Origin of the sequence: Serratia sp. BFP-2025 (assembly GCF_050880365.1) — a bacterium.
GTDB lineage: Bacteria > Pseudomonadota > Gammaproteobacteria > Enterobacterales > Enterobacteriaceae > Serratia > Serratia surfactantfaciens.
On record NZ_JBPAFV010000002.1, the window covers coordinates 517,072 to 574,742 of the forward strand.

Annotated in this window: 43 protein-coding genes and 1 riboswitch (2 of these 44 only partly in view); of the genes, 20 read left to right on the top strand and 23 right to left on the bottom strand. The window is 61.6% G+C overall.

All coding sequences use genetic code 11. The features are described 5' to 3' along the window. Positions 1–140, top strand: the final stretch of a protein-coding gene (zur, locus tag ACRAWE_RS17870; RefSeq protein WP_015379223.1) for a zinc uptake transcriptional repressor Zur. The gene continues 373 nt to the left of window position 1, outside the view; 140 of the gene's 513 nt are visible here — the last part of the coding sequence; its start codon lies off the left edge, out of view; the stop codon is at positions 138–140. 105 nt (positions 141–245) lie between these two features. Here the strand turns inward: zur and ACRAWE_RS17875 are convergent, their stop codons facing one another. From ACRAWE_RS17875 to ACRAWE_RS17890, 4 genes are all read right to left on the bottom strand, one after another. Next, positions 246–455: a CsbD family protein gene (locus tag ACRAWE_RS17875; RefSeq protein ID WP_004936743.1), complete on the bottom strand. Its 210-nt coding sequence runs from the start codon at positions 453–455 to the stop codon at positions 246–248. A gap of 314 nt (positions 456–769) precedes the next feature. Beyond that, positions 770–2,107 (bottom strand): MATE family efflux transporter DinF, encoded by a 1,338-nt coding sequence (gene dinF / locus ACRAWE_RS17880; protein WP_019453221.1) that lies wholly within the window; start codon positions 2,105–2,107, stop codon positions 770–772. A 101-nt stretch (positions 2,108–2,208) separates the two neighbouring features. Beyond that, entirely contained in the window at positions 2,209–2,817 is a 609-nt protein-coding gene (lexA, locus tag ACRAWE_RS17885; protein WP_025160136.1) for a transcriptional repressor LexA, read from the bottom strand. 102 nt (positions 2,818–2,919) lie between these two features. Next, a complete protein-coding gene (locus ACRAWE_RS17890) occupies positions 2,920–3,288 on the bottom strand; it encodes a diacylglycerol kinase (RefSeq protein ID WP_019453222.1) in 369 nt (122 codons plus the stop codon). 148 nt (positions 3,289–3,436) lie between these two features. Here ACRAWE_RS17890 and plsB point away from each other — a divergent pair, with 148 nt between their 5' ends. Continuing rightward, entirely contained in the window at positions 3,437–5,902 is a 2,466-nt protein-coding gene (gene plsB / locus ACRAWE_RS17895; RefSeq protein ID WP_025160137.1) for a glycerol-3-phosphate 1-O-acyltransferase PlsB, read from the top strand. Between the two features lie 66 nt (positions 5,903–5,968). Here the strand turns inward: plsB and ubiA are convergent, their stop codons facing one another. Next, on the bottom strand, positions 5,969–6,862 hold the full coding sequence (gene ubiA, locus ACRAWE_RS17900; RefSeq protein WP_063918668.1) for a 4-hydroxybenzoate octaprenyltransferase: 894 nt from the start codon (positions 6,860–6,862) through the stop codon (positions 5,969–5,971). Further along, on the bottom strand, positions 6,859–7,374 hold the full coding sequence (gene ubiC / locus ACRAWE_RS17905) for a chorismate lyase (RefSeq protein WP_063918667.1): 516 nt from the start codon (positions 7,372–7,374) through the stop codon (positions 6,859–6,861). The genes ubiA and ubiC overlap by 4 nt, the downstream gene beginning before the upstream one ends. 392 nt (positions 7,375–7,766) lie before the next feature. Here ubiC and ACRAWE_RS17910 point away from each other — a divergent pair, with 392 nt between their 5' ends. Genes ACRAWE_RS17910 through ACRAWE_RS17920 form a run of 3 tightly spaced genes read left to right on the top strand, consistent with a single transcriptional unit; the run spans position 7,767 to position 11,180 of the window. Beyond that, positions 7,767–9,149: an MFS transporter gene (locus ACRAWE_RS17910; RefSeq protein ID WP_432525675.1), complete on the top strand. Its 1,383-nt coding sequence runs from the start codon at positions 7,767–7,769 to the stop codon at positions 9,147–9,149. A 24-nt stretch (positions 9,150–9,173) separates the two neighbouring features. Continuing rightward, a complete protein-coding gene (locus tag ACRAWE_RS17915; protein ID WP_063918666.1) occupies positions 9,174–10,175 on the top strand; it encodes a LacI family DNA-binding transcriptional regulator in 1,002 nt (333 codons plus the stop codon). A gap of 21 nt (positions 10,176–10,196) precedes the next feature. Continuing rightward, positions 10,197–11,180, top strand: a complete 984-nt coding sequence (locus ACRAWE_RS17920) for a nucleoside hydrolase (protein ID WP_063918665.1) — start codon at positions 10,197–10,199, stop codon at positions 11,178–11,180. A 55-nt stretch (positions 11,181–11,235) separates the two neighbouring features. On the opposite strand, the gene malM is transcribed toward ACRAWE_RS17920, so the two are convergent. The 4 genes from malM to ACRAWE_RS17940 all read right to left on the bottom strand — a co-directional run bounded on the left by malM (position 11,236) and on the right by ACRAWE_RS17940 (position 15,628). Then, positions 11,236–12,135, bottom strand: a complete 900-nt coding sequence (gene malM, locus ACRAWE_RS17925; RefSeq protein WP_432525676.1) for a maltose operon protein MalM — start codon at positions 12,133–12,135, stop codon at positions 11,236–11,238. A 97-nt stretch (positions 12,136–12,232) separates the two neighbouring features. Next, complete coding sequence (locus ACRAWE_RS17930; RefSeq protein ID WP_304621493.1) at positions 12,233–13,522, bottom strand: maltoporin; 1,290 nt, start codon at positions 13,520–13,522, stop codon at positions 12,233–12,235. Between the two features lie 32 nt (positions 13,523–13,554). Further along, positions 13,555–14,664: a maltose/maltodextrin ABC transporter ATP-binding protein MalK gene (gene malK / locus ACRAWE_RS17935; RefSeq protein ID WP_063918663.1), complete on the bottom strand. Its 1,110-nt coding sequence runs from the start codon at positions 14,662–14,664 to the stop codon at positions 13,555–13,557. Next, positions 14,657–15,628, bottom strand: a complete 972-nt coding sequence (locus ACRAWE_RS17940) for an alpha-amylase family glycosyl hydrolase (protein WP_197667945.1) — start codon at positions 15,626–15,628, stop codon at positions 14,657–14,659. Before ACRAWE_RS17940 ends, malK begins: the two co-directional genes overlap by 8 nt. 359 nt (positions 15,629–15,987) lie before the next feature. Here ACRAWE_RS17940 and malE point away from each other — a divergent pair, with 359 nt between their 5' ends. The 3 genes from malE to malG are packed head-to-tail and all read left to right on the top strand — an operon-like array spanning position 15,988 to position 19,718. Next, positions 15,988–17,181, top strand: a complete 1,194-nt coding sequence (gene malE, locus ACRAWE_RS17945) for a maltose/maltodextrin ABC transporter substrate-binding protein MalE (protein ID WP_019453233.1) — start codon at positions 15,988–15,990, stop codon at positions 17,179–17,181. Between the two features lie 57 nt (positions 17,182–17,238). After that, a complete protein-coding gene (malF, locus tag ACRAWE_RS17950; RefSeq protein WP_019453234.1) occupies positions 17,239–18,816 on the top strand; it encodes a maltose ABC transporter permease MalF in 1,578 nt (525 codons plus the stop codon). An 11-nt stretch (positions 18,817–18,827) separates the two neighbouring features. Then, positions 18,828–19,718, top strand: coding sequence for a maltose ABC transporter permease MalG (malG, locus tag ACRAWE_RS17955; protein ID WP_004936696.1), 891 nt, complete (start codon positions 18,828–18,830; stop codon positions 19,716–19,718). A gap of 159 nt (positions 19,719–19,877) precedes the next feature. Here malG and psiE read toward each other — a convergent pair whose 3' ends face one another. After that, complete coding sequence (gene psiE, locus ACRAWE_RS17960) at positions 19,878–20,285, bottom strand: phosphate-starvation-inducible protein PsiE (protein WP_015379238.1); 408 nt, start codon at positions 20,283–20,285, stop codon at positions 19,878–19,880. A gap of 225 nt (positions 20,286–20,510) precedes the next feature. Here psiE and ACRAWE_RS17965 point away from each other — a divergent pair, with 225 nt between their 5' ends. Further along, the gene (locus tag ACRAWE_RS17965; RefSeq protein ID WP_432525679.1) at positions 20,511–21,947 is read left to right on the top strand and encodes a capsule assembly Wzi family protein; all 1,437 of its coding nucleotides are present in this window, start codon (positions 20,511–20,513) and stop codon (positions 21,945–21,947) included. A 61-nt stretch (positions 21,948–22,008) separates the two neighbouring features. On the opposite strand, the gene pgi is transcribed toward ACRAWE_RS17965, so the two are convergent. Beyond that, positions 22,009–23,655 (bottom strand): glucose-6-phosphate isomerase, encoded by a 1,647-nt coding sequence (gene pgi, locus ACRAWE_RS17970; protein WP_063918661.1) that lies wholly within the window; start codon positions 23,653–23,655, stop codon positions 22,009–22,011. A 229-nt stretch (positions 23,656–23,884) separates the two neighbouring features. Here pgi and ACRAWE_RS17975 point away from each other — a divergent pair, with 229 nt between their 5' ends. The 5 genes from ACRAWE_RS17975 (at position 23,885) to ACRAWE_RS17995 (ending at position 35,439) form a co-directional block, all read left to right on the top strand. Next, a complete protein-coding gene (locus ACRAWE_RS17975) occupies positions 23,885–25,693 on the top strand; it encodes a cation:proton antiporter (protein WP_432525680.1) in 1,809 nt (602 codons plus the stop codon). 52 nt (positions 25,694–25,745) lie between these two features. Further along, positions 25,746–25,940, top strand: a riboswitch (Lysine riboswitch). A 108-nt stretch (positions 25,941–26,048) separates the two neighbouring features. Continuing rightward, entirely contained in the window at positions 26,049–27,416 is a 1,368-nt protein-coding gene (gene lysC / locus ACRAWE_RS17980; RefSeq protein WP_063918659.1) for a lysine-sensitive aspartokinase 3, read from the top strand. A gap of 146 nt (positions 27,417–27,562) precedes the next feature. Beyond that, positions 27,563–28,480 carry a ketopantoate/pantoate/pantothenate transporter PanS gene (gene panS / locus ACRAWE_RS17985; protein ID WP_019453239.1) on the top strand — a complete coding sequence of 306 codons (918 nt, stop codon included), beginning with the start codon at positions 27,563–27,565 and terminating at the stop codon, positions 28,478–28,480. A 386-nt stretch (positions 28,481–28,866) separates the two neighbouring features. Further along, positions 28,867–30,546, top strand: coding sequence for a ShlB/FhaC/HecB family hemolysin secretion/activation protein (locus ACRAWE_RS17990; RefSeq protein ID WP_019453240.1), 1,680 nt, complete (start codon positions 28,867–28,869; stop codon positions 30,544–30,546). A 45-nt stretch (positions 30,547–30,591) separates the two neighbouring features. Further along, on the top strand, positions 30,592–35,439 hold the full coding sequence (locus tag ACRAWE_RS17995) for a hemagglutinin repeat-containing protein (protein ID WP_432525681.1): 4,848 nt from the start codon (positions 30,592–30,594) through the stop codon (positions 35,437–35,439). Positions 35,440–35,484: 45 nt separating this feature from the next. Here ACRAWE_RS17995 and ACRAWE_RS18000 read toward each other — a convergent pair whose 3' ends face one another. The 6 genes from ACRAWE_RS18000 to ACRAWE_RS18025 form a co-directional block, all read right to left on the bottom strand. Beyond that, a complete protein-coding gene (locus ACRAWE_RS18000) occupies positions 35,485–37,134 on the bottom strand; it encodes a Na/Pi cotransporter family protein (protein ID WP_004936675.1) in 1,650 nt (549 codons plus the stop codon). Between the two features lie 238 nt (positions 37,135–37,372). Next, positions 37,373–38,365, bottom strand: a complete 993-nt coding sequence (locus tag ACRAWE_RS18005) for an ABC transporter ATP-binding protein (RefSeq protein ID WP_033631956.1) — start codon at positions 38,363–38,365, stop codon at positions 37,373–37,375. Positions 38,366–38,369: 4 nt separating this feature from the next. Further along, positions 38,370–39,155: an ABC transporter permease gene (locus tag ACRAWE_RS18010; protein WP_015379246.1), complete on the bottom strand. Its 786-nt coding sequence runs from the start codon at positions 39,153–39,155 to the stop codon at positions 38,370–38,372. A 17-nt stretch (positions 39,156–39,172) separates the two neighbouring features. Beyond that, a complete protein-coding gene (locus tag ACRAWE_RS18015) occupies positions 39,173–40,018 on the bottom strand; it encodes an ABC transporter permease (RefSeq protein WP_015379247.1) in 846 nt (281 codons plus the stop codon). Continuing rightward, positions 40,015–40,824 carry an alkaline phosphatase family protein gene (locus tag ACRAWE_RS18020; RefSeq protein WP_063918655.1) on the bottom strand — a complete coding sequence of 270 codons (810 nt, stop codon included), beginning with the start codon at positions 40,822–40,824 and terminating at the stop codon, positions 40,015–40,017. The genes ACRAWE_RS18015 and ACRAWE_RS18020 overlap by 4 nt, the downstream gene beginning before the upstream one ends. Before the next feature lie 11 nt (positions 40,825–40,835). After that, entirely contained in the window at positions 40,836–41,897 is a 1,062-nt protein-coding gene (locus tag ACRAWE_RS18025) for an ABC transporter substrate-binding protein (protein ID WP_004936660.1), read from the bottom strand. Between the two features lie 190 nt (positions 41,898–42,087). Between ACRAWE_RS18025 and ACRAWE_RS18030 the strand changes: the two genes are divergently transcribed. After that, the gene (locus tag ACRAWE_RS18030; protein ID WP_019453247.1) at positions 42,088–42,798 is read left to right on the top strand and encodes a UTRA domain-containing protein; all 711 of its coding nucleotides are present in this window, start codon (positions 42,088–42,090) and stop codon (positions 42,796–42,798) included. A gap of 38 nt (positions 42,799–42,836) precedes the next feature. On the opposite strand, the gene metH is transcribed toward ACRAWE_RS18030, so the two are convergent. Continuing rightward, positions 42,837–46,532 carry a methionine synthase gene (metH, locus tag ACRAWE_RS18035; protein WP_154747250.1) on the bottom strand — a complete coding sequence of 1,232 codons (3,696 nt, stop codon included), beginning with the start codon at positions 46,530–46,532 and terminating at the stop codon, positions 42,837–42,839. A 196-nt stretch (positions 46,533–46,728) separates the two neighbouring features. Here metH and iclR point away from each other — a divergent pair, with 196 nt between their 5' ends. The 5 genes from iclR (at position 46,729) to ACRAWE_RS18060 (ending at position 52,294) form a co-directional block, all read left to right on the top strand. Further along, entirely contained in the window at positions 46,729–47,559 is an 831-nt protein-coding gene (gene iclR / locus ACRAWE_RS18040; protein WP_004936648.1) for a glyoxylate bypass operon transcriptional repressor IclR, read from the top strand. A gap of 252 nt (positions 47,560–47,811) precedes the next feature. Then, positions 47,812–48,351: a gluconokinase gene (gene gntK / locus ACRAWE_RS18045; protein WP_063918653.1), complete on the top strand. Its 540-nt coding sequence runs from the start codon at positions 47,812–47,814 to the stop codon at positions 48,349–48,351. Next, positions 48,348–49,685 carry a gluconate transporter gene (gene gntU, locus ACRAWE_RS18050; RefSeq protein ID WP_025160143.1) on the top strand — a complete coding sequence of 446 codons (1,338 nt, stop codon included), beginning with the start codon at positions 48,348–48,350 and terminating at the stop codon, positions 49,683–49,685. The genes gntK and gntU overlap by 4 nt, the downstream gene beginning before the upstream one ends. Positions 49,686–49,783: 98 nt before the next feature. Continuing rightward, entirely contained in the window at positions 49,784–51,598 is a 1,815-nt protein-coding gene (gene edd / locus ACRAWE_RS18055) for a phosphogluconate dehydratase (protein ID WP_432525682.1), read from the top strand. Positions 51,599–51,652: 54 nt separating this feature from the next. Continuing rightward, positions 51,653–52,294: a bifunctional 4-hydroxy-2-oxoglutarate aldolase/2-dehydro-3-deoxy-phosphogluconate aldolase gene (locus ACRAWE_RS18060; protein ID WP_063918651.1), complete on the top strand. Its 642-nt coding sequence runs from the start codon at positions 51,653–51,655 to the stop codon at positions 52,292–52,294. A 1-nt stretch (position 52,295) separates the two neighbouring features. On the opposite strand, the gene aceK is transcribed toward ACRAWE_RS18060, so the two are convergent. From aceK to metA, 4 genes are all read right to left on the bottom strand, one after another. Continuing rightward, positions 52,296–54,050, bottom strand: a complete 1,755-nt coding sequence (aceK, locus tag ACRAWE_RS18065; protein ID WP_432525683.1) for a bifunctional isocitrate dehydrogenase kinase/phosphatase — start codon at positions 54,048–54,050, stop codon at positions 52,296–52,298. Between the two features lie 69 nt (positions 54,051–54,119). Further along, positions 54,120–55,427, bottom strand: coding sequence for an isocitrate lyase (gene aceA / locus ACRAWE_RS18070; protein ID WP_432525684.1), 1,308 nt, complete (start codon positions 55,425–55,427; stop codon positions 54,120–54,122). Positions 55,428–55,468: 41 nt separating this feature from the next. Beyond that, entirely contained in the window at positions 55,469–57,067 is a 1,599-nt protein-coding gene (gene aceB / locus ACRAWE_RS18075) for a malate synthase A (RefSeq protein WP_198637151.1), read from the bottom strand. Positions 57,068–57,441: 374 nt separating this feature from the next. After that, on the bottom strand, positions 57,442–57,671 hold the 3' end of the coding sequence (metA, locus tag ACRAWE_RS18080) for a homoserine O-acetyltransferase MetA (protein ID WP_025160144.1). Its footprint extends 700 nt past the window's final position; the window shows 230 of its 930 coding nt (coding positions 701–930); the start codon falls outside the window, past its right edge — the gene reads right to left on this strand; the stop codon is at positions 57,442–57,444.

The window sequence follows — 57,671 nt, forward strand, 5'->3', positions numbered from 1 at the left end:
CGCAGGAGGCCGGATTTGCGCTGCGGCACAGCGTGGTGGAGGCGCACGGTCTGTGTGCCGGCTGCGTGGAGGTTGAGGCTTGCGACAGCAAGCATGACTGCGCCGAACACGATCACAGCATCGCCATCAAGAAGAAGTAAGCAATACGAAGTCAGGTACTTCCTTGTACCTGCGGCCGGGACGCCAGAGGATGGGGCGACGCCGGCCTGCGCTGTGCGTGCCGCCTTCAATGGCGGCCCTGCAAATTACCAGCGGTGTTTGGTGTGATCTTCCCAGGCTTTCACCTCTTTCTCGGCCGCCTCTTTTTGATAACCGTAGCGTTCCTGAATTTTACCGACCAGCTGTTCGCGTTTCCCTTCGATGACCGTCAGATCGTCATCGGTCAGCTTGCCCCATTTTTCCTTCACTTTGCCTTTAAGCTGCTTCCAGTTACCGTCGGCTTGATCTTTATTCATAGTCTCTCCGTTAACCTGTGGTGAATCAGCGATCCCTGTAACCGGCCGGGGTTAACCAGAAATATTTCTGGCTGATTACGCCCTCACCTTAAGGGTAATCACGCCCATTCATTCGCCAGCCACAAGACTAATTCTAGTCAAACAAAGAAATTAAAATAAAAAAACCAGTATAAAAAACCATTAATAAATAAAATAAAAACAAAAAACGCCAACAAACAACAAGCTAACGTGAACAGGCCCGGACCGAAAACATGTAAGTAAACATGAATGAAAGCATAAAAAAATCTAATTTATTACCCAACAAAGTTTCTGGACTAGCGTGCAGTAAACCAACTGCCACGCAGCTGGTGACGGTGCCAGATCCAGCCCAACGCCAAGCCGCGCAGCGCCAAAAACACCGCCAACGCCAGCCAGAGCCCATGGTTACCGAGCAGCGGCACGCTGAACAGCGCAATACCATATCCCGCCGCGGCCACCGCCATGCTGTTGCGCATCTCGGCGCCGCGCGTGGCGCCGATAAACATGCCGTCCAGCAAATAGCACCACACGCCGACCAGCGGCAGGATGACCTGCCAAGGTAAATAGTGGGCGGCTAACGCACGCAGCTCCGGCAAAGAGGTCAACGCCGCCACGATCTGCTGGCCGATGACGGCATAGGTCAGGCCAAAGGCCAACGCGACCAGCCCCGCCTGCCGACAGGCCGCGTGCCACACCTTGCGCAGCTGGCTGTCGTCCCGAGCGCCGTAGGCGTGGCCCGAATGGGCCTCCACCGCATAAGCGAAGCCGTCGAGCGCATAGGCGGTGAACGTCAGCAGATTCATCAATACCGCGTTGACCGCCACGACATCGCTCCCCAAGCGAGCGCCGAAGATGGTCAGCGACGCAAAACACAGTTGCAGCAACAATGAGCGCAACATGATGTCGCGGTTGAGCGCCAGCAGGCGGCGCAGATCGCCCCGCCAAGCCTCACACAGCATCGGCAAGGTGATGCCGCGCAGGCGCATCACCCGCCACGCCAGCCACAGGCCGAGCAGCAACGTGGCGTATTCGGCGATGGCGGTCGCCGCCGCCGCTCCCCGCACGTTCCAGCCCAGGCCCATCACCAGCCAGATATCCAGCACAATGTTCAGCAGGTTGCCGACGATCAGCAGGATCACCGGCGCACGCACATACTGCACGCCGAGCAACCAGCCCAGCAGCACCAGATTGGCCAGCGCCGCCGGAGCGCTCAGCCAGCGGATCTCAAGAAAACGCCGCGCCTGTTCCAGCACGTCGGCATTGCCGCCGACGATCTGCAGCGCCAGTTCGATCAGCGGGTAGCGCAGCAGGACGATCGCCACCCCGGCCAACAGCGCCAGCAGCAGCGGTTGCATAAACGCGCGCGCCAGCGCCTGGGGGTTCTGCGCCCCCAGCGCCTGTGCCGCCAGGCCGGTCGTGCTCATGCGCAGGAACAGCAGCAGCATGAACAGGAAGCTGGTCGCCACCGCACCGATCGCCACGCCCCCCAGATAAATGGGGCTGTCGAGGTGGCCGATCACCGCAGTGTCCACCAGTCCGAGCAGCGGCACGGTGATATTGGAGAAAATCATCGGCAATGCCAGGCGCCACAGGGCTTTATCGGTGTCGCTGGTGAAGGCGGAAATCAAACGCATGATGAGATGTTCCCGTAACAGTGGCGAAGGGCAAAGTCAGAAACAAAAACGCCCCAGAACAGGGGCGATTGATACAGGGAGCGGTACGGATGGCGCGGCGTTTAAATCCAGTCGCCGTTGCGGATCACGCCAACCGCCAGCCCTTCGATAGTGAAATTCTGCTGACGCAGATCGACCACGATCGGTTGGAATTCGTTGTTCTCCGGCAGCAGCTCAACCACGTTGCCGTGTTTTTTCAAGCGTTTGACCGTCACTTCGTCTTCGATGCGCGCCACCACAACCTGGCCGTTGCGCACGTCTTGCGTTTTGTGCACCGCCAGCAGATCGCCATCCAGGATGCCGATGTCGCGCATCGACATGCCGTTCACCCGCAGCAAGAAATCGGCGCTCGGTTTAAATAGGGAAGGATCCACCTGGTAGTGCCCTTCGATGTGCTGCTGCGCCAGCAGCGGCTCGCCGGCGGCGACGCGGCCGATCAGCGGCAGGCCTTCCTCTTCTTCCATCAGCAGGCGGATGCCGCGCGACGCGCCGGAGACGATTTCAATCACCCCTTTGCGCGCCAGCGCCTTCAGATGTTCTTCGGCGGCGTTAGGCGAGCGGAACCCCAGACGCATCGCGATCTCGGCACGCGTTGGCGGCATGCCCGTTTGCGAAATATGATCGCGAATCAGATCGTAGACCTCTTGCTGTCTGGTAGTTAGTGCTTTCATTCCGCCCCCTGTTTGTTTATACAGTCTTGCTGTGAGTATATACAGGTAAGCGCGGATTGGGAACCGAAGAATAAATAAAAATCAGTCAGTAGGCGCCTTTCGTCAGCCGAAATGCTGCCATAAGACCGTGCCCCAAACGAACAGCGCCAGCACGATCGCCAGCGACACCGCCGCCGATCCCATGTCCTTGGCCCGGCCGGACAGCTCGTGATGTTCGCTGCCGATGCGATCCACCACCGCCTCGATCGCGCTGTTCAGGATCTCGACGATCATCACCAGCGCGACCGATCCGATCAATAAAATGCGCGCTATCGCACCCACATCCAGCCACACAGCCAGTATGATAGCCAGCACGGTCGCCACCAGCTCCTGGCGGAACGCCGCCTCGTGTTGCCAGGCGGCGGAAAGCCCTTTATAGGAATAGCCGGCGGCCTTGATGATGCGGGTCAATCCGGTTGCTTGGTTTGCCATGTTTTCGTGCCTTTCTCAGAGGTCGGTCATAATAAAAAGAGTCTAGAACAGTCCGCGCTGACGGCTCCCGGTTTTCGAACACCACAGATCTGCTACCCGGTTTCTGGTATGCTTGCGGCGCATTGCTAACAAGAGGCTTCACGTTGTTATGTCAGGTTGGCGTAAAATTTATTATAAACTATTGAATTTACCACTTAAATTGTTGGTAAGAAGTAAGGTCATCCCATCAGATCCGGTTACCGAGCTAGGGTTGGATCCCTCACGGCCGATTTTGTATGTTTTGCCTTACAATTCCAAGGCGGATTTGCTGACGCTGCGCACCCAGTGCCTGGCGCAGGATCTGCCCGATCCGCTCGACTCGCTGGAGATCGACGGCACCGTGCTGCCGAGCTACGTGTTCATTCACGACGGCCCGCGCGTGTTCCGCTATTACACCCCGAAAGAAGAGTCGGTAAAACTGTTCCACGACTATCTGGATCTGCATCGCAGCAATCCGGATCTCGACATCCAGATGCTGCCAGTTTCGGTGATGTTCGGCCGCTCGCCGGGCCGCGAAGGCCACGGCACGCCGCACCTGCGTCTGTTGAATGGCGTGCAGAAATTCTTCGCCGTGCTGTGGCTCGGCCGCGATAGCTTCGTGCGTTTCTCCAACACCGTTTCGCTGCGCCGCATGGCCACCGAGCACGGCACGGATAAAACCATCGCGCAGAAACTGGCGCGCGTGGCGCGCATGCACTTCTCGCGTCAGCGCCTGGCCGCAGTAGGCCCAAGCCTGCCGGCCCGTCAGGATCTGTTCAACAAGCTGCTGGCGTCAAAGGCGATCGAAAAAGCGGTCGAGGACGAAGCGCGCAGCAAGAAGATCTCGCACGAGAAAGCCCAGCAGAACGCTATCGCGCTGATGGAAGAGATCGCCGCCGACTTCTCTTACGAAACCGTGCGTCTGTCCGATCGCGTGTTGAGCTGGACCTGGAACCGGCTGTATCAGGGTATCAACGTCACCAACGCCGAGCGCGTGCGCCAGCTGGCGCAGGACGGGCACGAGATCGTCTACGTGCCCTGCCACCGCAGCCACATGGACTACCTGCTGTTGTCGTACGTGCTGTATCACCAGGGCCTGGTGCCGCCGCACATCGCCGCGGGCATCAACCTCAACTTCTGGCCGGCCGGTCCGATCTTCCGCCGTCTGGGCGCGTTCTTCATCCGCCGCACCTTCAAGGGCAACAAGCTCTACTCGACGGTGTTCCGTGAATACCTCGGCGAGCTGTTCACCCGCGGCTACTCGGTGGAATACTTCGTGGAAGGCGGCCGTTCCCGCACCGGTCGTCTGCTGGAGCCGAAGACCGGCACCCTGTCGATGACCATCCAGGCGATGCTGCGCGGCGGCGCCCGTCCGATCACGCTGGTGCCGATCTACATCGGTTACGAGCACGTGATGGAAGTGGGCACCTACGCCAAAGAGCTGCGCGGCGCCACCAAGGAAAAAGAGAGCCTGCCGCAGATGGTGCGCGGCCTGCGCAAGCTGCGCAATCTGGGCCAGGGTTACGTCAACTTCGGCGAGCCATTGCCGCTGACGGCTTATCTCAACCAGCACGTGCCGCAGTGGCGCGAGTCGATCGATCCGATCGAAGCCCAGCGCCCAAGCTGGCTGACGCCGACGGTCAACGATCTGGCCGGCCAGATCATGGTGCGCATCAACAACGCCGCCGCGGCCAACGCCATGAACCTGTGTTCCACCGCGCTGCTGGCCTCGCGCCAGCGTTCGCTGACCCGCGAACAGCTGATTGAACAGCTCGAGTGCTACCTGCAGCTGATGCGCAACGCGCCTTACGCGCGTGACGTCACCGTGCCGACGCAAACGCCGGACGAGCTGCTGGATCACGCGCTGAACATGAACAAGTTCGAGGTGGAGAAGGACAGCATCGGCGACATCATCATTCTGCCGCGCGAGCAGGCGGTGCTGATGACCTATTACCGCAACAACATCCACCACTTGTTGGTGTTGCCGTCGTTGATCGCCAGCATCGTGATGCATCACCGCCGGGTATCGCGCGCCGAGCTGCTGCGCCAGATCGGCATGATCTACCCGATGCTGAAGGCCGAGCTGTTCCTGCACAACGACAAGGAACAGCTGCCGGAGGTGCTCCGGCCGATGATCGACGAGCTGATCCGCCAACAGCTGATCTGCGACAAAGGCGACGAGCTGGTGCTGAACCCGGCGCGCATTCGCCCGCTGCAGTTGCTGGCCGCCGGGGTGCGCGAAACCCTGCAGCGCTACGCCATCACCATGTCGATCCTCAGCGCCAACCCGAGCATCAACCGCGGCGCGCTGGAGAAAGAGAGCCGCATCATGGCGCAGCGCCTGTCGGTACTGCATGGCATCAATGCGCCGGAGTTCTTCGACAAGGCGGTGTTCTCCACCCTGGTGGCGACATTGCGTGAAGAGGGCTATATCAACGACAGCGGTGACGCGATCCGCGAGCACACCCTCGAGGTGTACAACATGCTGAGCGATCTGATCACGCCGGAAATCAAGCTGACCATCGAAAGCGTTAATATGCCGGCGGAGACCAACGACCTGCCGCAAGCCGACGCGGAAGAAGAGCAAGACGAGTGATTTCGCCCGGCGCGGAAAAACAAAAGGCACCCCATGGGGTGCCTTTTTTCTTGCTTTGGGGAACCGTTACCCCGGCAGATAACTCAACGCGATGCCGATAAACACCACCAGCCCGACATAGTTGTTCTGCAGGAAGGCTTTGAAGCAGGCGTCGCGCTCACGCCCGGCGATCTGCTTCTGCTGGTGAATAAACAACGCGCCCGCCAGCAGCAGCGACCAGTAAAACGCCCCGCCGAGCTGCGCCAGATACCCGACCCACGCCAGCAGCAACAGCGTCGCGAGCTGCAGCAGCCCGACGATCAGTTTGTCATAACGGCCGAACAGGATAGCGGTGGACTTGATGCCGATCTTGAGGTCGTCATCGCGATCGACCATCGCATACAGCGTGTCGTAGGCCACCGTCCAGCAGATGTTGGCCAGCAGCAACAGCCAGCAGCTGAGCGGCAGCGATTCGCTGACCGCCGCATAGCCCATCGGAATGCCCCAGCCGAACGCGGCACCCAGCACAAACTGCGGCAGGTTGGTCACCCGCTTCATGAACGGATACACCCAAGCCAACGCCAGCGCCGCCAGCGACAGCCAGATGGTCATCGCGTTCAGCGTCAGCACCAGGCAGAACGAGATCAGCACCAGCACCACGAACAGCACCTTGGCCTCTTTCGCGCTCACCCGGCCGCTCGGCATCGGCCGCCCGGCAGTGCGCTTCACGTAGCCGTCCACCGCGCGATCGGCGTAGTCATTCACCACGCAGCCAGCGGCGCGCATCAGGAACACGCCGAGCACGAACACCACCAGAATCGACAGCGGCGGCACGCCTTTCCCGGCCAGCCACAGCGCCCACAGCGTCGGCCACAGCAGCAACAGCGTGCCGATCGGTTTATCAATGCGCATCAAATGGCTGTAAGCCCGCCATTTACTTTGAGTCACGCTTCCCTCCAAGGTCTTGCTCTCCTCTCTCATGCGGGAACCGCTGAATACAGCGGTGAAGCCGGTAAAAACAGTTCGGTCAGCAACAGCGGCTTCCCCGCCAACCGCAGCCGCGAACGGCGCGCCCACAGCGCGTCCTGCCGGCCGATATGAATATAGTCGCGGGTCAGATCGCCGCTGCTGAACAGATAGCGCCCGAGCGGCAGCGTGCCCAGATCCACCAACGCCTGATCGGGGCCGGTCAGCGTATTTTCCGGGATCACCGTGCGCCCCAACAGCCAGGGCTGGCCGTCGCCCAGCAGCACCACTTCGCGCAGCCAGTAGCGCGGGCTGTCGGGTAAGTGGTTCGCCTCGTCGCCCAGCGCTTCGCGCGTGACGAAGCATTCGCGCTGCGGTTCGACACGCACCTGGGCGCAATGACGTTCAAATCGGCGGGTCATGGAGCCTAACTCCATCAGCCAGTCGCTGACGGCGGCGGGCGCCGGAGGATCCTGTTCGGACAGCCACTCCAGCGGCGGCAGGATGGAATCCCTGATGCCAGACATTGTTTTACTCCTCGCCTGGACCGCAGCCGGTACGGCGCGCCAGACGATACAAACTGTTAACAGGCCCCCATTGTAGCGCAGAAATGCGAAAGCGGCAGGCTGATTCGTGGCGAAAACGGCGCTCGCCTCGTCCGGAAAAACCGAAGTTCTGTCATCTTTTTGCCATCCGCATTCTCTATCTTCATTCCCCGGCGCGCTGGCGATTCTGTGATCGCACGCAAAGTTTCAGCTTCCTCGCGTTGTGTTATCTACGCGCGTAGATACTCTGATGCCGCAGCGTTGAATCGCCATGCGTCCGACATGATTTGCCGGCACACCTTTGTCGCCGACACCAGGGAAACCATCTTTAACCGCGCCCCTCAAGGCGCAGAACAAAAGAGGATAGCACTGCCATGAGCGAAACAACGCTTGCCACTCCACAGTCCGCCGACGCCGCGCTGGCGGCCGATGAACGCCTGGCAACCAAAGAGGGGCGCAGCCAATTTTGGCGCGCCACCTTCTCCTGCTGGCTCGGCACCGCCATGGAATACGTCGATTTTGCGCTGTACGGCCTAGCGGCCGGCATGGTGTTCGGCGACGTGTTCTTCCCCGAAGCCACGCCGCTGGTCGCGCTGTTGGCCAGCTTCGCCACCTACTCCGTCGGCTTCGTCGCACGGCCTATCGGCGCGCTGGTGTTCGGCTGGATCGGCGATCGCAAAGGCCGCCGCGTAGTGCTGATCACCACCGTGGCGCTGATGGGCCTCTCCACCACGCTGATCGGCCTGATCCCGTCCTATGCGCAAATCGGCGTCTGGGCCCCCGCCTGCCTGGTGATCCTGCGCTTCGCGCAGGGGTTCGGCGCCGGCGCGGAGCTGTCCGGCGGCGCGGTGATGCTGGCGGAGTACGCACCGGCCAAACGGCGCGGGCTGGTGGCGTCTATCATCGCCATCGGCTCCAACAGCGGTACCCTGCTGGCATCGCTGGTATGGCTGCTGGTGCTGCAGCTCGACAAAGAAGACCTGATGAGCTGGGGTTGGCGCATTCCGTTCCTCGCCAGCATTCTGATCGCCGGGGTAGCGCTGTATCTGCGCCGTCACGTACGGGAAACGCCGGTTTTCGAACGCGAGCTGCAGCAAAACCACCAGCGCATGCTGGACGCCGCCCATGCCGCACCAGATACGCGCAGCTACCTGCAACGCACCAAGGCGTTCTGGGTGATGCTCGGCCTGCGCATCGGCGAGAACGGCCCCTCTTACCTGTGTCAGGGCTTTATCGTCGGTTACGTCGCCAAGGTGCTGATGGTCGATAAATCGGTGCCGGCGCTGGCGGTGTTGATCGCCTCGCTGTGCGGTTTTCTGGTGATCCCGCTGGCCGGTTGGTTGTCTGACCGTTTCGGCCGCCGCATCACCTACCGCTGGTTCTGCCTGCTGCTGGTGCTGTACGCCTTCCCGGCGTTCTGGCTGCTCGACAGCCGTGATCCGGCGATCGTCATCTCGGTGATCGTGGTCGGCATGTGCATCGCGTCGCTGGGGATCTTCGGCGTGCAGGCGGCCTACGGCGTCGAACTGTTCGGCGTGAAGAACCGCTACTCCAAGATGGCGTTCGCCAAAGAGCTCGGCTCGATCCTCTCCGGCGGTACCGCGCCGCTGATCGCCACCGCGCTGCTGTCCGGTTTCGGTCACTGGTGGCCTGTCGCCTGCTATTTTGTTGTAATGGCGGCCATCGGCTTAATCACCACCTTCTTTGCTCCCGAAACCCGCGGCCGCGATCTCAACCTGCCGCAGGATGCCACGTAGCAAGAAGGCGAACAGGATCCCAATTTGGATAATCACTCCGCGCGACGCGTTACCCGCGCCGACGTGGCCCGCGTAGCGGGTACCTCCGTCGCCGTGGTCAGCTATGTGATCAACAACGGCCCGCGCCCGGTGGCGGAAGCCACCCGGCTGCGCGTGCTGGCGGCGATCGAGCAAACCGGCTACCGACCGAACGATATCGCGCGGGCGTTGGCCTCCGGCAGTACGCAAACCTACGGGTTGGTGGTGCCGGATATTTCCAACCCGTTCTTCGCCACGCTGGCGCGAGCGCTGCAGCAAGAGGCCTTCAGCCGCGGCCGCGTGTTGCTGCTGGGCGACGCCGGCGACGACCGGCAGCGCGAGTATGAGCTGATCAACAACCTGCTGCGCCGCCAGGTCGACGGCCTGCTGTACACCAGCGTCGATCGCCACCCGTGGTTCGATCTGATCCGCGCCTCCGGCACGCCCTGCGTGATGATTGACACCATCGACAGCCAGGCCGACGTCTGCGCCATTCGCGTCGACGAACGCGACGCCGCCTGCCAGGCAACCCGCCATCTGCTGCAGCACGGCCATCGTGATATCGGCATTTTTATCGGCCCGCTGACCATGCTCAACGCGCAGGATCGCCTGAACGGCTGGCGCGATGCACTGCTGGAGGCGGGCATCGCGCCGCGCGACGAGTGGATTTTCGAGGTGCCCTACACCCGCCAGGGCGGCTACCAGGCCACCCAGCGCCTGGTGCGAGGCCCGCGTCCACGCGCTATTTTCACCTCTAACGAACAGCAGGCGCTCGGCTGCCTGTCGGCACTGGCGGAGCATGGGCTGCGCGCGCCGGACGATCTGGCGCTGATCTGTTTTAACGGCACGCAGCAATCCGAATTCAGCGTGCCGCCGCTCAGCGCGGTCGAGCAGCCGATCGACGCCATGGCCAAGCGGGCCATCGCCATGCTGGCCGCCGGCGCCGTACCCGCCGAGCCGCACGAATTCGCTTTTCAACTGCGCATCCGCCGCTCGTGCGGCTGTTAGCGGTTTTTCAGGACACCTTATATGCGTTTGATCATTGATTGCGATCCCGGCAACGGCGTTCCCGGTGCCAACGTCGACGACGGCCTGGCGCTGGCCCTGGCGCTGGCGGCCAAACCGCAGCTGCAGCTGGAACTGATCAGCATCGTGGCCGGCAACACCCCACGTGAAGTGGGCTTTGCCGTCGCCACCGATCTGCTGGCGCAGAGCGGCTATCAAGTGCCCCTCGCCCTCGGCGCAGCGCGCGCCCTGAGCGAACCGCCGGAGCCGTGGCGCGCTCATCTGGACCGCCCGATCGCCGATCCGAAACTGGCGGCGCTGTGGCGCGGCCTGCCCACGCCTTCTTTCGCCAATGCGCCCGCACCGGACGCCGCCATCGCCATCGGTGAGTTGATCTGCCGGCATCCCGGCGAGGTCACGTTGGCGGCGATCGGTCCGTTGACCAACGTTGCGCACGCCATGCAACTTTACCCGCAGATGGCGCAGGCGGTGAAAGAGATCGTCATCATGGGCGGCGTGTTCAACGTTGAGGGGTACATCAAGGACACCAATTTCGGTTTGGATCCGGAAGCCGCGCGGCTGGTATTGAACAGCGGCGCCAATATCACGCTGGCGCCGCTGGACGTCACCACCCAGACCATGCTGACCCAGGCGGATCTGGCTACTCTGACGCAACCGGATACGCCGCTGTGCCGCTATTTACGCGCCACCACGCAGCCGTGGATCGACTATTCGCGCCATACGCGGCGCCTGCCGGGCTGCTGGATCCATGATGCGCTGGTGATCGCCTGGCTGCTGGAACCGCAGCTGGTCACGACCGAAATGTTCCATGTGGATGTGGCGCTGGAAGGGGCGTTGACGCGCGGCAGCTCACGCCGCTGGCGGCCGGAAAGCCTGCGCCTGACGGTCGGCATGCCGCCGCCTCCGGGCAAGCCGGTGCGCATCATGCAGCAGGTGGACAACGCCCGTCTGCTGGCGCTGATCGGCGCAACGCTGGCGCGCGGATGAAAAAAGGTGCGCCAAGGCGCACCAATCATCGAGCCAGCATCGGCAGCGCCGGGTGTTACCCCTTGCCTTTAACGCTGCTGATAAAGGTTTTACGCGCGGTGGTCGAGCCCAGCTTTTCGGCCTCATTCATCAGCTTCAGCGCCTTGTCGATATCGCCCGCCTTCACCGCCTTTTTGATGCCGTTATTGAAGTAGCTTTCGGTATCGTTGAGCATCGGCTCCGCCGGTTTCTCCGGCGTCGGTGCCGGCGCGGCGGCCGGGGCGTTTGAACCCACCACCACCGGCGCCACGGTCGGCGCAGGCTGCAGCATGCCAATCATCACGTTGCCGGTGCCCTGTTCGGCGGTCACTTTGAGCTTCAACGTGCCGGTCGTCGCATGGCCGGCGATCGGATCCGGGATATCCGGCACCGCGTTGCCCACGCCCTGCGCATAGGCCTTGGCCGGGTTGGTCAGCTGCGTGGTCTTCGCCAAATCCTGGCGGGTGGTGTACACCAGCAGGTAAATCTGTTTTTGACCGAGCGCCGGCGTCAGTTTCAGCGTGCCTTCGAGACGATCGGAGGACATCGCCCCCGGCGGCTGATACGGGAAGTAGCTGCTCGGGTAATACGCCGCCGGGCGCAGATGCTCGTCCAGCACCAGCACGCTCGGCGCGTACAGCGAATTGTTTTTGGCGAGGCTGCTCAGCGTCACTTCCAGCGAACCGCGATCGGCCGGCAGCGTATAGGCGGCGATCGCCCCCTGAATCTCGCCCTGATTGAGTTGCGGGCTGACGGCGTCGAGCTTCACCTCTTGCGACACCGGCGGCTGCAGCGGCTGCCACGGCAGGCTTTGCAGCGTGGCGGCGCTGATGGCCGGCGCGACGGAGACATTGGCCGGCGTATCGGCGTTGGCCGCCAAAGGCGCGCCGACGGTCAGCGCCAGCGACAGGCAGAGTGACAGCAGATTCTTTTTCATCGTTATAGCCTCTTTCAGCGCCGCGAAGGATCAGGCAAGAGATCCGGCTGCGGCGAATGCGGTTGGGGGAGAGCCTGCGGCCCTCCCCATCCTGTCGTTACCACCAAATTTCCATCTGGGCGCCGAAGGTGACTTCGTCATCCTTGCCGCGGCTGAAGGTATGCATGCTGGTGTCGTTGTAAGCGGTGCCGGCGTTATACCCGGTATCGTCACTGGTGGCGTAACCCCATTTCTCATCCCACTTGGCGTAGGTGGCGAACAGGCGGATGGCCGGACGCGACCAGATGCTGTTGCCCGCTTGCCACTGCTGCGCCAGGGTCACTTTGTACTGGCCGTTGCGATCGCCGGTGCGCTGGGATTTAACGTTGTCGTAGCCGGCTTCCAGCAGGGTGCTCATGATCGGCGTCCATTTGTACATCGGGCGCACACCCACGGTGTACCAGGTGGTACCGTTGTTGTTGTCGCGGTCGATATCCTGGAACATGGCGACGTACATCAGCGCCCATTGATCGTTGAAGTCGATGGCACCGTGATCCAGCACGCGGATCATCTTGCCATTGTTATCGATGGTGGCGCCTTCGTTGCGGCCGTTGTTCTGCGAGGTCATCGAGTCGGTGGCGTACTGCAGCACGAATTTGTTGTAGCCATTCAGAATGCTCTGCGTGTGTTCCGCAGTGAACATCCAGCCGTCTTTACTGGCGCCATCCGCCAGGCGGTAGTTATCCTGCGCATTGGCGCGGCCGTAGTCCACGCCGAGCTCCAGGGTGCCGCCCGGGTTCAGCTCCAGGCCAGCCAGGCGCACGTCGAAAGTATCGTTGACGGTCGGACGCTGTTTCCATTCGTTATCCAGGTAGCCGTAAGAGCCGCCGGACTCCGAGTTGCGGGTCACCGCGGCGGACAGCTTGCCGAAGCCCAGATCGATATTTTCCAGACCGGCACCCGGGCCGGAGATATCCCAGTAGTAGAAGTCGATCATGTGAACGTCATGACGCTGATAGAAGCGCTTACCGGCCCACAGCGTGGAGCCTGGCAGCCAATCGATCAGGTTTTTACCCTGCACGTTGACTTCGCGGAAGCCCGGGGTCACGTCTTCCCAGTCGGAACGCTGCGAGACCGAATAGGCCAGGTTGGTGTCGAAATAGAAGCTCTTGTCGCCTTCTTTCCACACTTCCTGCCCCAGTTTCAGTTCGGCGTAGGTTTCGCATTCGTTGCCGAGACGGTACTTGCTCGCGGCGCCGGTGGCCTTGAAGCACTGTTGCTCACCGCCGCTGCCGGTCCAGCCGATGCCGGAACGGGCGTAACCGTGGAAATCCACGGCCAGCGCCTGGGTGGAGAGAACACCGGCGGCGACAGCCAGTGCCAGAGGAAGTTTGCGCAGAGTAGTCATCATTATTCTCCTGTTATACCGACTTTGATGCTTTAAACGCCCGGCTCCTGGTGCAGCCGTTTACATGCAGTACCGTCTTCACGGAACAGGTGGCAACGGTGAGGCGGCAGGCCGATGGCGAATGTGGCACCTTCTTCTACCAGCACCACGTCGTTCTGGCGGTACACCAGGTTTTGACGGATGGCCGGGATTTGGATGTGGATTTGCGTCTCGTTGCCGAGCTGCTCCACCACCTGTACGTCGCCGGTAAGCCGCACTTCAGAGGCTTCACCGGGCAGCAGATGTTCGGGGCGAATGCCCAGTGACAGGTTGGCGCCGGGCTGAACGCCCGCTCCTTCCACCGGCAGCCACACCAGCTGGCGGTTGGGCAGTTCAACCTGCACCTGCCGTGATTCCGCTGCGGTCACCTTGACCGGCAGGAAGTTCATCTTCGGCGAGCCGATAAACCCGGCGACGAAGCGGTTGGCCGGATAGTGGTACAGTTCCAACGGCTTGCCGACCTGCGCCACGCGCCCGGCGTCGAGCACCACGATCTTGTCGGCCAGCGTCATCGCTTCGACCTGATCGTGGGTGACGTAAATCATGGTGCGCTGCAGGCGCTTGTGCAGGCGGGAGATCTCGATGCGCATCTGCACCCGCAGCGCGGCGTCGAGGTTGGACAGCGGCTCGTCGAGCAGGAACACGTCCGGCTCGGCCACCAAGGTGCGACCGATCGCCACGCGCTGGCGCTGCCCGCCGGACAGCGCCTTCGGCCGCCGATCGAGCAGGTGCGCCAGCTGCAGCACCTCGGAAACCTGATTCACCCGTTGATTGATCTCCGCTTTCCTGGCGCCGGCCAACTTCAGGCCGAACGACATGTTGTCCGCCACCGACAGGTGCGGATACAGCGCGTAGGACTGGAACACCATGCCGATGCCGCGCTCGGAAGGCGGCACCTCATTCATGCGTTGGTCGCCGATCAGCAGATCGCCGGAGGTGATGTCCTCCAGCCCGGCGATCATGCGCAGCAGCGTCGATTTGCCGCAGCCCGACGGCCCGACAAACACCACAAACTCGCCGTCGTCGATGGTCAGATTGACGTCTTTGGAAATCACGGCCTCACCGAAGGCCTTATAAACGCTGCGCAGTGTGACGCTAGCCATGCGTTACTCCCCTGCTTTCGCAGTTAACATGTCGTGTGAAAATGGCGGAGGCAAAGCCCGCCAAAACCCATTGATGACCCTCTTGCTGCGCGCCGTGCTGCCATGCCAACGGCAAGGTCGCCTCAGACGGCGCGGCCGCCTGAGTATAAGGCTGCAGGTTTATCAGCGCTTCAAGGCATTGATCCTGATGGGTAATAAGTAAGCGCACCACGCCATCCCGCTGGCTGATCGCGTTCAGCTCGCCGCGCTGGAACAGCGGCGAACGGCGCAGGGCCAGCAGCGCCTGGCAGTAACGTAAGGTGGAATGGCTATCGTGCTGTTGGCGGCTGATGGCCAGCTCGCGGTGTTCGATCGCCACCTGCTGATACCAGCTGATTTCGCCGGCGGTGACCTGTTCGGGGGCTTCATGCCACGGCATCGGCGTTTGCGCACCGCGCGGATCCTGCAGGCCGGCGGCGTGCGGCAGCCCCAGCTCTTCGCCCTGATACAGGCAGATCGGCGCCGGCAACATCGCCAACAGGGTGAGAAAAGCGGTAGCGGAACGCAGGTCGCCCTGCCCCCAGCGGCTCACCACCCGTGGCTGATCGGCGTCGCCGGTGCTCCACAGGCTGTCCGCCAGCGTCGCGCGGCGGGCGTGCAGCACCGCCACCAGCTTCTCCGCGCTGAACGGCATCACGTCCAGCGCCAGCGCGCCGTGGGCGAACCGCTGCGGCGCGACGGCATTGCAAACGCGGTTGGCTTCATCGCCATACCACAGCGTCAGCCCTTCGCCCGTCACCGCCGCCTCGACCTCCGGTGCCAGCATCTGCGGCAGCAACAGACCGTCGATAGACAGCGCTTTCAGGTAGGGCAGCGCCGCCAGCATGCCGTGCGCGTCGCCCACACCGTCCCCGTTTCCGTCACGGAAACTGGCCGGATGGATCCGGTACAGGGTGGGCTGAGTGGCGATAGGCATTGGTGACATAAATCCGGTATCCCTGCTGCGCGTGGCGTTGAAAATCAATGGGGCCGATAGTGCGGGAGTCGCCGGAAAGGGTAATCATCCGTAACAGGATTTTTCATGGGGGAGGAGACGGGAGGATGAGAGAACGACCGCAGCGATGAGAAGTTCCGCGCCGAGGGCAAATCTGTGATCAAGCTGGCAAAAATCGCCCCCCTATTTTGTGCCTGACGCCACAGAATAGAGCGCAACGTTAACTGGATCACACTCCTCATCTCAGGGGCGTAGAGGGGGGGAGGATGAGAATATGTCGCGTTGTGACCCACTATGATCGCGAAACGTCTCTCCTTGATTTATGTGCCCACAAAAAGAAGGACTGGATTATGACTCGCAGCATTACCCTCGCCCGCACGCTGGCGCTCTCGGCACTGGCCACCCTGGTGCTCTCTTCTTCCGCCTTCGCCAAGATTGAGGAAGGCAAACTGGTTATCTGGATCAACGGCGACAAGGGCTATAACGGCCTGGCCGAAGTCGGCAAGAAATTCGAAAAAGACACCGGCATCAAGGTCACCGTCGAGCATCCGGACAAGCTGGAAGAAAAATACCCGCAGGTGGCCGCCACCGGCGACGGCCCGGACATCATCTTCTGGGCCCACGATCGCTTTGGCGGCTATGCGCAGTCCGGCCTGCTGGCCGAAATCCACCCGTCCAAAGCCTTCCAGGACAAGCTGTTTCCGTTCACCTGGGACGCCGTGCGTTACGACGGCAAGCTGATCGGCTATCCGATAGCCGTCGAGGCGCTGTCGCTGATTTACAACAAAGACCTGGTCAAACAGCCGCCGAAGACCTGGGAAGAGATCCCGGCGCTGGACAAACAGCTGCGCGCCAGCGGCAAAAGCGCCATCATGTGGAACCTGCAGGAACCCTATTTCACCTGGCCTATCATCGCCGCCGACGGCGGTTATGCCTTCAAGTATGAAAACGGCAAATACAACATCAAGGATGTCGGCGTCGCCAACGCCGGTTCGCAGGCCGGTCTGCAGTTCATCGTCGATCTGGTGAAAAACAAACACATCAACGCCGATACCGATTACTCGATCGCCGAAGCTGCGTTCAACAAAGGCCAGACGGCGATGACCATCAACGGTCCGTGGGCCTGGAACAACATCGAACAGAGCAAAATCAACTACGGCGTGACGCTGCTGCCGACCTTCAAAGGCAAACCGTCCAAACCGTTCGTCGGCGTGTTGACCGCCGGTATCAACGCCGCCAGCCCGAATAAGGAGCTGGCGACCGAGTTCCTCGAAAACTACCTGCTGACCAACGAAGGGCTGGCGGACGTCAACAAAGACAAGCCGCTGGGCGCGGTGGCGCTGAAGTCTTATCAGGAGGCGCTGGCTAAAGATCCGAAGATCGCCGCCACCATGCAGAACTCGCAAAACGGGGAAATCATGCCGAACATCCCGCAGATGAGCGCCTTCTGGTACGCCGAACGCAGCGCGGTGATCAACGCCGTCAGCGGCCGTCAGACGGTGAAAGCCGCGCTGGACGACGTGCAGACCCGTATCACCAAGTAATGACGTCGTGCGGGGCGCCACGGTGCCCCGCCATTGCTTCACAGAAAGGAACGCCCTATGCAATTCGCTCACGCCGGGACGCCTGCGCGTAAAAAATCGAAGTGGTGGCAAAGCGACGCGCTGAAATGGCTGGTAGTCGGCCTGTTCAGCCTGGTGACCTGCTACCTGATTGTGTTGATGTATGCACAGGGTGAATACCTGTTCGCTATCCTGACGCTGATCCTGGTCAGCGCCGGACTTTACGTCTTCGCCAACCGCCGTGCCTACGCCTGGCGCTATGTGTATCCCGGCGTCGCCGGCATGGGACTGTTCGTCCTGTTCCCGCTGATCTGCACCATCGCCATCGCCTTTACCAACTACAGCAGCACCAACCAGCTGACCTTTGAGCGCGCGCAATCGGTGCTGATGCAGCGCCAGTTCCAGAGCGGCAAAACCTTCACCTTCGGCCTCTACCCGGCGGAAAATCAGCAATGGCGCCTGCAGTTAACCTCGCCGGACAGTGAACAGCCGTTGATTTCCGAGCCTTTCCGCCTCGACGCCGCTGCACCGCAAACCCTGGCATTGACCACCCAGAGCGCCGCACCGCAGGGCGAGCGTGCCACGCTGCGGGTGATCACCCAGAACCGACAGGCGCTGAGCCAGCTGGTGGCGCAACTGCCCGACGGCGGTGAACTGCGCATGAGCTCTCTTCGCCAATTCTCCGGCACCCGCCCGCTGTATGCGCTGGACAAAGACGGCAGCACGCTGACCAATAACCAGACCCAGGTGCGCTATCGGCCGAACGGCGACATCGGCTTCTATCAGGCGATCAACGCCGACGGCGGCTGGGCGCAAGAAACCCTGAGCCCAGGCTATACCGTCACCACCGGCTGGAAAAACTTCCTGCGGGTGCTGCAGGACGAAGGCATCAAAAAACCGTTCGTGTCGATCTTCATCTGGACCATCGTGTTCTCGGTGATGACGGTGATCCTTACCGTAGCGGTCGGCATGGTGTTGGCCTGCGTGGTGCAGTGGGAGGCGCTGAAAGGCAAGGCGATATATCGCGTGCTGCTGATCCTGCCCTATGCGGTGCCGTCGTTCATCTCGATCCTGATCTTCAAAGGCTTGTTCAACCAGAGCTTCGGCGAGATCAACATGATGCTCAGCCATCTGTTCGGCATCAAACCGGCCTGGTTCAGCGATCCGCTTACCGCCAAGAGCATGATCCTGATCGTCAACACCTGGCTCGGCTACCCGTACATGATGATCCTGTGCATGGGGCTGCTGAAGGCGATCCCGGACGATCTGTACGAGGCCTCGGCGATGGACGGCGCCAACCCGTGGCAGAACTTCTTCCGTATCACCTTCCCGCTGCTGATCAAACCGCTGACGCCGCTGATGATCGCCAGCTTCGCCTTCAACTTTAACAACTTCGTGCTGATCCAGCTGCTGACCAACGGCGGCCCGGACATGATCGGCACCACCACGCCGGCCGGCTATACCGATCTGCTGGTCAGCTACACCTACCGCATCGCCTTCGAAGGCGGCGGCGGGCAAGACTTCGGCCTGGCGGCCGCCATCGCCACGCTGATCTTCCTGTTGGTAGGCGCGCTGGCGATCCTGAATTTGAAAGCCAGCAAGATGAACTTCGATTAGGGAGAATAACGATGGCCATGGTTCAACCCAAATCCCAGCGCCTGCGGCTGTGGATCACCCATATTTTGATGCTGTGCTTTATCGCCCTGATCATGTTCCCGCTGCTGATGGTGGTGGCCATCTCGCTGCGTTCAGGCAACTTCGCCACCGGCAGCCTGATACCGGAAACCCTCTCCTGGGATCACTGGCGGCTGGCGCTCGGCTTCAGCGTCACCCACGCCGACGGCAGCGTGACGCCGCCGCCGTTCCCGGTGCTGCTGTGGCTGTGGAACTCCATCAAGATCGCGGCGATCACCGCGATCGGCATCGTGACGCTGTCCACCACCTGCGCCTACGCCTTCGCCCGCATGCGCTTTCGCGGCAAGAGCACCTTGCTGAAAAGCATGCTGATCTTCCAGATGTTCCCGGCGGTGCTGTCGCTGGTGGCGCTGTACGCCCTGTTCGATCGCCTGGGACAGTACATTCCGTTTATCGGTCTGAACACCCACGGCGGGGTGATCTTCGCCTACATGGGCGGAATCGCGCTGCACGTCTGGACCATCAAGGGCTATTTCGAAACCATCGATAACTCGCTGGAAGAGGCGGCGGCGCTGGACGGCGCCACGCCGTGGCAGGCGTTCCGTCTGGTGCTGTTGCCGCTGTCGGTGCCGATTCTGGCGGTGGTGTTCATTCTGTCGTTTATCGCCGCCATCACCGAGGTGCCGGTGGCGTCGCTGCTGCTGCGCGATGTGAACAGCTACACGCTGGCGGTGGGGATGCAGCAATATCTCAACCCGCAGAACTACCTGTGGGGCGACTTCGCCGCTGCTGCGGTGCTGTCGGCGATACCGATTACCGCCGTGTTCCTGCTGGCGCAGCGCTGGCTGGTGGGCGGCCTGACGGCCGGCGGCGTGAAGGGGTAATGTGTGCCACTGCAGTGCGTTGGATGTCTTTCCTTATCTTTTACCCTATGGATTTCAAGTTACAGCTAGCGAGTGCAGTCAACAACGCTGTAGCTTGAAAGACGACGGGTAATTATATCCTGTGTCTTTGGCGGCCATTGGCCGCCATTTTTATCTCCGCTATTCCCGTTTCAGCCGATCGGTGTTGGCCAGATAGAGCGTCACCACCAGCACCAATATCGCCGCGGCGTAGATCAGGGTATCGATGGGATTCTTGTGATCCACGATAATCAAACGAATAATCGCGGTAATGCCGATATAAATAAAATAGCGCAGCGGGAAATGATAACCCGACTCAAAATACTTGACGATCAAGGCGATAAATTCAAAGTACAAGAAATAAATCACGATGCCTTCAATCAACAGGTATGAAGAAGACTCTTCGCTATTGATAAAGAGCACCTTCGCCAGGTGAATGGTCTCCTTGACCAGAAACACCACCAGAATTGCCGCCAGCAGCAGCAAGCCTACGTTCAGCACCCGCTGCAGCCCTTTCGCTATCATGATCGAACGCGACGTTTTTGCCATAAAACCTCTCTCTGAATACCGCTAATATGATTCAACCGTGCCAATATAGGCATTGTCTTAAAAATCATGCCCCGTGCGAAAGCACTTTAAACCCCATTTAATTCATAAAGTTATAATAAGATGTTTCTGGCTTATAGATTTGTAGCAAATCGAAATGTCAACTATCATGGGTCACAGAGATCTTTACATAAAACCAATAACCTCGAATTAACAAGGGAATTCTTTATGCGCGCTAAACTTAACGGACTGGTCGCTGCGGGCCTGTTTACCTGTGCATTGTCCGGCCACGCCGCCGGCCTGGTAACCCCTGACAACGATCTGCGTAACGATCTCGCCTGGCTGTCTGACCGTGGCGTCATCAACGTCAGCCTGTCCACCTGGCCGCTGAGTCAGGAAGAGATCAGTTCTGTTATCGCGCAGGCCAAGCCGGTCACCAATACCGAGAAAAACGTCATCGATCGCGTGCAGCGCCGCGTCGATGCCTTGAAAGCCAACATCCGCGTCAGCGGTTACGCTTCGACGGATAAGCCCGGTACCCCGCAGGGCTTCGGCCAAAATGAGTACGCCGACGATCGTCTGACCATCGGCGCCGGCGCCAACGGCGAGTTCTGGGACGTACGTCTGCAGGGTTCGGTGGAAGGCGATCAGCGCGTCAGCGACGGCTCCAAATTCAACATGAACGGCTCCTACGGCGCGGTGAAAATCTGGAACCAGTGGCTCTCCTTCGGCGAAGTCTCCCAGTGGTGGGGCCCTGGCTACGACGGCAGCCTGATCCGCTCCGATGCCGCACGCCCGGTAGCGGGCTTCATGCTGCAACGCGCCGACCAATCGCCGTTTGAAACCCCGTGGCTGTCGTGGATCGGCCGCTGGCAATACCAGGTGACCGCCGGCCAGCTGTCACAGTACAGTTCCGTACCACACACCAAACTGATCGGTGGCCGCCTTACCATGATGCCGACCGACTTCCTGGAGCTTGGCGCTTCACGCATCATGATGTGGGGTGGTGAGGGCCGTCCGCAGTCGTGGAGCTCATTCTGGGACGGCTTTACCGGTAAAGATAACGACGATTCCGGTAAAGGCAACGATCCGGGCAACCAGCTCGCCGGCTTCGACTTCAAATTGAAAATGCAGCCGCTGATCGGCATGCCGGTCAGCCTGTACGGCCAGTTGGTGGGCGAAGATGAGGCAGGCTATCTGCCGTCGCAAAACACCTATCTGCTCGGGTTGGAAGGCCACCCGGAATGGGGCCCGACCACCATCAACTGGTATATCGAAGGGTCAGACACCCGTTCGGATATGAGCCGTAAAAACTATGTGTACACTCACTACACTTACAAAGGCGGCTACTACCAACAGGGCTACCCGTTGGGCCACGCCATGGGCGGCGACGGCCAAATGTTGTCCGGCCGCGTAGAGCTGGTGTTGGACGACAGCCAGCGTTGGAGCACCCGCCTGGTATACGCCAAGGTGAACCCGCTGAGCCAAAGCATCAACAAGGCATTCCCGAAATCCGATACGCTGAAGGGTATTCAGGTCGGCTGGGGTTACACCTTCCCGTCGCAGGTTAAGTTCGACACCAGCCTGTGGTACACCGACAACGATCACAGCACCGCCGATGACGTGGGCGCGGGCGTCAGCTTCGAAGTGCCGATCAACCTGTAATTTTCTGCAGACGTAAAAAAACCCGCCGCGGCGGGTTTTTTATTGGCTTCAACTCAGGCGCTTAACGCCATTCCTTGAAGCGGTTGATCAGCGCATTGGTCGAGCTGTCGTGGCTGCTGATTTTCTCGCTGCCCGCCAGTTCAGGCAGGATACGGTTAGCCAGCTGTTTGCCCAGCTCCACGCCCCACTGATCGAAGGTGAAGATGTTCAGGATCGCGCCCTGGGTGAAGATCTTGTGCTCGTACAGCGCGATCAGGCTGCCCAGGCTGAACGGCGTGATTTCGCGTAGCAGGATCGAGTTGGTCGGGCGGTTGCCTTCAAACACTTTGAACGGCGCCACATGCTTGACCTGTTCAGGGGTTTTACCCTGCGCCGCGAACTCGGCTTCCACCACCTCCAGCGATTTGCCGAATGCCAGCGCTTCGGTCTGCGCGAAGAAGTTGGACAGCAGTTTGGCGTGATGATCGCCCAGCGGGTTGTGGCTGATGGCCGGCGCGATGAAATCGCACGGCACCAGCTTGGTGCCCTGGTGGATCAGCTGGTAGAACGCGTGCTGGCCGTTGGTGCCCGGCTCGCCCCAGATGATAGGGCCGGTCTGGTAATCCACCGGGTTGCCGTTGCGATCGACGTACTTGCCGTTGGACTCCATGTTGCCCTGCTGGAAGTAAGCGGCAAAACGGTGCATGTACTGATCGTACGGCAGAATGGCTTCGGTTTCGGCACCGAAGAAGTTGTTGTACCAGATGCCGATCAGCGCCAGCAGCACCGGCAGGTTTTTCTCCGCCGGCGTCTCGGCGAAGTGCTTATCCATGGCGTGCGCGCCGCTCAGCAACTGCTCGAAGTTGTCATAACCGATGGACAGCGCGATCGACAGACCGATCGCCGACCACAGGGAGTAACGGCCACCGACCCAGTCCCAGAACTCGAACATGTTGTCGGTATCGATGCCGAACTCAGCCACCGCTTTGCCGTTGGTAGACAGCGCGGCGAAGTGCTTGGCCACGTGCTGTTGATCGACGGCGCTGCTCAGGAACCAGTCGCGCGCGCTGTGGGCGTTGGTCATGGTTTCCTGGGTGGTGAAGGTTTTGGAGGCCACCAGGAACAGCGTGGTTTCCGGGTTCAGCGGCTGCAGCGTTTCGGCGATGTGGGTGCCGTCAACGTTGGAGACGAAGTGCATGTTCAGGTGGTTTTTATACGGGCGCAGCGCTTCGGTCACCATGTAAGGGCCGAGATCCGAACCGCCGATGCCGATGTTCACCACGTCGGTGATCGGCTTGCCGGTGTAGCCTTTCCACTCGCCGCCGATGACGCGCGCGCAGAACTGTTTGATCTTGGCCAATACCGCGTTCACTTCCGGCATCACGTCTTTGCCGTCGACCAGGATCGGGCTGTTGCTGCGGTTGCGCAGGGCTATGTGCAGCACCGCGCGATCTTCGGTGCGGTTGATTTTCTCACCGGCAAACATCGATTTGATGGCGCCGTGCAGATCGGTTTCTTTCGCCAGCGCCTGCAGCTTCTCCAGGGTTTCCTGCGTGATACGGTTCTTGGAATAGTCCACCAACATTTGGTCGTTGAAGGTCGCGGAGAACCTGGAGAAACGATCGCTGTCCTGGGCGAACAGGTCGGCGATCCGTACGTCTTTCATCTGTGCATAATGTTGCTGCAGGGCTTGCCAAGCAGCGGTTTGACTAGGATTGATATTTTTCATAGCAACACTCTTAGGCTTGAGAATAAAAATGACGCGTTTGTCCGATTGTAGCCTGTTCGACTGTGATTATGATCTCTTTTCTTGCGATAGGCGCTAACTGTCAACGCATTGCCGCCTCGTTTCAGCTTTCACTCTATACTTTTGGCTAACGGCCTGTTATCGGGGTTGCCGAATTGTCATCAGGCTGTGTCATCGTTGCTCATTTCGTCATTTGAAAGGGATCTCGCTTATGGAATTATCCGCCCCGCTCATGTTGGTGCTTATCGGTCTGGCGTCGCTGCTGGCGCAGTGGCTGGCCTGGTTGCTGCGCCTGCCGGCCATTTTGCCGCTGTTGCTGTTCGGCATCGTGCTCGGCCCAACGGTGCATCTGGTGCAGCCGGATCTGCTGTTCGGCGATCTGCTGTTTCCGCTGGTGTCACTGTCGGTGGCAATCATCCTGTTCGAGGGAGCGCTGACGCTGCGTTTCGAGGAGATACGCGGCCTCGGCGGCGTGGTGCGCAACCTGGTCACCGTCGGCATGCTGGTCACCTTTCTGGTCATCAGCCTCGCCAGCTGGTGGCTGCTGGATTTCCCGCCGGAGCTGGCGGCGCTGATCGGCGCGGTGACGGTGGTAACCGGGCCGACGGTGATCGCCCCGCTGATGCGCGTGGTGCGGCCGAACGCCAACATTAACCAGGTGCTGCGCTGGGAAGGGATCGTCATCGATCCGGTCGGTGCCATCTTCACCCTGCTGGTGTTCGAGTTCATCGTGCTGAAGCAGAATGCCGAATCTTATACCCACCTGTTTTGGACGCTGGGCGTGACCGCCGCCGTCGGGCTTATCGCCGGCGCGCTGTTCGGCTACCTGCTCGGCCTGGCGCTGCATCGCGTCTGGCTGCCGCGTTACCTGCAGAACCTGGCGGTGCTGGCTATTATGCTGACCGCCTTCGGCGTGTCCAACGCCATCGCCGACGAGTCCGGCCTGTTGACCGTCACGGTGATGGGCATCTGGCTGGCCAACATGCGCGACGTGGACACCAGCGATATTCTGGCGTTCAAAGAGGAGCTGTCGGCGATCCTGATCTCGGCGCTGTTCATCATTCTGGCGGCGCGGCTCGACATCCAGGCGCTGTGGAACATGGGGTGGCCGCTGCTGCTGCTGCTGCTGGCGGTGCAGTTCATCGCCCGGCCGCTGTGCATCGCGGTGTCGACCTGGCGCTCTTCCCTGCACTGGCGCGATAGGCTGCTGCTGTGCTGGATAGCCCCGCGCGGTATCGTCGCCGCGGCGGTCAGCTCGCTGTTTGCGCTGACGCTGCAGCGCAGCGGTTATCAAGGCGCCGACCGGCTGGTGACCGTAGTGTTCGCCATCATCATCGGCACCGTGGTGCTGCAAAGCCTGACCAGCGGCATGATGGCGCGCTGGCTGCGCGTGCAGCAGCAGAAACCGCGCGGCGTGCTGATCGTCGGCGCCAACAGCGTGGCGCGCATGCTGGCGCAGGCGCTGATCAAGCTGAACGTGCCGGTGATCGTCACCGACAGCAGCTGGGAATATTACCGTCAGGCGCGCATGGAAGGCATTCCGGCCTACTATGGCCACGCCTACTCCGAACACGCCGAGAACTATCTCGATCTGAGCAATATCGCCCAGGTGCTGGCGCTGTCGCCGAATCGCCACCAAAACGCGCTGGCGGTTTATCACTTCGGTCACCTCTTCGGCGAGGATCACGTGTTCGCCATCCGTTCGGGGGCGCCGTTGAAAGGACGCGGCGCCAGCGCGGAAAGTTCGCGTTTTCGCCGGCATGAAATTTTATTTAATCAAGAAGCCACCTACGGCCGCCTGAGCAGCCTGCTCGCCAGAGGCGCCACCATAAAGGCGACCAAATTGAACGAAAATTTCGGTTGGCTGGAGTATTTGGAGAAACATCAGGGCGTTATTCCGTTATTCAGCCAAAAGGAAGACGGTTCTCTGCAACCGATTGGCGCCGGTTCCACGCCCGCGATGCCCTGTACGCTTATCGCGCTGGTACAAGATGAAAATCCCTCAACGTCTGTACGTTGACAGAATGGCGATAACCGGCTATTCCTAACAGCCTACTTGCGCACCCGGTGCGCAAGCCAGAAGAGGCGCGTCGCCCAGGTAGAGTGTCAGAGGAGCCGTTTCTCCGTTGACGGCACCCGAGGGGGAGCGACGCCGAGGTAGGGTAATGGCCGGCCATTATCGTATCGACTACAGGGGCTGAATCCCCTGGGTTGTCACCAGGGGATCGCCCACAGGGCGATCGACAAGGTGGGGCGCTTCTGGGTGTATCGTAGCCTGACCTCTACGCCTGCCCCCTGTTTACCGCTCTCCCCTTGTGCCAAGGCTATGGAATTACAGTGCCCCCAAACGGGCATCCCTGACACGAGGTTTCTACATGAACCAAGCAGTACCCCAGAATTCCACCGTGGTGGCCAAGTTCGGCGGCACCAGCGTCGCCGACTTTGAAGCCATGAACCGCAGCGCCGACGTCGTGCTGGCCAACCCACAGGTGCGCCTGGTGGTGTTGTCCGCTTCGGCGGGCGTCACCAACCTGTTGGTCGCCCTGGCCGAGGGTTGCGAGGCCGACAAGCGCAACTACCAGCTTGATGAAATTCGCCGCATCCAGTACGCCATCCTCGATCGCCTCACGGCGCCGGCGGTGATCCGCGACGAGATCGACCGCCTGCTGGAAAACATCGCCATGCTGTCGGAGGCCGCGTCGCTGGCCACCTCGACGGCGTTGACCGATGAGCTGGTCAGCCATGGGGAGCTGATGTCCACCCTGCTGTTCGTTGAAATCCTGCGCGCCCGCAACGTGCAGGCCGAATGGTTCGACGTGCGTAAAGTGATGCGCACCGACGATCACTTCGGCCGCGCCGTGCCGGACAGCGCCGCGCTCAGCGAACTGGCTCAGGCGCAATTGCTGCCGCGCCTGCAGGAAGCGCTGGTGGTCACCCAGGGCTTTATCGGCAGCGAGCCGAAAGGCCGCACCACCACGCTCGGCCGCGGCGGCAGCGACTATACCGCCGCGCTGCTCGGCGAAGCGCTCGGCGTCGGCCGGGTGGATATCTGGACCGACGTGCCGGGCATCTACACCACCGATCCGCGCGTGGTGCCGGCGGCCAAGCGCATCGACAAAATCGGTTTCGAAGAGGCGGCGGAAATGGCCACCTTCGGCGCCAAAGTACTGCATCCGGCTACCCTGCTGCCGGCGGTGCGCAGCGACATTCCGGTGTTCGTCGGTTCCAGCAAGGATCCGGCGGCCGGCGGCACGCTGGTGTGCAACACCACCGAGAATCCGCCGCTGTTCCGCGCGCTGGCGTTGCGCCGCAAGCAAACGCTGCTGACGCTGCACAGCCTGAACATGCTACACGCACGCGGTTTCCTGGCCGAGGTGTTCAACATTCTGGCGCGCCACAATATCTCCGTCGATCTGATCACCACCTCGGAAGTCAGCATCGCGCTGACCATGGACACCACCGGCTCCACCTCCGCCGGCGCCAGTCTGTTGACGACTTCGCTGCTGACCGAACTGTCGTCGCTGTGTCGGGTGGAGGTGGAAGAGAATCTGGCGCTGGTGGCGATCATCGGCAACCAGCTGTCGCGGGCCTGTGGCGTCGGCAAAGAGGTGTTCGGCGTGCTCGATCCGTTCAATATCCGCATGATCTGCTACGGCGCCAGCAGCTATAACCTGTGCTTCCTGGTACCGGGCGAAGAAGCCGAGCAGGTGGTGCGCGCCCTGCACCACAACCTGTTCGAATAAGTCATTACCCCTGATTGCGGGCGTAGCACGCTGCGCCCCTGCGTCTAAAAAAATCCGTTCAAAACCTGCAGGGGTTCAGCATGTTGAACCCGCAATAAAAAACACAACCACACCCACCGTTCTCAATCTGGCTAAGGAAAACCTGCATGCTGGCACTATTCACGCGCTTATTCCCCCTGTGGGCGATACTGCTGTCCGTCGCCGCTTATTACACGCCGACCACCTTTACCGGCATCGGCCCCTACGTCAGCCCGTTGCTGATGCTGATCATGTTCGCCATGGGCGTCACGCTGCGGCTGGATGACTTTAAACGGGTGCTGGCGCGCCCCGGTCCGGTGGCAGCCGGCATCTTCCTGCACTATCTGATCATGCCGCTGGCGGCCTGGATCCTGGCGATGCTGTTCCGCATGCCGCCGGATCTGTCCGCCGGCATGGTGCTGGTGGGCAGCGTGGCCAGCGGCACCGCCTCCAACGTGATGATCTATTTGGCCAAGGGCGACGTGGCGCTGTCGGTGACCATTTCGGCGGTCTCAACGCTGGTGGGCGTGTTCGCCACGCCGCTGTTGACCCGTCTGTACGTCGACGCCGAGATCAGCGTCGATATCATGGGCATGCTGCTGAGCATCCTGCAGATCGTGGTGATCCCGATCGGCCTGGGCCTGATCGTCCACCATACCCTGACCAAGGTGGTGAAGCGCATCGAGCCGCTGCTGCCGGCGCTGTCTATGGTATGCATCCTGGCGATCATCAGCGCGGTGGTGGCGGGCAGTCAAAGCCACATCGCCTCGGTCGGCCTGGTCGTTATCATCGCGGTGATCCTGCACAACGGCATCGGTCTGCTGAGCGGCTACTGGGGCGGTAAACTGTTCGGTTTCGATGAGTCCACCTGCCGCACGCTGGCGATCGAAGTCGGAATGCAGAACTCCGGGCTGGCGGCTACGCTGGGTAAAATTTACTTCTCACCGCTGGCCGCGCTGCCGGGCGCGCTGTTCTCGGTATGGCACAATCTCTCCGGTTCGCTGCTGGCGGGCTATTGGTCCGGCCGCCCTATCAAGAAAAAATAAACCGCCTGTGGGGGACGCAAACATTTGCGTCCCCACTCTGCTCTGCGAAATTTCGTATTTGCCACTGGTCGGATTGTCATAATTCCCTTCATCCCCTATCATCCGTGGAAAATAAAAATTCAGATTCTTCCTATCCATGCCGATAATGTTGGTAACAGGAAGAGACGTTCTACTTTTTTTAATTAATTAAGTCACCAGGGTTGCCCGCCAAAAAATGAGCAGCCTAATTATTATTTAGATCTATACCCACCGTCTTATTTGCTGCGGCAAATCAAGATACCTCGCAATGTGCATGTCGCTCATTATTTCGGGCCGGCCGTCGGCCGCCCGTGGTTAACCTCATGGATTGGGCTGGCTGCCCCGGTGGCCTCTCAGAATGGATTACAATGATAAAAAAAATCACCGCATTGACACTGCTGGTCAGCACGGCCCTTTCCGCCGAAACCTTGCCGGACTCCCATATGATGATGGACATGTCGATGGGGGAATCACGGCGCGCGTTGCAAGACAGCACGCGTGAAGTCAATCATTTGATCGAGCAGCGCCGCTACCAGCAGCTGAAGCAGCAGCGCTTGCTGGCGGAGCCGGAACCGGCCGCGCCCGCACTGCCGCAGTCCGCGCAGTGCCTGCCGATCGCCGGCGTTTATCTGCAGGGCATTACCCTGCTCTCGCCGGGCGATTTATCTGCGCTGAGCGCGCTGCCGGAAAACTGCATCAGCAGTAACGATATCAATCGCCTGACCCGCGAATTAACGCGTCTTTATGTGCAAAAAGGTTATATCACCGCGCGCGTGCAAATTGTTCGCCCTAATTCACAGGGGGAATTGGGGCTAAGCGTGACGGAAGGATTTATCGAAAAAATAGAAGGCGGCGATCGCTGGGTCAATAGCCGGTTATTATTTCCGGGCCTGGAAGGCAAGCCGTTGAAATTAACCGAACTCGACCAGGGATTGGATCAGGCCAATCGTTTGCAATCGAATACCACCAAGCTGGATATATTACCCGGCCGCCAGGTCGGCGGCTCGGTAATTCGTTTACGCAATCAACACGCCAAACCCTGGTTGATTACCGCCGGTACGGATAATTACGGCCAGAAAAGTACCGGCCAGTGGCTGGCGCGCGCCACCGCCACGCTGGACAGCCCGTTCGGCCTGTCGGACTTCGTCAGCCTGAACGCCAACAGCACGCTGGAAAACCCGGCTCACCGCTACAGTCGCGCCTATACCCTGCTCTACTCGCTGCCGTACGGCGCCTTCACCTTTAGCGGGTTCGCCAGCTTCTCGTCCTATGAGAACCACCAGCAGCTGCAGCACAACGTGGTCAAACTGCACGGCCAGACCCAACAGTACGGGCTGCGCAGCGACTACGTGTTTTATCGCGATCACGATCAGATAGACAGCCTGAGCGGCCAGCTGACCTATAAGCGCATCGACAACTACTTCGAAAGCGTGCGCCTTGAGGTCAGCAGCCCAACGCTGACCCTGGCCGAACTGAGCGCCAGCCACCTGCAAATTCTGCCCAATGGCGTGTTCAGCGCCAACCTCAGCGTCGAGCAGGGGATGCCGTGGCTGGGGGCCGGCCGCCACCCGAGTTCGGTGCACCTCGACAGCCAGTTCACCAAGGGCAAGCTGTTCGCCAACCTCAGCCAGCGCCTCAGGCTGGGCGAAGCCACCTATCAGCTCAACAACCTGTTCTACGGTCAATACAGCCGTGACCCGCTGCCCGGCGTGGAGTGGCTGAGTCTCACCGATCGCAGCGCCGTACGCGGCTTCAGCCGCAGTACCCAGTCCGGCGACAACGGCTGGTATCTGCAAAATACGCTGTCTCGCAGTTTCAATCTGGGCGCCACCACGCTGACGCCGCGCCTCGGCGCCGACGTCGGCCGCATTCTGCCGCGTCAGGACAACTCAGGCTGGCGCAGCAGCGCCGGTATAAGCACCGGCGCCACATTGCGTTATCAGCGAGCGCTGGTCGATCTCGAAGTCAGCCGCGGCTGGATTTTGTCTAACCACGCCACGCCGGAAGATCCCGTTCAGGTGTTGGCCCGCTTTTCTTACACCTTTTAATCAACAGTTTTGCAGGACCCCACGGCAACATACGGAGATACATGGATGAAAAATAATAACTTCAGACTTTCGGCGGCAGGCAAACTGGCCGCCGCGCTGGCGATTATTCTCGCCGCTTCCACCGGCGCCTACGCCGCAGAGATCGTTGCGGCCAACGGCGCCAACGGCCCCGGCGTATCTACCGCCGCCACCGGCGCGCAGGTGGTCGATATCGTCGCGCCGAACGGCAACGGGCTGTCGCACAACCAATATCAGGACTTCAACGTCAACCAGCCCGGCGCGGTGCTGAACAACTCCCGCGAGGCGGGACTGTCGCAGCTGGCGGGCCAGTTGGACGCCAACGCTAACCTGAAAGCAGCCGGACGCGAAGCCAGCGTGATCCTCAACGAGGTGATCGGCCGTAACCCGTCGCTGCTGCATGGCCAGCAAGAGATCTTCGGCATGGCGGCCGACTACGTGCTGGCCAACCCGAACGGCATCAGCTGTCAGGGCTGCGGGTTCATCAATACCAGCCACTCCTCACTGGTGGTCGGCAACCCGCTGGTGGAAAACGGCGTGCTGCAGGGCTACAGCACCTTCGGCAACCGCAACACCCTGAGCCTCAATGGCACCCTGAACGCCGGCGGCGTACTGGATCTGATCGCACCGAAGATCGACAGCCGCGGCGAAGTGATCGTGCAAGATTTCAAGCATTCGGATGGTAAGGTGACCTCGGCGACGATCAACGCCATCAGCGGTCTTAACCGGGTAGCGCGCGACGGCACGGTGCAGGCCAGCCAACAGATGCCGACCGCGTTGGACAGCTACTACCTCGGCAGCATGCAGGCCGGGCGCATCAACATCATCAACACCGCGCAGGGCAGCGGCGTGAAGTTGGCCGGCTCGTTGAACGCCGGCGATGAACTCAAGGTGAAAGCCTATGATATCCGCAGCGAAAGCCGCGTCGACGACGCCAGCAGCAACAAAAACGGCGGCGATAACTATCAAAATTACCGTGGCGGCATCTACGTCAACGATCGCAGCAGCAGCCAGAAGCTGACCCGCACCGAGCTGAAAGGCAAGAACATCAGCCTGGTGGCGGATAATCATGCGCACCTCACCGCCACCGATATCCGCGGCGAAGACATTACGCTGCAGGGCGGCAAACTGACGCTCGACGGCCAGCAGTTGAAGCAGACGCAAGGCCATACCGACGATCGCTGGTTCTACTCCTGGCAATACGACGTTACCCGCGAACGCGAGCAGCTGCAGCAGGCGGGCAGCACCGTCGCCGCCAGCGGCAGCGCCAAACTCATCAGCACCCAGGAAGACGTGAAGCTGCTGGGCGCCAATGTCAGCGCCGACCGCGCGCTGAGCGTCAAAGCGGCGCGCGACGTACACCTTGCCGGGCTGGTGGAGAAGGATAAATCCAGCGAGCGCGGCTACCAGCGCAACCACACCTCCAGCCTGCGCACCGGCAGATGGAGCAGCAGCGACGAAAGCGAAAGCCTGAAGGCCAGCGAACTGCGCAGCGAGGGTAAGGGCCAGGACAAGGGTAAACTGACGCTGGAAGCCGGCCGTAACGTTGCGACCCAGGGCGCCAGGCTGCATGCCAACAACGATCTGACTATCGACGCGAAAGACCAGATTCAGATCGGGGTGCAGAAAACCGCCAACGCCAAAGCGGTGCGCGATGACAAAACCTCCTGGGGCGGCATCGGCGGCGGCGACAACAAAAACAACAGCAATCGCCGCGAGATCAGCCACGCCTCCGAATTGACCAGCGGCGGCACCCTGCGCCTGAACGGCCAGCAAGGCGTCACCATTACCGGCAGCAAGGCGCGCGGCCAGACAGGCGGCGAAGTCACCACCACCCACGGCGGCCTGCGCATCGACAACGCGCTGAGCACCACCGTGGACAAAATCGACGCGCGCACCGGCACCGCCTTCAACATCACCAGCAGTTCGCACAAGGCCGACAACAGCTACCAGAGCAGCACCGCCAGCGAGCTGAAGTCCGACACCAACCTGACGCTGGTCAGCCGCAAGGATGCTGACGTGATCGGCAGCCAGGTCGCCAGCGGCGGTGAGCTGAGCGTCGAGTCGAAGACCGGCAACATCAACGTCAAGGCCGCCGAGCGGCAGCAGAAAATCGACGAGCAGAAGACCGCGCTCACCGTTAACGGCTACGCCAAAGAAGCCGGTGACAAGCAGTACCGCGCCGGTTTGCGCATCGAGCACACCAGCGACAGCGAGAAAACCACCCGCACCGAGAATAGCGCCTCAGGCCTCAGCGGCGGCAGCGTGAAGCTCAAGGCGGAGAAGGACGTGACCTTCAGCGGTTCTCAATTGGTGGCCGACAAAGGCGACGCCAACGTCAGCGGCAACAAGGTTTCGTTCCTGGCGGCCGACGACAAAACGACCTCAAACACCGAGCAAACCAAGATCGGCGGCGGTTTCTATTACACCGGCGGCATCGACAAACTCGGCAGCGGCGTGGAAGCCGGCTACGAGAACAGCAAAACCCAGACGCAAAGCAGCAAGGCGGTCACGTCCGGCAGCGACGTCAAAGGCAACCTGACGATCAACGCCCGCGACAAGCTGACCCAGCAAGGCGCGCAGCACAGCGTCGGCGGCACCTATCAAGAGAACGCCGCCGGTGTCGATCACCTGGCGGCCACCAACAGCAACAGCAACACCACCCACAAGACCGACGTCGGTGTGAATATCGGTGCCAACGTCGATTACAGCGCCGTCACGCGTCCGGTCGAGCGTGCGGTCGGCAAAGCGGCCAAGCTGGACGCCACCGGCGTCATCAATGATATCGGCGGCATCGGCGCGCCTAACGTCGGCCTCGATATCGGCGCACAGGGCGGCAGCAGCGAAAAACACAGCAGCAGCTCGCAGGCGGTGGTCAGCTCGGTGAAAGCCGGCAGCATCGACATCAATGCCAAAGGCGAAGTGCGCGATCAGGGCACGCAGTACCAGGCGAGCAAAGGCGCGGTCAACCTGACGGCGGATAGCCACCGCAGCGAAGCCGCGGCAAACCGTCAGGACGAGCAGAGCCGCGACACCCGCGGCAGCGCCGGCGTGCGCGTCTACACCACCACCGGCAGCGATCTGACCGTGGACGCCAAGGGCGAAGGCGGCACCCAGCGCAGCAACAGCAGCACCAGCCAGGCGGTGACCGGCTCGATCGACGCGGCCAACGGCATCAACGTCAACGTGAAAAAAGACGCGGTCTATCAGGGTACCGCGCTGAACGGCGGCAGCGGTAAAACCGCCGTCAACGCCGGCGGCGATATCCGCTTCGATCAGGCCAGCGACAAACAGAGCGAGAACCACAGCGGCTTTAACGTCAAAGCGTCCGCCAAAGGTGGCTTCACCGCCGACAGCAAAAACTTCGGCGCCGGTTTCGGCGGCGGCACCAACAACGGTGAAAGCAGCAGCAGCACGGCGCAGGTCGGCAACGTCAGCGGCCAGGGCGTGGAGCTGAAGGCGGGCCGCGATCTGACGCTGCAGGGCACCAACGTCAAGAGCCAGGGCGACGTCAGCCTGAACGCGGGCAACAAGGTCGCGCTGCAGGCGGCGGAATCGACCCAAACGCGTAAGGAAAGCAAACTGTCCGGCAATATCGATCTGGGCGCCGGCAGCAGCGACAGCAAGGAAAAAACCGGCGGCAGCCTCTCCGCCGGCGGCGCCTTCGACATCGCCAAGGTCAATGAGTCCGCGACCGAGCGCCAGGGTGCCACTATCGCCTCAGACGGCAAGGTCACCCTGTCCGCCAACGGCAAAGGCGATGACGCGCTGCATCTGCAGGGGGCCAAAGTCAGCGGCGGCAGCGCCGCGCTCGAGGCGAAAAACGGCGGCATCCTGCTGGAATCCGCCAAGAACGAGCAGCATAAGGACAACTGGAATCTGGGTATCAAAGCCAACGCCAGAGGCGGCCAAACCTTCAACAAGGACGCCGGCGGCAAAGTCGATCCGAACACCGGCAAAGACACCCACACGCTGGGTGCCGGTCTGAAAGTCGGCGTGGAGCAGCAGGATAAAACCACCCACGCCAACACCGGTATCACCGCGGGCGACGTGGCGCTCAACAGCGGCAAAGACACCCGCCTTGTCGGCGCACGCGTCGACGCCGACAGCGTACAGGGCAAGGTGGGCGGCGATCTGCGCGTTGAAAGCCGCAAAGACGTCGAGACAGGCGTGAAGGTGGATGTGGATGCCGGTCTGAGCCACAGCAACGATCCGGGCAGCAGCATCACCTCCAAGCTGTCGAAGGTCGGCACGCCGCGCTACGCCGGTAAAGTGAAAGAGAAACTGGAAGCCGGGGTGAACAAAGTGGCCGACGCCACCACCGACAAGTACAACAGCGTAGCGCGTCGCCTCGATCCGCAGCAGGATACCACCGGTGCAGTCAGCTTCAGCAAGGCTGACGGCAAAGTCACGCTGCCGGAAACGCTGGCCGGCGAAAAACCGCAGGGCCCGCTGTGGGATCGCGGCGCACGCACCGTCGGCGGCGCGGTGAAAGACAGCATCACCGGGCCGGCGGGTCGCCAGGGGCAGCTCAAGGTCAATGCCGACGTGGTGAACAACAATGCGGTCGGTGAGCAATCGGCGATTGCCGGTAAGCACGGCGTGGCGCTGCAGGTCGGCGGCCAAACCCAACTGACCGGCGGCGAAATCCGCAGCCAGCAGGGCAAGGTGGAACTGGGCGGTAGCCAGGTCAGCCAGCAGGACGTCAGCGGCCAGCGTTATCAGGGCGGCGGCCGCGTCGATGCGGCGGCCACGGTAGGTGGACTGTTAGGCGGCGCGGCGAAGCAAAGCGTCGACGGCAACGTGCCGTTCGCCAGCGGCCATGCCTCAACTCAGCAGGCGGACGCCAAAGCCGGCGTATTCAGCGGCAAATAACGCACTCCCCTACGCAACGCCCCCGGAAAACCGGGGGCGTTTTTTTTACAGCGTGCTTGGGGTGTCTTCCCAGTCGCGATCGTCGTCTTTCGCATCCTGATCCAACACGTTGTAGGCCACGGCGCAAAACAGCGAGTTCAGGCGCTTCATGTCTCCCAACAATCCCAAATGCAGCGAACTGGTCTCGATGCTCTGCACGTTTTGCTGATGCAGGCGATCGACGTGCGCATGCGCGTAGCGGCGATCCAGAATGCGGAAGCGGTGCTTGGAACGACGCAGGCGTTTGGCACTGGTGACGTCGCCGGACAGGAACACCGACAGCCCCAGACGCAGGTTGCCGATCAGCCGTTCGTGCAGCCCGTCCAGTTCCGCCAACCCTTCCGCCGAGAAGGCGCGGCGCGCGGCGTGCGATTTGGCGCCCACGTCGCCGGCCATGCGCTCGATGATGTCGCCCGCCTGTTCCAGGTTGAGCGCCATTTCGATGATCTCCGCCCAACGACGCGAATCTTCCTCGCCCAGATCTTCCTTCTGGATCTGCGCCAGATACAGCTTGATGGCGGTGTACAGCACGTCGACGTCATCGTCGAGTCGCCGCACCTCTTTATCCACGCCTTGCTTACCGTGCAGCACTTCGCGCTGCAGGATCATCATGTGTTCCACCACGTCGCCCATGCGCAGCGTTTCGCGCGCCGCGTTGGCCAGCGCCAGCGTCGGCGTATCCAGTGCGCTGGCGTCCAGATGACGCGGCCGCATGCGCGGGTCGTCGGCCGCCACGTCGACGATCAGCCGTTCGCACAGCGTCGCCATCGGCCCGGCCAACGGGATCATCACCAGACAACGGATCAGGTTGTAGAACACGTGGAAATAGATCACCAGCTCTTCGCTGCCACCCGGCAGCTGAGCCATCACATCCGCCAGATAGGAGACGAACGGCAACACCAGTATGCAGCCCACCAGCTTGAACAGCAGGCTGCCGAGCGCCACGCGCCGCCCGGCGGCGTTCTGGCCGCTGGCGTTGATCATCGCCAGCAGGCCGCTGCCGAGGTTGGCGCCGATCACCAGACAGAGCGCCACCTTCAGCGAAATCACGCCGGTGGCGGTCAGGGTGGCGGTCAGCAACACCGCCGCCAGGCTGGAATAGCTGACGATGGCGAACAGCGCGCCGGTCAGGGCGTCGAGCATCACGTCGCCGGTCAGCGACGAGAACAACACTTTCACCCCGGCCGCCTGGGTGATCGGCGTGGCGGCGGCCACGATCAGCTCGAGCGCCAGCACGATCAGCCCCAGACCGATCAAGACGCGCCCGATCTGGCCGATCCGCATCTGCTTGCGGCTGAGGAACAGGAATACCCCAACCAGGATCAGCAGCGGCGACAGCCAGGACAGATCGAAGGTCAACACGCGCGCCATCAGCGCGGTGCCGACGTCGGCGCCGAGCATGATCACCAGCGCAGGCGCCAGCCCCACCAGCCCTTGCGCGACGAAAGAGGTCACCAGCAGCGCCGTGGCGTTGCTGCTTTGCACCAGCGCGGTCACGCCGATGCCGGAAACGAACGCCAACGGTTTTTTCTCAACGCTGTCGCTCAAAACGCGCCGCAGATTGGCGCCATAAACCCGCATGATCCCGGTGCGCACGATGTGGGTTCCCCACACCAATAGCGCCACGGACGAAAGCAGGTGAAGAAGGGTCAGCACGGAAGATACGCTCCATTAACGCCCGGCCAAAGAAGGCTGGTACCCGATGCCTGTCAGGCACTGCGGATGGGCGGAACGGTGCTGTTCGCCCCAGCCGCAGCCGGTAGGCTAAAGATGACGGGTACAGCGCGCGGTCCCGCCTGCCGGGCGTGGGTCTGGCAGGACAGCGGGCGGGGGCAGACCGCAGAAGAGAAGGGTTAAGGCGGCGGTGGGAGAGCCCCGGTGCCGCGCTGCGAAGTCATGCAACTTCCCGCAATACAACAGGTTCCAAGTGTAGCCCAATTTCCGCGCCGTCGGGCCGCAGATCGGCCACCGAACGGTTGAGCACGTCAACCAGCAACTCTACCTCGCGAACCTGAATCCGATAGCGTACCACATTCCCGAGCAAACTGTGACCAAGGATCACCCCGCCGATCCCCTGTCCGGCCGGCAACAGGCCGATAGACTCTGGGCGGATCGCCACCTTGCCGGCATAGCTGCGCCCGGTCAGCCGGCCGGCCTGTTCGGCGCTCAGCAGGTTATAGTTACCGATAAAACCGGCGGCGAAGGCGTCCGCCGGCTGGGTATACAAGGTTTCCGCATCGCCGCTCTGTACGATCTGCCCCTTGTTCATCAGGACGATGCGATCCGACAGGGTCAGCGCCTCTTCCTGATCGTGGGTGACGAAGATCGCCGTCAGGTTCAGCTCGCGCTGAATGCGCCGGATCTGCTCACGCAGATGTTTGCGGATGCGTGCATCCAGCGCCGACAGCGGTTCGTCGAGCAGCAGCAGACGCGGGCGCGTGACCAGCGATCGCGCCAGCGCCACGCGCTGACACTGGCCGCCCGACAGTTGGTGCGGATAGCGCTTCGCCAGATCGCTCAGCTCCACCAGCGCCAGCACCTCCTGCACCCGCTGGCCGATCTGCCCGGCCGCCAGCTTCTGCATTTTCAGGCCGAAGGCCACGTTGCCTTCCACCGTCATATTGGGAAACAGTGCATAGCTTTGGAACACCATGCCGATGCCGCGCTTTTGCGGCGCCAGCGGCACCAGATCCTGGCCCTGCAGTAAAATTTGCCCGCTGTCGACCGGAGTCAGGCCGGCCAGACAGCGCAACAGCGTCGACTTGCCGCAGCCGCTTGGCCCGAGCAGGGTGACGAACTCCCCCTCTTCGGCAGTGAAATCGATATCCTGAAACACCTGGGTCTGGCCATAGTGTTTGTTCAGGCGGGTGACGTTGAGATAAGCCATCGGGTTAACCCTTGTTTTTATTCAGCAGGTTCGCCAGCCAGGTGACGAGCAGCACCACGGCGAAATAAGAGATGACCAGCGCGCTGGTGAAATGCCCGCTGCCGTTGCGCATATTGAACAGATAGACCTGCAGCGTTTCATACTGGCTGCCCACCAGCAGGTTGGCGAACACGAACTCGCCGATCAGGAACGAGAACGACAGCAACACGGCGATCGTTCCGCCCTTGCGCAAATTTGGCAGCACCACCCACAGCGCCGCCCGCCAGGTACTGGCGCCGAGCAGGTGCGCGGCGTCCATCAGATCGCGCAGGTTGATCGCCTGCATGTTGTTGCTGATGGCGCGGTAGATAAACGGCAGCGCGATGGTGAAATAGCAGCCCACCAAAATCCAGGGGGTGCCGAGCAGCGGCAGCGGATCGGCGGCGAACAGTTGCATCAGCCCCACCGCCGACACCACCGGCGGCACGGCGAACGGCAGCAAAATCAGCACGTTCATCACCGCGTCCAGCTTGGGGAAGTAGTAAGCGATCACAAACATCGCCGGCAGGATCACCACCACCGACAGCAACAGCGTGCCGAAGCAGATCAGCAGCGAGTGCCACAGCGCCTGCAAAAAACGCGGGTCGCTCCACAGCGCCGTCAGCCACTTCAGAGTAAAACCGTCCGGCAAAATGGTGGCGCCCCACTGGGTAGCCAGCGCGTAAATCAGCGTCGCCGCCAGCGGCAGCAACAGGATCAACAGCAGCAGGCCGGTCACCGTGCGGTGGTACAAGCGTTCAACACGCGACATGAGCATTCTCCAGCCGGTTATGAGCGCGCATTGAGGTAGCTCCTGCGCAGCATCCATTGGTGGATCACCGTGATAAACGCCATCATCACCACCAGCAGCATCGCCAGCGCGCTGGCCAGGTTCGGATCGAGGGAGATGTCCCCCGCCACCAACGCCGAGATGCGGATCGGGATCACGTTGAAGTTGCCGGTGGTCAGCGCGTACACCGTGGCGTAGGCGCCCAGCGCGTTGGCCAGCAGGATGACGAAGGTGCCCATCAGCGCCGGCGCCAACACCGGCAGGCCGATATGCCGCCAGTAGCGCCAGGGGCCGGCGCCGAGCAGCGCCGCCGATTCGCGCCAGTCGGCACGCAGCGCGTCAAATGCCGGATACAGCAGCAGCACCCCGAGCGGGATCTGGAAGTAGGTATACAGCACGATCAGGCCGCTCTTCGAATAGAGGTTGAAGCTCTCCATCAGACCGTATTTGCGCAGCAGCAACGTCAGGCAACCGTTCAGCCCCAGCAGTATGACGAAGGCGAACGCCAGCGGCACCCCGGCGAAGTTGCTGGTCATGTTGGTGAACGACATTACGAAGTCATGAAACCGCGTCTGGCCTAGCTGACGCAGTGAGTAACTGCCAACTAATGCGATCAGCAAGCCGTAGACGCTCGACCATAGCGAGATCTCCAGCGAGAACTGAAACGCCTGCAGGTAGAACGGCGAGGTGAGGATATCGACATAGTTGCCCCACCCCCAGCCGCTGGTCTCGCTGAAAAAGCTGTGAACGGCGATCCACACCAGCGGGGCGATCTGAAACGCGCCGAACAGCACGATAAACGGCAGCAGGCACAGCGCGGCGATCCATTTGGTTTTGCTGTTCATCGCGCATCCTGCGCCAGCAGCGCCCGGCAGTGCGGCTTGTCGTGCGGCGCCTGCAACAGATCGCAGATCGTGCCACACAGCTCGGTTTGCTGCGGATCGGCGTCATCCAGGCTGAAGCCCGCGCCGAATACGAACAGCGGTACCTGGCGCTCTTCCGGCAATACGCCGCCGTGGCTGCGATCGTCGTTCATGCCGTGGTCGGCGGTAACCAGCACCTGATAACCGGCCGCCAGCCAATCGGGCAGATAGCGCGACAGCGAGCCGTCGGCGCGCCGCGCCGCGTTGCGGTACTGCGGCGAAGAGAGGCCAAAGCGGTGGCCGGCGTCATCGATGTTCATCGGATGGATCAACAGAAAGTCTGGCTGATAACGCAGACGCAGGTTTTCGGCGTCGTCAAACAGATGGCTGTCGGGATAACCGTCGTCGTAATAGAAATGCCCGTGTTGAATCGGCAGCTCGGGGGCATCGGTATGGCGGTCGCGCGCGGCGTCGAACGGCGTGCGGTTATACAATTCGCTGAACCAGTGGTAAGCGGCGGCGGCGGTGGTCAGCCCGGCGGCGCGCGCGTAATGAAACACACTTTGTTGATGAGAAAGGCGCGAGACGTGATTGTGCACCACGCCGCTCTCCACCGGCGTGACGCCGGTGAGGATGCATTCATACAGCGGCCGGGAGAGCGAGGGCAACTCGCTCTCCAGCAGGTACAACCGCCCGCGTCCCGCCGCGCATTCGGCCTGCAGATAACCCATGGCGTCGTGCGCCACCCGGTAGTTGAGGCCGTCCAGCAGCACGAGGATCGTTTTCATGGTGCGTTAACTCACTGCTGCATAAACATAATGACGTTTTCCTGCCACAGGCGCGGCAGCGCTTTGGCGCTCTGTTCCCAGGCTGCCGGATCGGCGATCGGGTGCGCGTTCTTGTACTGCTCGGCCGGCAGCAGCTTGGCTTTGACGTCGTCCGGCAGCGTCAGATGCTCGGCGCGGATCGGGCGGGCATAGCCGCGCGCCAGGTTGATCTGACCGGCGTCGGAGAAGATGTATTCGCGCGCCAGCTTGGCGGCATTCGGGTGCTTGGCGTATTTGTTGATGATGGTGGTGTAGCCGGAAGTGATCGAACCGTCCGACGGGATCAGCACTTCAAAGCGGGTTTTGTCGATCTGATCGCGGTAGTTCAGACCGTTGAAGTCCCATACCACGCCGACCTGCACTTCCCCCTTCTCCAGCGACGCGATCACCGGGTTACTCAGGCTCAGGCGGCCGGCCTTGGCCAGCTTGCCGAAGAACTCCAGGCCCGGCTTGAGGTTTTTCTCGTTGCCGCCCATGGCGTAAGTGGCCGCCAGCACGCCGCTGGCCGCCTGCGAAGCGGTGCCGACGTCGCCGATGGTGACCTGATAGCTGCCCTTCAGCAGATCGGCCCAGCTGTGCGGGATGTCTTTCACCTGTTGCTTGTTAATGATGAAGGCGATGGTGCCGGTGTAAGCCAGCGCCCAGTGGCCATCTTTGTCTTTCGCCCAATCTGGCACCTGATCCCAGGTGGAGGGTTTGTACGGCTGCGTCACGCCCTTCTGCACCGCCACCGGGCCGAAGGCCGCGCCGACGTCACCGATGTCCGCCGTGGCGTTGTTCTTTTCCGCATCGAATTTGGCGATCTCCTGCGCAGAGCTCATGTCGGTATCGACATGCTTCAGGCCGTATTTGCTCAACAGATCTTGCCAGGTGCCTTTCCAGTTGGCCCAACTGTCCGGCATGCCGACGCTGTTGACTTCGCCTTCTTTTTTAGCGGCCTGCTCCAACGCCGCCAGATCGGTATCCGCGGCCCAGCTCATCTGGCTGGATAACACGATGGCACTGGTTAACACAGAAGCGCACAAACGTTTCATAACTGATGCTCCAGGTGGTAGTGTGGGGATGGCTGGACTAGTCCAGCAAGGGCCAAACCAATCTAACGGACGAATGTGATAATTATATGTCAGCTTAAAAAAGCGACAGTTTTATCACCCATTGCAACGGCGAAAACGCGACGCTGGTCTACCTTAAAGGCCAAACGCACTGAAACGGGACACCCGCTGTATGAGTGAAGCACCGACGACCGTCGCCACCATCTGCCAAACGCTGCACGCCCGCATCACCGCCGGCGAGTTCGCCGTGGGCGGCAAGCTGCCCTCCGAGCGAGCCCTGAGCGAACAGTTCGCCACCACCCGCATTACCCTGCAGGAGGCGCTCGGCCAATTGGAGGCGCAGGGCGTCATTTACCGTCAGGTGCGGCGCGGTTGGTTTATCTCGCCGCCACGTCTGATCTATAACCCGTTGCAGCGCAGCCATTTTCACGCCATGGCGCAGCAACAGGGGCGCGCCGCCCATACCGAAGCGATAGACAGTGCGCTCGTCACACTCGACGCGCCGCTGGCCGGCCGCCTGGCACTGCCCTCCGGCGCCGAGGCCTATCGCATTCGCCGGCTGCGCTACATCGACGGGCGTGCGGTGCTGTACTGCGAGCACTACCTCAATCCGGCCTATTTCCCCGGTATTCTGGACGAAGATCTGACCCAGTCGCTGACCGCGCTGTACGCCGCACGCTACGGCATTCACTACGGCCGGGTACGTTTCGACATGCTGCCCACCCTGCTGCCGCAACAGGCCGCCGCCATGCTGAAGGTGACCTACGGCAGCCCGGCGCTGTTCATTACGCGGGTGAACCGCGATCAGCACGACAGAGTGATCGATTGCGACCTGGAGTATTGGCGTTACGACGCGCTGCACATCGACGTGGAAGCGCTGTAAATGACAAGGGCGCATCGCTGCGCCCTTGAAGAGGAAAATCAGTCGGCGTCGTAGCCGAGGTTTGGCGCCAGCCAGCGTTCTACCTCGCTCACGCTCATCCCTTTACGCGCCGCGTAGTCTTCCACCTGATCGCGCTGGATCTGCGCCACCGCGAAATACTTGCTCTCAGGATGGCTGAAGTACCAGCCGGACACCGCCGCTCCCGGCCACATGGCGAAGGACTCCGTCAGCGCCATACCGGTGTGGCGGTTGACGTCGAGCAGCTGCCAGATGGTCGCTTTCTCGGTGTGCTCCGGGCAGGCCGGGTAGCCCGGCGCCGGCCGGATGCCCTGATAGTTTTCGCGGATCAGCTCCTCGTTGCTCAGATTCTCGTCAGCGGCATAGCCCCAGTGCAGCTTGCGCACCTGTTCGTGCAGGTATTCGGCGAAGGCCTCCGCCAAACGATCCGCCAGCGCCTTGACCATGATTTTGTTGTAATCGTCGTGCTGTGCGTCGTACGCCGCCGCCAGCGCGTCCTCCTCCAGCCCGCCGGTTACCGCGAAGGCGCCGAAGTAGTCGGCCTTGCCGCTGCTTTTCGGTGCCACGAAGTCCGCCAGGCAGTAGTTTGGGAAGTCGGTTTTTTCTGTCTGCTGGCGCAGATGGCGGCTTACCGCCAGCACCTCGCCGCGCTGTTCGTCGCGGTACACTTCCACATCGTCGCCGACGCGGTTGGCCGGGAACAGGCCGTAAACGCCGCGCGGGTTGAGGCTGCGCTCGGCGGCCAGCCGATCCAGCATCTGATTGGCGTCATGGAACAGGCGTTTAGCCTCTTCCCCCACCACCTCATCCTCCAGGATGCGCGGATATTTGCCCGCCAGCGACCAGGTCATGAAGAACGGCGTCCAGTCGATATAGTGGCGCAGCGTCTCGATGCCGACCGCCACCGGGAACACACCCAATTGCCGTGGCGCCGGCGGCTGATAATCGGCCCAATCCAGCGCCATGGCGTTGGCGCGCGCCTTCTGCAGATCGACCGGCGGCGTGCGCGGTTTTTTGCGCGCGTGCTGAATGCGCACCGTTTCGTACTCTTTGCGAGTGCGCGCCACAAACTCGTCGCGCTGGGTGGCGGACAGCAGTGCCGACACCACGCCCACGGTGCGCGAGGCGTTCTGCACGTAGGTGGTCGGGCCGCTGTAGTTCTGTTCAATTTTCACCGCGGTGTGCGCCTTGGAGGTGGTGGCGCCGCCGATCAACAGCGGCAGGGTAAAGCCCTGGCGCTCCATCTCTTTGGCCACGTTGACCATCTCGTCCAGCGACGGCGTGATCAGCCCCGACAGGCCGATGATGTCCACCTTCTCTTCGCGCGCGGTGCGCAGGATTTTCTCCGTCGGCACCATCACGCCCAAATCGACGATTTCATAGTTGTTGCACTGCAGCACCACCCCGACGATGTTCTTGCCGATGTCGTGCACGTCGCCCTTCACCGTCGCCAGCAGGATTTTCCCTGCGGAGGTGCCCTGCTGCTTGCTGGCTTCGATGTACGGTTCCAGGTAAGCCACCGCCTGCTTCATCACGCGGGCGGATTTCACCACCTGCGGCAAGAACATCTTGCCCTCGCCGAACAGGTCGCCGACCACGTTCATCCCCGCCATCAGCGGCCCTTCGATCACTTCGATCGGGCGTTCGGCCTGCTGCCGCGCTTCTTCGGTATCCAGCTCGATAAACTCGGTGATGCCCTTCACCAGCGAATACTCCAGCCGCTTTTCCACCGGCCAGCCGCGCCACTCCGCCTGCTGCACCGCCGCTTCGCCGTCTTTGCTGCCGCGGTACTTTTCCGCCAGCTCCAGCAGGCGTTCGGTGCCGTCCTCGCGGCGGTTGAGGATCACGTCTTCTACCGCCTCGCGCAGCTCGCCAGGCAGATCGTCATAAATCGCCAGCTGCCCGGCGTTGACGATGCCCATGTCCATGCCGTTGCGAATGGCGTGATACAGGAACACCGCGTGGATCGCCTCGCGCACCGGATCGTTGCCGCGGAACGAGAACGACACGTTGGACACCCCGCCGGAGATCATCGCGTGCGGCAGGTGGGTTTTGATGTCGGCGCAGGCTTCGATAAAGTCGACGGCGTAGTTGTTGTGCTCTTCGATGCCGGTGGCGACGGCGAAGATGTTCGGGTCGAAAATGATGTCTTCCGGCGGGAAGCCGACGCGTTCGGTCAAAATTTTATAGGCGCGGCGGCAAATCTCGAACTTGCGCTCGCGGGTATCCGCCTGGCCCACTTCGTCGAACGCCATCACCACCACCGCGGCGCCGTAGCGGCGCACCAGCCTGGCGTGGTGGATAAAGGCCTCTTCGCCCTCCTTCATCGAGATCGAGTTGACGATGCCCTTGCCCTGAATGCACTTCAGACCTTTCTCGATAACGGACCATTTGGAGGAGTCGATCATGATCGGCACCCGAGCGATATCCGGCTCGCCGGCGATCAGATTGAGGAAGCGCACCATCGCCGCCTCGGCGTCGAGCATCCCCTCGTCCATGTTGATGTCGATGATCTGCGCGCCGCTCTCCACCTGCTGGCGCGCCACGTCGAGCGCTTCGTTATATTTCTCTTCTTTGATCAGGCGTTTGAAACGCGCCGAGCCGGTGACGTTGGTGCGCTCGCCGACATTGACGAACAGGGTGTTGGCGTCGATGGTCAACGGCTCAAGACCGGCCAGACGGCAGGCGACCGGGATCTCCGGCAGCCGGCGCGGCGGCACGCCCTCAACCGCCTTGGCCATCGCGGCGATGTGTTCCGGCGTGGTGCCGCAGCAGCCGCCGATGATATTGAGGAAGCCGGCCTGCGCCCACTCCCCGACCTGGCGCGCCATCTCGGCCGCATCCAGATCGTACTCGCCGAAGGCGTTCGGCAAACCGGCGTTCGGGTGCGCGGTGACGTAGGTCTCCGAGATGCGCGCCAGCTCGGCGACGTACTGACGCAGTTCATCCGGCCCCAGGGCACAGTTCAGGCCGAAGGTCAGCGGCTTGACGTGACGCAGCGAGTTGTAAAACGCCTCGGTGGTTTGGCCGGACAGGGTGCGGCCGGAAGCGTCGGTGATGGTGCCGGAGATCATGATCGGCAGTTCCACCCCCAGCGCTTCGAATTCGGTTTCCACCGCAAAGGCGGCGGCCTTGGCATTCAGGGTGTCAAAGATGGTTTCGATCATGATCAGATCGACGCCGCCCTCCACCAGCGCGCGGGTCGATTCGCGATAAGCCGCCACCAGCTCGTCGAACGAGATGTTGCGGAACGCCGGATCGTTGACGTTCGGCGAGATGGACGCAGTGCGGTTGGTCGGCCCCAACACACCGGCGACGTAGCGCGGTTTTTCCGGCGTGCGCGCCGTCCATTCGTCGGCGCAGGCGCGCGCCAGGCAGGCGGCCTGGTAGTTAATCTCGGCGGACAGCGACTCCATGTGGTAGTCGGCCATGGCGATGGGGGTGGAGTTGAAGGTATTAGTTTCAAGGATATCGGCACCCGCCTCGAGGTAGGCGTAATGAATGGCGGTGATCACTTCCGGCTTGGTCAGCACCAGCAGATCGTTATTGCCTTTCAGATCGCTGCCCCAGTCGGCGAAACGCTCACCGCGGAAATCGCGCTCATCCAGACGGTAGCTCTGGATCATGGTGCCCATGCCGCCGTCCAACACTAAAATGCGCTGCGCTAACTGGCGGCGCAGTTGTTCTACTCGATTCGTCACTGTAACCCCTTCCATTGCCATCCAGCCCATCGCTCAACTGCCGCAAAAACCAACGGGTCATCCTAGCACAGCTTGTAGGGACAAAGGGGGAGACGACAATTGAGAGTTTTTCAGGTTGTGCGCCAACACCTCCGATGAGCTGGCGGCGGCTTGCAATTCATCGACAAAAAACGAAAATGAATTCCATCATACGGAAAAAGGAATATCACCCATGGCCACCCCTGCTCCCGCCAAACGCGGCAAGAAGCCCCGCGCAGCAGCCCCGGCCGCCAGTGCGGCGACCGGCCAGGTACAATCGTTGACCCGTGGCCTGAAGCTGCTGGAATACATTTCGGAAGCCCAGGGCAACGTGGCGCTGACCGATCTGGCCCAGCAGGCCGGCCTGCCGAACTCCACCACTCACCGTCTGCTCACCACCATGCAGCAGCAGGGATTCGTGCGCCAGGTCGGCGATCTCGGTCTGTGGACCATCGGCTCGCACGCTTTTGTGGTCGGCAGCAGCTTTCTGCAAAGCCGCAACCTGCTGGCGATGGTGCATCCGACGCTGCGCCGACTGATGGAAGAGTCGGGTGAAACGGTCAACCTGGCGGTACTGGATACCAGCGAGTACCAGGCGATCATCATCGATCAGGTGCAGTGTACGGCGCTGATGCGCATGTCGGCGCCGATCGGCGGCAAACTGCCGATGCACGCCTCCGGCGCCGGCAAAGCCTTCCTCGCCACCCTGCCGGACGATCAGGTGACCAAGCTGCTGCACAAGAAAGGCATGCACACCTACACGCCGCACACCCTGACGCCGCACAACCTGAAAGAGGGACTGGCGCAGATCCGCAAGCAGGGCTTTTCCTTTGACGACGAAGAGCACGCGCTCGGCCTGCGTTGCGTGGCGGCCTGCATCTTCGACGAGCATCGCGAAGCCTTCGCCGCCATTTCTATCTCCGGCCCGGTATCGCGCATCACCGACGATCGCGTGATCGAGCTGGGCGCGCTGGTGATCCACGCGGCGAAAGAGATCAGCCTGGCCTACGGCGGCGTACGCTAATCCAGCCCATCCGCGGGGCGCCGCAGTGCGCCTCCGCTCCCCTTCCTTGCTCTGTTGTCAGCATGTAAATGGCTGTTGGTATCCTGTTTAGCCCACAGGAAAAAAGCTTGAAGCCGATCACAGTTAACGATCCTCACGGCGAAAGCCCATTGCAACCGCTCAAACTTCCTTCGACAATGTTACCGATAACATGTTACCGGTAACAATCGAACTGAACGAAGGTAACGTCACCCGGTGTTTTGGAGCCAAGCCATGACCAACAATCACAATCGCATTTACGTCGTTATGGGCGTTTCCGGCAGCGGCAAGTCCGCCGTCGCCGCCGCCGCGGCCCGCCAACTCTCCGCCGGCTTCCTCGACGGCGACTTCCTGCATCCGCGCAGCAATATCCTGAAGATGGCCGCCGGCGAAGCGTTGAACGACGACGATCGCGCCCCGTGGCTGGCCGCGCTCAACGACGCCGCCTTCGCCATGCAGCGCACCAACAACGTGTCGATCATCGTCTGCTCGGCGCTGAAAAAGCAGTATCGCGACCGCCTGCGCGCCGGCAACGGCAACCTGTCGTTCATCTATCTGCACGGCGAGTTCCCGGTGATCGAATCCCGTCTGGCGGCACGTAACGGCCACTTCTTCAAGCCGCAGATGTTGGTCACCCAGTTCGCCGCACTCGAGCAGCCGGGCGCCGACGAAAACGACGTGATGGCGATCGACATCAATCAGCCGCTGGACGCGGTGATCGCCGATACCGTGCACCATATCCAGAGCTTCCTGCCACAGGACGTGTGCGCGTGAGTACCCTGACGCTGGTCGGTACCGCAGTCGGCTCGGTTTTACTGCTGTTATTCCTGGTGATGAAGGCGCGCATGCACGCCTTCGTCGCGCTGATGCTGGTGTCCATCGCCGCCGGCATTTTCTCCGGCATGCCGCTGGACCATATCGCCGACACCATGCAAAAAGGCATGGGCGACACGCTGGGCTTCCTGGCGATCGTGGTGGCGCTGGGGGCGATGTTCGGCAAGATCCTGCATGAGGTCGGCGCGCTCGATCAAATTGCGGCGCAATTGCTGAAACGATTCGGACAAAGCAAGGCGCACTATGCGCTCGGTATCGCCGGCCTGATCTGCGCGCTGCCGCTGTTCTTCGACGTGGCGGTGGTGCTGCTTATCGGCATCGTGTTCGCCGTGGCGCGCCGCACCGACGGCAATATCGTCAAGCTGGCGATCCCGCTGTTCGCCGGCGTGGCCGCCGCCGCCTCCTTCCTGCTGCCGGGACCGGTGCCGATGCTGCTGGCTTCGCAGATGAAGGCCGACTTCGGCTGGATGATCGCCATCGGCCTGGTGGCGGCGGTGATCGGCATGCTGATCGCCGGCCCGCTGTACGGCAGCTTTATCAGCCGCTTCGTCAACTGGCCAATGCCGCCGGAAGAGAATGAGCCGACGCTGACCAAGGGCAATCTGCCGTCGTTCGGCTTCAGCCTGGCGCTGGTGCTGTGCCCGCTGGTGCTGGTCGGCATGAAAACCATCGGCGCGCGGCTGGTCACTCCGGGTTCACAGCTGCAGCAGTGGCTGGAGTTTATCGGCCATCCATTCACCGCCATCCTGCTGGCCTGCCTGATCGTGATTTACGGCCTGGCGAAGCCACGCGGCATGAGCAACGAACAGACGCTGGCCATCTGCTCCGCCGCAGTGCAACCGGCCGGGATCATCTTGCTGATGACCGGCGCCGGCGGGGTGTTCAAACAGATCCTGGTGGATTCCGGCGTCGGGCCGGCGCTGGGTGACGCCATGATCGGCGCCGGCCTGCCGATCGCCGTGGCCGCCTTTGCGCTCTCCGCCATGGTGCGGGTGATCCAGGGCTCGGCCACCGTCGCCTGCCTGACCACCGTCGGCTTGGTGCTGCCGGTCACCAGCCAGCTCGGGCTGAACGGCGGGCAACTGGCCGCGCTGGCTATCTGCATCGCCGGCGGCTCCATCGTGCTGAGCCACGTCAACGACGCCGGTTTCTGGCTGTTCGGCAAATTCACCGGCGCCAACGAACTGCAAACGCTGAAAACCTGGACGGTAATGGAAACGATTCTGGGCAGCGTCGGCGGCGCCATCGGCATGATTGCATTCACGATGTTTTAACGCCCAAATCGCCCCCGGCCTTGCACACCAGGGCTGCAAATCACCACCGGGGGCACCGCCACAGGCGGCGACTATAACAACAGCAATGTGAGGAAGGCATGATTAACCCAACCTTGTCCCGTGTCACACAGCGCATCATCCACCGTTCCGAGGCCAGCCGCGCCGCCTATCTGGCGCGCATCGAGGCGGCCCGCTCCCAAACCGTCCACCGCGCGCAGCTGGCCTGCGGCAACCTGGCCCACGGCTTCGCCGCCTGTCAGCCCGATGACAAGACGGCGCTGAAAAACATGGTGCGCAGCGATATCGCCATCATCACCGCCTACAACGACATGCTGTCGGCCCACCAGCCCTACGAACACTACCCAGAGCGGCTGAAGCAGGCACTGAAGGCGGTGGGTGCCGTGGGCCAGGTGGCCGGCGGCGTGCCGGCGATGTGCGACGGCGTGACCCAGGGGCAGGACGGTATGGAGCTGTCGCTGATGAGCCGTGACGTGATCGCCATGTCGGCCGCCGTCGGCCTGTCGCACAACATGTTCGACGGCGCGCTGTTCCTCGGTATTTGCGACAAGATCGTGCCGGGGCTGGTGATGGCCGCCCTCTCCTTCGGCCACCTGCCCGCGCTGTTCGTGCCGGCCGGCCCGATGAGCAGCGGTTTGCCGAACAAGGAAAAGGTGCGCGTGCGCCAGCTGTACGCCGAGGGCAAGGCCGACCGCCTGGCGTTGCTGGAAGCCGAGGCCGCCTCTTATCACGGTATCGGCACCTGCACCTTCTACGGCACCGCCAACACCAATCAGATGGTGATGGAAGTGATGGGTCTGCATCTGCCGGGCGCTTCCTTCGTGCATCCGAACACGCCGCTGCGCGACGCGCTGAACGACGCCGCCGCGCGCCAGGTGACCCGGCTGACCGACACCGCCGGCAACTACCTGCCGATCGGCCGCCTGGTGGACGAGAAAGTGGTGGTGAACGGCATCGTCTCGCTGCTGGCCACCGGCGGCTCCACCAATCTGACCATGCATCTGGTGGCGATGGCGCGGGCGGCGGGCATCATCATCACCTGGGACGATTTCTCCGAGCTGTCGGAAGCGGTGCCGCTGCTGTGCCGCATCTACCCGAACGGCCCGGCCGACATCAACCAGTTCCAGGCCGCCGGCGGCGTGCCGCTGGTGGTGCGCGAGCTGCTGCAACACGGCCTGCTGCACGAAGAGGTGCACACCGTGGCCGGTTTCGGCCTGCGCCGCTACACCCAGGAACCCTGGCTGGATAATGGCCAGCTGGCGTGGCGCGAAGGTGTGGCCGGCTCGCTCGACGCCAAGGTAATCGCCAGCGTCGCTCAGCCATTCGAACATCACGGCGGCACCAAGGTGATGGCCGGCAATCTGGGCCGTGCGGTGATGAAAACCTCGGCGGTGCCCGCCGACAACCAGATCATCGAAGCGCCGGCGGTGGTGTTCGACAGCCAGCACGACATCGTGCCGGCGTTCGAAGCCGGCAAGCTGGATCGCGATTGCGTGGTGGTGGTGCGCTTCCAGGGGCCGCAGGCCAACGGCATGCCCGAACTGCACAAACTGATGCCGCCGCTGGGCGTGCTGATGGATCGCGGCTTCAAAGTGGCGCTGGTGACCGACGGTCGCCTGTCCGGCGCCTCCGGCAAGGTACCTTCCGCCATCCACGTCACTCCGGAAGCCTATACCGGCGGCCTGCTGGCGAAAGTGCGCGACGGCGATCCGATCCGCGTCAACGGCCGCAGCGGCGAGCTGCAGGTGCTGGTCGACGCCGAGGAGCTGGCCCGGCGCACGCCTTGCCAACCCGATCTGAGCGCGGAACACATCGGCTGCGGCCGCGAGCTGTTCGGCGCGCTGCGCAGCCAGCTGTCCGGCGCCGAACAGGGTGCCTGCTGCATCAAATTTTAATCGATAGCCTGGCCGCATCGCCGCCTGGCGGCGGCCACAGAGGAGAGCGTCATCATGAACAAGTGGAAAACAAGCGCCGAACAGATCCTGACGGCGGGGCCGGTGGTGCCGGTCATCGTTATCAACAAGCTGGAACATGCGGTGCCGTTGGCGAAAGCGCTGGTCGCCGGCGGCGTGCGGGTGCTGGAGGTGACGCTGCGCACCGCCTGCGCCATGGATGCCATTCGCGCCATCGCCCAAGAGGTGCCGGAAGCGATCATCGGTGCCGGTACGGTGATTAATCCGCAGCAGCTGCGTGAAGTGACCGAGGCCGGCGCCCAGTTCGCCATCAGCCCGGGACTGACCGACGAGTTGCTGAAAGCGGCCACCGCCGGTTCAATCCCGTTGATTCCAGGCATCAGCACCGTTTCCGAACTGATGCAGGGCATGGATTACGGCCTGCGCGAGTTTAAATTCTTCCCGGCGGAAGCCAACGGCGGCGTGAAGGCGCTGCAGGCGATCGGTGGCCCGTTCCCGCAGGTGCGCTTCTGCCCGACCGGCGGCATCTCGCCGGACAACTACCGCAGTTACCTGGCGCTGAAAAGCGTGCTGTGCATCGGCGGCTCCTGGCTGGTGCCGGCGGACGCGCTGGAAAGCGGCGACTATGCGCGCATCACCGAACTGGCGCGCGCCGCCGTGGCGGGCGCCCAGGCCTGATTTACATCGCAGCGGTGGCGGCCGGCAGCGCCGCCCCGCTGCGCTGGCTGAACCGCTGTTTCTTGCGGTAAGCGAACACATCCTCCACGTGCCCCTCGCGGATACGCTGCTGCAACCCGCGCCAATACTCCGCAGTAAACAGATCGCTGTGCAGCTCTTCAAACATCTGCCGGATGCGCCGATCGCCGCACAGGAAATGACGGAACTCCTCCGGAAATACGTCGTTGGGCGCGATGCTGTACCACGGCTCGCTGGCCAGCTCATCCTCCGGATAGCGCGGCGGCGGAATGTCGCGGAAGTTGACCTCGGTCATGTAGCAAATCTCGTCGTAGTCGTAGAACACCACTCGCCCGTGGCGCGTCACGCCGAAATTCTTGAACAGCATGTCGCCGGGGAAGATATTGGCGGCGGCCAGCTGCTTGATGGCGTTGCCGTACTCTTCGATCGCATCGCGCATCTGCTGGTCGTTGGCCTGCTCCAGATACAGGTTCAGCGGCGTCATGCGGCGTTCCATATACAGGTGTTTGATCACGATGCGATCGCCGAGATCTTCCAGCTTGCCCGGCACTTCGCGCCGCAGCTCTTCCAGCAGTTCCGGGCTGAGGCGCGCCTTGTCGACGACAAAATTCTCGTACTCCTGGGTATCCGCCATGCGCCCGACGCGATCGTGCTCTTTCACCAGCTGATAGCAAGCCATCACCTGCGCCTGCGTCACCTCTTTTTGCGGGGCGAATTCGTCTTTGATCACTTTGAACACCCGATCGAAGGACGGCAGAGTGAACACCAGCATCACCATGCCCTTCACCCCCGGCGCGATGATGAACTGCTCCTGCGACTGCGCCATAAAGGTCAGGTATTCGCGATAGCATTCGGTTTTGCCGTGCTTCTGGCAGCCGATCGCCATGTACAGCTCGGCGGTGGTCTTGCCCGGCAGGATCTCGCGCAGCCATTCCACCATCGCCGCCGGCAGCGGCGCGTAGACCATAAAATAAGAGCGGGCGAAGCCGAAAACGATGCTGGCCTCCGCCTTGCCGGTCAGGCAGGCGTCGATAAACAGCGCGCCCGATTCGCTGTGGTGGATCGGCAACAGGAACGGGTAAACGCCGTCGGCCAGGCGCAGCTTGCCAACCAGCCAGGCGGCCTTGTTGCGGTAAAACAGTTCGTTGGCGATCTGAAAGGTCGCGCCCGCCAGCTGCTGTGCGCTGAAGGTGCGTTGCAGCGCTTGCGTGATATAGCGGATATCGCGCGTCAAATCCTCCCACGGCAGCCGCAGCGGCAGATCGCTCAGCAGGCTGCGCAGCATCGCCAGCAGATCGCCATGGGGAGTGAAATCGCGCGCCAGCGGACGCGGAATGTCGCGAAAGCGCCGTTCCGGCTGCGAACTGAACACGAACAGCTTGTCCGGCGTCAGATCGCGATGCTTGAACAGCCGGCAGTAGACCGAGTTAAAAAAGCTTTCGGCTATCTCGAAACGCGGATAGTCCGGCAGCAGATCGATATAGACCGCTTTGACCCGGCTGGGGAAGTCGGCGTCGAAGTATTTCTGCCCGGTGATGCATTTGAGCTGCTCCACCACCAGGCCGACATGATGGTCGTACAGATGGATGCGCTTTTTCATCGCCTGCTGTACCGCCGGCCAGTCCGCCTGCTCGAAGCGCTGCTGCGCGCCGGCGGTCACCTCCAGAAAGCGGCCATACTGCGCATCGAAGCCTTGCAGGATCGTCTGTGCGATCAACAACTCCAGTTTTGCCGCCATCCTTACCCCCGCCAGAAAAAGGAGCCTGCGCATGCAGGCTCCGGGTGAAACGTCTTCAAGCTTGCCGCGTCAGAACTGCTGTTCTTCCGTCGAGCCGGTCAGCGCAGTCACCGAAGAGGCGCCGCCCTGAATGATGGTGGTGACCTTGTCGAAGTAGCCGGTGCCCACCTCTTGCTGGTGCGAGGCAAAGGTGTAGCCGCGATCCACTGCGGCGAACTCCGCCTGCTGCACCTTCTCGACGTAGTGTTTCATCCCTTCGCCCTGCGCATAGGCGTGCGCCAGATCGAACATGTTGAACCACATGCTGTGGATGCCCGCCAGCGTGATGAACTGATACTTGTAGCCCATGTCCGACAGCGCCTGCTGGAAGCGGGCGATGGTCTGGTCGTCGAGGTTCTTCTTCCAGTTGAACGACGGCGAGCAGTTGTAGGCCAGCAACTTGCCCGGGTATTTGGCGTGGATGGCGTCGGCGAAGCGCTGGGCGGCATCCAGATCCGGCGTCGAGGTTTCGCACCACACCATATCGGCGTAAGGGGCATAAGCCAGGCCGCGGCTGATCGCCTGCTCGACGCCGGCATGGGTGCGGAAGAAACCTTCCGCCGTGCGCTCGCCGGTGACGAAGGCGCTGTCATACGGATCGCAGTCAGAGGTCAGCAGGTCGGCCGCGTCGGCGTCGGTGCGGGCGATCACCAGCGTCGGCACGCCGAGCACGTCAGCCGCCAGGCGTGCGGCAACCAGCTTCTGGATCGCTTCTTGCGTCGGCACCAGCACTTTGCCGCCCATATGGCCGCATTTCTTCACCGCCGCCAGCTGATCTTCAAAGTGTACCCCGGCAGCACCGGCGGTGATCATCGCTTTCATCAGCTCAAAGGCGTTCAACACGCCGCCGAAGCCGGCTTCAGCATCGGCGACGATCGGCAGGAAATAGTCGGTGTAGCCTTTGCTGCCCGGTTCAATCCGGTTCGCCCATTGGATCTGATCGGCGCGGCGGAAGGCGTTGTTGATGCGTTCGACCACCTTTGGCACCGAGTCCACCGGATACAACGACTGGTCTGGATACATAGCCGCCGCACTGTTGGCGTCCGCCGCCACCTGCCAACCGGACAGGTAGATGGCCTCGACGCCGGCTTTGGCCTGCTGCAGCGCCTGGCCGCCGGTCAGCGCGCCCAGGCAGTTCACGTAGCCTTTACGCGCCTTGCCGTTCAGCAAGGACCACAGTTTAGCGGCGCCGTTTTGCGCCAGGGTGCATTCCGGGTTGACCGAACCGCGCAGGTTGATCACGTCTTCGGCGCTATAAGGGCGGGTAATGCCTTCCCAACGGGCCGATTTCCATTCCTGTTCCAGCTGCTGGATCTGTTGAGAGCGAGAGGTAGACATAATTTTTATCCTTTCAGTCATGTAGGGTTGATTGGGAAAATTCAGGCCAGCAGCGCATAGCCGGGCAGCGTCAGGAAATCGATTAATTCATCTTGCGTGGTGATGCGCTCCATCAGGCGCGCCGCCTCTTCGAACCGGCCGGCGTTAAAGCGCGCCTCCCCCACTTCTTCACGCACCACCAACATCTCTTCTTGCAACATCTGGCGGAACAGCGCCTTGGTCACCGGACGCCCATCATTCAGGCTCTTCTCGTGGTGGATCCACTGCCAGATAGAGGTACGGGAGATCTCCGCCGTCGCGGCATCTTCCATCAACCCATAGATCGGCACGCAGCCGTTGCCGGAGATCCAGGCTTCGATGTACTGCACCGCCACGCGAATGTTGGCACGCATTCCCGCTTCCGTGCGTTCGCCGTCACAAGGTTCCAGCAGCTGCGCGGCGCTGATCGGCGCATCCTGCTCACGCAGCACGTCCAGCTGGTTTTGGCGATCGCCCAATGCCTTGCCGAACACCTCCATCACCGTGTCCGCCAGCCCCGGGTGTGCCACCCAGGTGCCGTCGTGGCCGTTATTGGCCTCCAGCTCTTTGTCCGCCCGTACCTTGTTCAGCACCCAGGCGTTTTTCTCGGCGTCTTTGCTCGGGATAAACGCCGCCATGCCGCCCATGGCGAACGCGCCGCGCTTATGACAGGTTTTGATCAACAGACGCGAATAGGCGCTGAGGAAGGGTTTTTCCATGGTCACCGACTGACGATCCGGCAGCACGCGATCGCCGTGATTTTTCAGCGTCTTGATGTAGCTGAAGATGTAATCCCAGCGGCCGCAGTTCAGGCCAACGATGTGATCGCGCAGGTGATAGAGGATCTCGTCCATCTGGAACACCGCCGGCAGGGTTTCGATCAGCACCGTCGCCTTGATGGTGCCGCGCGGCAGATCGAAACGATCCTCGGTAAAGCTGAAGACATCGCTCCACCAGGCTGCTTCTTCCCAGGACTGGGTTTTCGGCAGATAGAAATACGGGCCGCTGCCCTTGGCCAACAGCTGGCGATAGTTGTGGTAGAAGTACAGCGCGAAATCGAACAGGCCGCCTGGGATGGCCTCGTCGCGCCACAGCACGTGCTTCTCCGGCAAATGCAGGCCGCGCACGCGAGCGATCAACACCGCCGGGTTCGGTTTCAACTGGTAAATCTTGCCGGCTTCATTGGTGTAGGAAATGGTGCCGTTAACCGCATCGTGCAGGTTGATTTGACCGTCGATGACTTTGTCCCAGCTTGGCGCCAGCGAGTCTTCAAAGTCCGCCATAAATACTTTTACGTTGGCGTTCAGCGCATTGATCACCATTTTGCGCTCGACCGGCCCGGTGATCTCAACCCGGCGATCGCGCAGGTCTTGCGGAATGCCGCGGATCTGCCAGTCGCCCTCACGAATGGAATTGGTTTCCGAAATAAAGCCAGGCAATTCGCCGCGATCGATATTTTGCTGCCAACGGACACGCGCCGCCAGCAGCTCATTGCGCCGCGGCGTGAATTTCGCCACCAGTTCCGCCAGGAACTCAACCGCTTCATCCGTCAACACCTGGCGCTCCGCAGCGGCGAAACCCTGCGTAAACCTTAACTCCGTGCCTGCTATCTGTTGCGTCATGACCTTGCTCCTTCCCATCGTCGCGCCTGAGCGACCGGCGCATTTTCATCAGAAATCACTGTGGATCAGGGCGGATGAAACGATCCTAAACTGGTCAGATCTCATCCCGATAGCTCTAAGAATACTCAACAAAAAATAAAAATCAAAAACCATTTCCATTTTATTATTAAATATTTTATTAACACTTTATTATCAATTAGTTATGAAAAATAACAATACCACCGAGTAAGGAAATCGGTTCCAATAGGCATGCAGGGACATGATAACGCCTTGTCGAACAAGGTATTTCAGGAAGAGATGGGGGAGAAAAAGAGGATCGTACGAGGGATCGTCAACGCGGCGGCCTCGATTCAGCCGCCGGCAAGCAGAAAAATTCAGTCGAGCGTCGGGTTCATATGGCGCAGATCGTAAGGCGTGATCTGGTAGACGTAATAGTTGAGCCAGTTGGAAAACAGCAGGTGTCCATGGCTGCGCCAGGTGGCTTTCGGTGTCAGTGCAGGGTTGTCATCGGGAAAGTAGTTGAGCGGAACGGTGGGATCGAGGCCGGCATCGTTGTCGCGACAATACTCCCCGGCCAGAGTCAGGGCATCATATTCCGGATGGC

Bases quoted from the DNA above. Each gene is read 5' to 3' on its own strand.
- ACRAWE_RS17875 (WP_004936743.1), bottom strand. From the start codon at position 455: ATGAATAAAGATCAAGCCGACGGTAACTGGAAGCAGCTTAAAGGCAAA.
- dinF (WP_019453221.1), bottom strand. From the start codon at position 2,107: ATGCGTTTGATTTCCGCCTTCACCAGCGACACCGATAAAGCCCTGTGG.
- lexA (WP_025160136.1), bottom strand. From the start codon at position 2,817: ATGAAAGCACTAACTACCAGACAGCAAGAGGTCTACGATCTGATTCGC.
- ACRAWE_RS17890 (WP_019453222.1), bottom strand. From the start codon at position 3,288: ATGGCAAACCAAGCAACCGGATTGACCCGCATCATCAAGGCCGCCGGC.
- plsB (WP_025160137.1), top strand. From the start codon at position 3,437: ATGTCAGGTTGGCGTAAAATTTATTATAAACTATTGAATTTACCACTT.
- ubiA (WP_063918668.1), bottom strand. From the start codon at position 6,862: ATGAGAGAGGAGAGCAAGACCTTGGAGGGAAGCGTGACTCAAAGTAAA.
- ubiC (WP_063918667.1), bottom strand. From the start codon at position 7,374: ATGTCTGGCATCAGGGATTCCATCCTGCCGCCGCTGGAGTGGCTGTCC.
- ACRAWE_RS17910 (WP_432525675.1), top strand. From the start codon at position 7,767: ATGAGCGAAACAACGCTTGCCACTCCACAGTCCGCCGACGCCGCGCTG.
- ACRAWE_RS17920 (WP_063918665.1), top strand. From the start codon at position 10,197: ATGCGTTTGATCATTGATTGCGATCCCGGCAACGGCGTTCCCGGTGCC.
- malM (WP_432525676.1), bottom strand. From the start codon at position 12,135: ATGAAAAAGAATCTGCTGTCACTCTGCCTGTCGCTGGCGCTGACCGTC.
- ACRAWE_RS17930 (WP_304621493.1), bottom strand. From the start codon at position 13,522: ATGACTACTCTGCGCAAACTTCCTCTGGCACTGGCTGTCGCCGCCGGT.
- malK (WP_063918663.1), bottom strand. From the start codon at position 14,664: ATGGCTAGCGTCACACTGCGCAGCGTTTATAAGGCCTTCGGTGAGGCC.
- ACRAWE_RS17940 (WP_197667945.1), bottom strand. From the start codon at position 15,628: ATGTCACCAATGCCTATCGCCACTCAGCCCACCCTGTACCGGATCCAT.
- malE (WP_019453233.1), top strand. From the start codon at position 15,988: ATGACTCGCAGCATTACCCTCGCCCGCACGCTGGCGCTCTCGGCACTG.
- malF (WP_019453234.1), top strand. From the start codon at position 17,239: ATGCAATTCGCTCACGCCGGGACGCCTGCGCGTAAAAAATCGAAGTGG.
- malG (WP_004936696.1), top strand. From the start codon at position 18,828: ATGGCCATGGTTCAACCCAAATCCCAGCGCCTGCGGCTGTGGATCACC.
- psiE (WP_015379238.1), bottom strand. From the start codon at position 20,285: ATGGCAAAAACGTCGCGTTCGATCATGATAGCGAAAGGGCTGCAGCGG.
- ACRAWE_RS17965 (WP_432525679.1), top strand. From the start codon at position 20,511: ATGCGCGCTAAACTTAACGGACTGGTCGCTGCGGGCCTGTTTACCTGT.
- pgi (WP_063918661.1), bottom strand. From the start codon at position 23,655: ATGAAAAATATCAATCCTAGTCAAACCGCTGCTTGGCAAGCCCTGCAG.
- ACRAWE_RS17975 (WP_432525680.1), top strand. From the start codon at position 23,885: ATGGAATTATCCGCCCCGCTCATGTTGGTGCTTATCGGTCTGGCGTCG.
- lysC (WP_063918659.1), top strand. From the start codon at position 26,049: ATGAACCAAGCAGTACCCCAGAATTCCACCGTGGTGGCCAAGTTCGGC.
- panS (WP_019453239.1), top strand. From the start codon at position 27,563: ATGCTGGCACTATTCACGCGCTTATTCCCCCTGTGGGCGATACTGCTG.
- ACRAWE_RS17990 (WP_019453240.1), top strand. From the start codon at position 28,867: ATGATAAAAAAAATCACCGCATTGACACTGCTGGTCAGCACGGCCCTT.
- ACRAWE_RS17995 (WP_432525681.1), top strand. From the start codon at position 30,592: ATGAAAAATAATAACTTCAGACTTTCGGCGGCAGGCAAACTGGCCGCC.
- ACRAWE_RS18005 (WP_033631956.1), bottom strand. From the start codon at position 38,365: ATGGCTTATCTCAACGTCACCCGCCTGAACAAACACTATGGCCAGACC.
- ACRAWE_RS18010 (WP_015379246.1), bottom strand. From the start codon at position 39,155: ATGTCGCGTGTTGAACGCTTGTACCACCGCACGGTGACCGGCCTGCTG.
- ACRAWE_RS18015 (WP_015379247.1), bottom strand. From the start codon at position 40,018: ATGAACAGCAAAACCAAATGGATCGCCGCGCTGTGCCTGCTGCCGTTT.
- ACRAWE_RS18020 (WP_063918655.1), bottom strand. From the start codon at position 40,824: ATGAAAACGATCCTCGTGCTGCTGGACGGCCTCAACTACCGGGTGGCG.
- ACRAWE_RS18025 (WP_004936660.1), bottom strand. From the start codon at position 41,897: ATGAAACGTTTGTGCGCTTCTGTGTTAACCAGTGCCATCGTGTTATCC.
- ACRAWE_RS18030 (WP_019453247.1), top strand. From the start codon at position 42,088: ATGAGTGAAGCACCGACGACCGTCGCCACCATCTGCCAAACGCTGCAC.
- metH (WP_154747250.1), bottom strand. From the start codon at position 46,532: ATGGAAGGGGTTACAGTGACGAATCGAGTAGAACAACTGCGCCGCCAG.
- iclR (WP_004936648.1), top strand. From the start codon at position 46,729: ATGGCCACCCCTGCTCCCGCCAAACGCGGCAAGAAGCCCCGCGCAGCA.
- gntK (WP_063918653.1), top strand. From the start codon at position 47,812: ATGACCAACAATCACAATCGCATTTACGTCGTTATGGGCGTTTCCGGC.
- edd (WP_432525682.1), top strand. From the start codon at position 49,784: ATGATTAACCCAACCTTGTCCCGTGTCACACAGCGCATCATCCACCGT.
- ACRAWE_RS18060 (WP_063918651.1), top strand. From the start codon at position 51,653: ATGAACAAGTGGAAAACAAGCGCCGAACAGATCCTGACGGCGGGGCCG.
- aceK (WP_432525683.1), bottom strand. From the start codon at position 54,050: ATGGCGGCAAAACTGGAGTTGTTGATCGCACAGACGATCCTGCAAGGC.
- aceA (WP_432525684.1), bottom strand. From the start codon at position 55,427: ATGTCTACCTCTCGCTCTCAACAGATCCAGCAGCTGGAACAGGAATGG.
- aceB (WP_198637151.1), bottom strand. From the start codon at position 57,067: ATGACGCAACAGATAGCAGGCACGGAGTTAAGGTTTACGCAGGGTTTC.